This is a genomic window from Rhizobium sp. IY2 (assembly GCF_047532935.1).
Classification (GTDB): domain Bacteria; phylum Pseudomonadota; class Alphaproteobacteria; order Rhizobiales; family Rhizobiaceae; genus Rhizobium; species Rhizobium anhuiense.
On the sequence record NZ_JBLKNU010000014.1, the window covers coordinates 1 to 57,671 of the forward strand.

49 protein-coding genes are annotated in these 57,671 nt (G+C 61.5%); 26 read left to right on the forward strand and 23 right to left on the reverse strand.

The genetic code is table 11. The features are described from left to right. The 13 genes from ACMUVN_RS29845 to ACMUVN_RS29905 form a co-directional block, all read left to right on the forward strand. Positions 1 to 355 (forward strand): zinc-binding dehydrogenase (locus ACMUVN_RS29845; protein WP_414815863.1); only part of this gene is annotated, 355 nt, incomplete at its 5' end. Positions 356 to 358: 3 nt separating this feature from the next. Then, on the forward strand, positions 359 to 1,195 hold the full coding sequence (fghA, locus tag ACMUVN_RS29850; protein ID WP_048338724.1) for an S-formylglutathione hydrolase: 837 nt from the start codon (positions 359 to 361) through the stop codon (positions 1,193 to 1,195). Positions 1,196 to 1,249: 54 nt separating this feature from the next. Beyond that, a complete protein-coding gene (gene gfa / locus ACMUVN_RS29855; RefSeq protein ID WP_047619564.1) occupies positions 1,250 to 1,822 on the forward strand; it encodes an S-(hydroxymethyl)glutathione synthase in 573 nt (190 codons plus the stop codon). A gap of 386 nt (positions 1,823 to 2,208) precedes the next feature. Further along, complete coding sequence (locus ACMUVN_RS29860) at positions 2,209 to 2,925, forward strand: GntR family transcriptional regulator (protein WP_047619566.1); 717 nt, start codon at positions 2,209 to 2,211, stop codon at positions 2,923 to 2,925. Beyond that, positions 2,922 to 3,833, forward strand: coding sequence for a dihydrodipicolinate synthase family protein (locus tag ACMUVN_RS29865; protein ID WP_127431824.1), 912 nt, complete (start codon positions 2,922 to 2,924; stop codon positions 3,831 to 3,833). Before ACMUVN_RS29860 ends, ACMUVN_RS29865 begins: the two co-directional genes overlap by 4 nt. Next, on the forward strand, positions 3,826 to 5,343 hold the full coding sequence (locus ACMUVN_RS29870; protein WP_132575090.1) for an aldehyde dehydrogenase: 1,518 nt from the start codon (positions 3,826 to 3,828) through the stop codon (positions 5,341 to 5,343). The genes ACMUVN_RS29865 and ACMUVN_RS29870 overlap by 8 nt, the downstream gene beginning before the upstream one ends. Next, a complete protein-coding gene (locus ACMUVN_RS29875; RefSeq protein WP_132575088.1) occupies positions 5,340 to 6,686 on the forward strand; it encodes an NAD(P)/FAD-dependent oxidoreductase in 1,347 nt (448 codons plus the stop codon). Before ACMUVN_RS29870 ends, ACMUVN_RS29875 begins: the two co-directional genes overlap by 4 nt. 78 nt (positions 6,687 to 6,764) lie before the next feature. Beyond that, a complete protein-coding gene (locus tag ACMUVN_RS29880) occupies positions 6,765 to 7,616 on the forward strand; it encodes a glycine betaine ABC transporter substrate-binding protein (protein WP_047619572.1) in 852 nt (283 codons plus the stop codon). A gap of 125 nt (positions 7,617 to 7,741) precedes the next feature. Next, the gene (locus tag ACMUVN_RS29885) at positions 7,742 to 8,848 is read left to right on the forward strand and encodes a quaternary amine ABC transporter ATP-binding protein (protein WP_132575086.1); all 1,107 of its coding nucleotides are present in this window, start codon (positions 7,742 to 7,744) and stop codon (positions 8,846 to 8,848) included. Positions 8,849 to 8,853: 5 nt separating this feature from the next. Beyond that, entirely contained in the window at positions 8,854 to 9,702 is an 849-nt protein-coding gene (locus ACMUVN_RS29890) for an ABC transporter permease (protein WP_048338730.1), read from the forward strand. Continuing rightward, entirely contained in the window at positions 9,699 to 10,550 is an 852-nt protein-coding gene (locus ACMUVN_RS29895; RefSeq protein ID WP_414815864.1) for an ABC transporter permease, read from the forward strand. Before ACMUVN_RS29890 ends, ACMUVN_RS29895 begins: the two co-directional genes overlap by 4 nt. Positions 10,551 to 10,566: 16 nt before the next feature. Beyond that, a complete protein-coding gene (locus ACMUVN_RS29900; RefSeq protein WP_047619580.1) occupies positions 10,567 to 11,565 on the forward strand; it encodes a 4-hydroxyproline epimerase in 999 nt (332 codons plus the stop codon). 25 nt (positions 11,566 to 11,590) lie between these two features. Continuing rightward, entirely contained in the window at positions 11,591 to 12,604 is a 1,014-nt protein-coding gene (locus tag ACMUVN_RS29905; protein ID WP_047619668.1) for a GlxA family transcriptional regulator, read from the forward strand. A gap of 6 nt (positions 12,605 to 12,610) precedes the next feature. Here the strand turns inward: ACMUVN_RS29905 and ACMUVN_RS29910 are convergent, their stop codons facing one another. The 3 genes from ACMUVN_RS29910 to ACMUVN_RS29920 are packed head-to-tail and all read right to left on the reverse strand — an operon-like array spanning position 12,611 to position 16,273. Next, positions 12,611 to 13,891 carry a M24 family metallopeptidase gene (locus ACMUVN_RS29910; protein WP_127431820.1) on the reverse strand — a complete coding sequence of 427 codons (1,281 nt, stop codon included), beginning with the start codon at positions 13,889 to 13,891 and terminating at the stop codon, positions 12,611 to 12,613. Positions 13,892 to 13,938: 47 nt separating this feature from the next. After that, complete coding sequence (locus ACMUVN_RS29915; RefSeq protein ID WP_127431819.1) at positions 13,939 to 15,030, reverse strand: FAD-binding oxidoreductase; 1,092 nt, start codon at positions 15,028 to 15,030, stop codon at positions 13,939 to 13,941. Next, positions 15,020 to 16,273, reverse strand: coding sequence for an aromatic ring-hydroxylating oxygenase subunit alpha (locus tag ACMUVN_RS29920; RefSeq protein ID WP_048338733.1), 1,254 nt, complete (start codon positions 16,271 to 16,273; stop codon positions 15,020 to 15,022). The genes ACMUVN_RS29915 and ACMUVN_RS29920 overlap by 11 nt, the downstream gene beginning before the upstream one ends. A 110-nt stretch (positions 16,274 to 16,383) precedes the next feature. On the opposite strand from ACMUVN_RS29920, the gene ACMUVN_RS29925 reads away from it, so the two are divergent. Beyond that, entirely contained in the window at positions 16,384 to 17,271 is an 888-nt protein-coding gene (locus ACMUVN_RS29925; protein ID WP_048338734.1) for a LysR substrate-binding domain-containing protein, read from the forward strand. Positions 17,272 to 17,284: 13 nt separating this feature from the next. Here ACMUVN_RS29925 and ACMUVN_RS29930 read toward each other — a convergent pair whose 3' ends face one another. Together ACMUVN_RS29930 and ACMUVN_RS29935 are read right to left on the reverse strand one after the other, a co-directional pair. Then, positions 17,285 to 18,937, reverse strand: a complete 1,653-nt coding sequence (locus ACMUVN_RS29930; protein ID WP_414815865.1) for an acyltransferase — start codon at positions 18,935 to 18,937, stop codon at positions 17,285 to 17,287. Between the two features lie 158 nt (positions 18,938 to 19,095). Next, positions 19,096 to 21,093 carry a putative bifunctional diguanylate cyclase/phosphodiesterase gene (locus ACMUVN_RS29935; protein WP_063473473.1) on the reverse strand — a complete coding sequence of 666 codons (1,998 nt, stop codon included), beginning with the start codon at positions 21,091 to 21,093 and terminating at the stop codon, positions 19,096 to 19,098. 180 nt (positions 21,094 to 21,273) lie between these two features. On the opposite strand from ACMUVN_RS29935, the gene ACMUVN_RS29940 reads away from it, so the two are divergent. Continuing rightward, entirely contained in the window at positions 21,274 to 22,311 is a 1,038-nt protein-coding gene (locus tag ACMUVN_RS29940) for a class I SAM-dependent methyltransferase (protein ID WP_028756995.1), read from the forward strand. Between the two features lie 123 nt (positions 22,312 to 22,434). Here ACMUVN_RS29940 and ACMUVN_RS29945 read toward each other — a convergent pair whose 3' ends face one another. Further along, positions 22,435 to 23,181 (reverse strand): SDR family NAD(P)-dependent oxidoreductase, encoded by a 747-nt coding sequence (locus ACMUVN_RS29945; protein WP_063473474.1) that lies wholly within the window; start codon positions 23,179 to 23,181, stop codon positions 22,435 to 22,437. Positions 23,182 to 23,217: 36 nt separating this feature from the next. After that, positions 23,218 to 23,610, reverse strand: a complete 393-nt coding sequence (locus ACMUVN_RS29950) for a DoxX family protein (RefSeq protein ID WP_097544994.1) — start codon at positions 23,608 to 23,610, stop codon at positions 23,218 to 23,220. 154 nt (positions 23,611 to 23,764) lie between these two features. Between ACMUVN_RS29950 and ACMUVN_RS29955 the strand changes: the two genes are divergently transcribed. Then, the gene (locus ACMUVN_RS29955) at positions 23,765 to 24,142 is read left to right on the forward strand and encodes a winged helix-turn-helix transcriptional regulator (RefSeq protein WP_028756998.1); all 378 of its coding nucleotides are present in this window, start codon (positions 23,765 to 23,767) and stop codon (positions 24,140 to 24,142) included. Positions 24,143 to 24,197: 55 nt separating this feature from the next. On the opposite strand, the gene ACMUVN_RS29960 is transcribed toward ACMUVN_RS29955, so the two are convergent. Then, the gene (locus ACMUVN_RS29960) at positions 24,198 to 24,692 is read right to left on the reverse strand and encodes an Lrp/AsnC family transcriptional regulator (protein ID WP_063473475.1); all 495 of its coding nucleotides are present in this window, start codon (positions 24,690 to 24,692) and stop codon (positions 24,198 to 24,200) included. 173 nt (positions 24,693 to 24,865) lie between these two features. Between ACMUVN_RS29960 and ACMUVN_RS29965 the strand changes: the two genes are divergently transcribed. Together ACMUVN_RS29965 and putA are read left to right on the forward strand one after the other, a co-directional pair. Further along, entirely contained in the window at positions 24,866 to 25,072 is a 207-nt protein-coding gene (locus ACMUVN_RS29965; RefSeq protein WP_414815866.1) for a hypothetical protein, read from the forward strand. A gap of 28 nt (positions 25,073 to 25,100) precedes the next feature. After that, positions 25,101 to 28,808, forward strand: a complete 3,708-nt coding sequence (gene putA, locus ACMUVN_RS29970) for a trifunctional transcriptional regulator/proline dehydrogenase/L-glutamate gamma-semialdehyde dehydrogenase (protein ID WP_063473476.1) — start codon at positions 25,101 to 25,103, stop codon at positions 28,806 to 28,808. A gap of 421 nt (positions 28,809 to 29,229) precedes the next feature. On the opposite strand, the gene ACMUVN_RS29975 is transcribed toward putA, so the two are convergent. The 4 genes from ACMUVN_RS29975 to ACMUVN_RS29990 are packed head-to-tail and all read right to left on the reverse strand — an operon-like array spanning position 29,230 to position 33,800. Next, complete coding sequence (locus tag ACMUVN_RS29975) at positions 29,230 to 30,429, reverse strand: mandelate racemase/muconate lactonizing enzyme family protein (protein ID WP_063473477.1); 1,200 nt, start codon at positions 30,427 to 30,429, stop codon at positions 29,230 to 29,232. 17 nt (positions 30,430 to 30,446) lie between these two features. After that, on the reverse strand, positions 30,447 to 31,808 hold the full coding sequence (locus ACMUVN_RS29980; protein ID WP_048338738.1) for a mandelate racemase/muconate lactonizing enzyme family protein: 1,362 nt from the start codon (positions 31,806 to 31,808) through the stop codon (positions 30,447 to 30,449). A 59-nt stretch (positions 31,809 to 31,867) separates the two neighbouring features. Further along, a complete protein-coding gene (locus ACMUVN_RS29985) occupies positions 31,868 to 33,034 on the reverse strand; it encodes a mandelate racemase/muconate lactonizing enzyme family protein (protein WP_414815867.1) in 1,167 nt (388 codons plus the stop codon). Positions 33,035 to 33,089: 55 nt separating this feature from the next. Then, positions 33,090 to 33,800, reverse strand: coding sequence for a GntR family transcriptional regulator (locus tag ACMUVN_RS29990; protein WP_028757005.1), 711 nt, complete (start codon positions 33,798 to 33,800; stop codon positions 33,090 to 33,092). A 209-nt stretch (positions 33,801 to 34,009) separates the two neighbouring features. Between ACMUVN_RS29990 and ACMUVN_RS29995 the strand changes: the two genes are divergently transcribed. From ACMUVN_RS29995 to ACMUVN_RS30025, 7 genes are all read left to right on the forward strand, one after another. Further along, complete coding sequence (locus ACMUVN_RS29995) at positions 34,010 to 35,488, forward strand: ABC transporter substrate-binding protein (protein WP_028757006.1); 1,479 nt, start codon at positions 34,010 to 34,012, stop codon at positions 35,486 to 35,488. Positions 35,489 to 35,563: 75 nt separating this feature from the next. Continuing rightward, the gene (locus tag ACMUVN_RS30000; RefSeq protein WP_132575074.1) at positions 35,564 to 36,523 is read left to right on the forward strand and encodes a carbohydrate ABC transporter permease; all 960 of its coding nucleotides are present in this window, start codon (positions 35,564 to 35,566) and stop codon (positions 36,521 to 36,523) included. Continuing rightward, positions 36,520 to 37,410: a carbohydrate ABC transporter permease gene (locus tag ACMUVN_RS30005; RefSeq protein ID WP_132575072.1), complete on the forward strand. Its 891-nt coding sequence runs from the start codon at positions 36,520 to 36,522 to the stop codon at positions 37,408 to 37,410. The genes ACMUVN_RS30000 and ACMUVN_RS30005 overlap by 4 nt, the downstream gene beginning before the upstream one ends. Positions 37,411 to 37,420: 10 nt before the next feature. Beyond that, positions 37,421 to 38,518, forward strand: a complete 1,098-nt coding sequence (locus ACMUVN_RS30010) for an ABC transporter ATP-binding protein (protein WP_047619671.1) — start codon at positions 37,421 to 37,423, stop codon at positions 38,516 to 38,518. Between the two features lie 33 nt (positions 38,519 to 38,551). After that, positions 38,552 to 39,715, forward strand: a complete 1,164-nt coding sequence (locus ACMUVN_RS30015) for a mandelate racemase/muconate lactonizing enzyme family protein (RefSeq protein WP_132575070.1) — start codon at positions 38,552 to 38,554, stop codon at positions 39,713 to 39,715. Positions 39,716 to 39,736: 21 nt separating this feature from the next. After that, positions 39,737 to 40,486 (forward strand): ribonuclease activity regulator RraA, encoded by a 750-nt coding sequence (locus tag ACMUVN_RS30020; protein ID WP_414815868.1) that lies wholly within the window; start codon positions 39,737 to 39,739, stop codon positions 40,484 to 40,486. A 264-nt stretch (positions 40,487 to 40,750) separates the two neighbouring features. Next, entirely contained in the window at positions 40,751 to 43,291 is a 2,541-nt protein-coding gene (locus tag ACMUVN_RS30025) for a methyl-accepting chemotaxis protein (protein ID WP_414815869.1), read from the forward strand. A gap of 160 nt (positions 43,292 to 43,451) precedes the next feature. On the opposite strand, the gene ACMUVN_RS30030 is transcribed toward ACMUVN_RS30025, so the two are convergent. Beyond that, on the reverse strand, positions 43,452 to 44,777 hold the full coding sequence (locus tag ACMUVN_RS30030) for an NAD(P)/FAD-dependent oxidoreductase (RefSeq protein ID WP_097545000.1): 1,326 nt from the start codon (positions 44,775 to 44,777) through the stop codon (positions 43,452 to 43,454). 332 nt (positions 44,778 to 45,109) lie between these two features. Here ACMUVN_RS30030 and ACMUVN_RS30035 point away from each other — a divergent pair, with 332 nt between their 5' ends. Then, positions 45,110 to 45,586, forward strand: coding sequence for an Lrp/AsnC family transcriptional regulator (locus tag ACMUVN_RS30035; protein ID WP_047619615.1), 477 nt, complete (start codon positions 45,110 to 45,112; stop codon positions 45,584 to 45,586). A gap of 373 nt (positions 45,587 to 45,959) precedes the next feature. Here ACMUVN_RS30035 and ACMUVN_RS30040 read toward each other — a convergent pair whose 3' ends face one another. The 10 genes from ACMUVN_RS30040 to ltnD form a co-directional block, all read right to left on the reverse strand. Further along, the gene (locus ACMUVN_RS30040; protein WP_047619617.1) at positions 45,960 to 47,615 is read right to left on the reverse strand and encodes an ABC transporter ATP-binding protein; all 1,656 of its coding nucleotides are present in this window, start codon (positions 47,613 to 47,615) and stop codon (positions 45,960 to 45,962) included. Beyond that, positions 47,612 to 48,478 (reverse strand): ABC transporter permease, encoded by an 867-nt coding sequence (locus ACMUVN_RS30045; RefSeq protein ID WP_048338745.1) that lies wholly within the window; start codon positions 48,476 to 48,478, stop codon positions 47,612 to 47,614. The genes ACMUVN_RS30040 and ACMUVN_RS30045 overlap by 4 nt, the downstream gene beginning before the upstream one ends. After that, positions 48,475 to 49,425: an ABC transporter permease gene (locus tag ACMUVN_RS30050; RefSeq protein WP_047619621.1), complete on the reverse strand. Its 951-nt coding sequence runs from the start codon at positions 49,423 to 49,425 to the stop codon at positions 48,475 to 48,477. Before ACMUVN_RS30050 ends, ACMUVN_RS30045 begins: the two co-directional genes overlap by 4 nt. A gap of 78 nt (positions 49,426 to 49,503) precedes the next feature. Continuing rightward, positions 49,504 to 51,114, reverse strand: coding sequence for an ABC transporter substrate-binding protein (locus ACMUVN_RS30055; protein WP_132575062.1), 1,611 nt, complete (start codon positions 51,112 to 51,114; stop codon positions 49,504 to 49,506). 63 nt (positions 51,115 to 51,177) lie between these two features. Beyond that, a complete protein-coding gene (locus ACMUVN_RS30060) occupies positions 51,178 to 51,891 on the reverse strand; it encodes an HAD-IA family hydrolase (RefSeq protein ID WP_063473483.1) in 714 nt (237 codons plus the stop codon). Positions 51,892 to 52,113: 222 nt separating this feature from the next. After that, positions 52,114 to 53,490 carry an aspartate aminotransferase family protein gene (locus tag ACMUVN_RS30065; RefSeq protein ID WP_132575060.1) on the reverse strand — a complete coding sequence of 459 codons (1,377 nt, stop codon included), beginning with the start codon at positions 53,488 to 53,490 and terminating at the stop codon, positions 52,114 to 52,116. 13 nt (positions 53,491 to 53,503) lie between these two features. Then, a complete protein-coding gene (locus tag ACMUVN_RS30070; protein WP_132575058.1) occupies positions 53,504 to 54,340 on the reverse strand; it encodes a GNAT family N-acetyltransferase in 837 nt (278 codons plus the stop codon). Between the two features lie 155 nt (positions 54,341 to 54,495). Beyond that, positions 54,496 to 55,776 (reverse strand): 3-oxo-tetronate kinase, encoded by a 1,281-nt coding sequence (gene otnK, locus ACMUVN_RS30075; RefSeq protein ID WP_132575056.1) that lies wholly within the window; start codon positions 55,774 to 55,776, stop codon positions 54,496 to 54,498. Positions 55,777 to 55,779: 3 nt separating this feature from the next. After that, entirely contained in the window at positions 55,780 to 56,556 is a 777-nt protein-coding gene (otnI, locus tag ACMUVN_RS30080) for a 2-oxo-tetronate isomerase (RefSeq protein ID WP_132575054.1), read from the reverse strand. Between the two features lie 14 nt (positions 56,557 to 56,570). Next, complete coding sequence (ltnD, locus tag ACMUVN_RS30085; RefSeq protein ID WP_132575052.1) at positions 56,571 to 57,515, reverse strand: L-threonate dehydrogenase; 945 nt, start codon at positions 57,513 to 57,515, stop codon at positions 56,571 to 56,573. Positions 57,516 to 57,671: the final 156 nt, after the last annotated feature.

The window sequence follows — 57,671 nt, forward strand, 5'->3', positions numbered from 1 at the left end:
CCTGATCGGCGGCGCCGACTATACCTTCGACTGCACCGGCAACACCAAGGTGATGCGCCAGGCGCTGGAAGCCAGCCATCGCGGCTGGGGCAAGTCCATCATCATCGGCGTTGCCGGCGCCGGCCAGGAGATCTCCACCCGGCCGTTCCAGCTGGTCACCGGCCGCAACTGGATGGGCACCGCCTTCGGCGGCGCGCGTGGCCGCACCGACGTCCCGAAGATCGTCGACTGGTATATGCAGGGCAAGATCCAGATCGATCCGATGATCACCCACACCATGCCGCTCGATGACATCAACAAGGGCTTCGAGCTGATGCATACGGGCAAGTCCATCCGCGGCGTGGTCGTGTACTGAGCCATGAAAACCATCTCAACCGAAAATTCTCATGGCGGCACCCAGGGCGTTTACATCAATCGCTCGGATGTCTGCGACTGCGACATGACCTTTGCGGTATTCCTACCGCCGCAGGCCAAAGTACGGAAGTTGCCGGTTCTATGGTACCTATCCGGTCTGACCTGCACCCATGCGAACGTCATGGAAAAGGGAGAGTATCGGCGTCTTGCCGCAGAACTCGGTATTATCATCGTCTGCCCCGACACCAGTCCGCGGGGCGATACCGTCCCGGACGAGCCGGATAATTGGCAGTTCGGCAAGGGTGCCGGCTTCTACGTCGACGCCACCGAGCCGCCGTTCGCACAGAATTATCGGATGTACAGCTACATCGTCGATGAATTGCCGAAGCTTATCGCGGCCGAGTTTCCGGTCGACATGACGCGGCAGGGAATCTTCGGCCACTCGATGGGGGGACATGGCGCGATCACGATCGCGCTCAAGCACCCCGAACGCTTCGGCAGCTGCTCGGCCTTCGCGCCGATCAGCCATCCCTCGGTCTCCGGCTGGTCAAAGCCGGCATTCCAGAAATACCTCGGATCGGATGAAAGGAACTGGCGGGCCTATGATGCCTGCTCGCTGATCGAAGACGGGCACCGGTTCCCGGAATTCCTCGTCGACCAAGGCACGGCGGATAGCTTCCTGCAGGACGGATTGCGCCCCGAAGAGCTCAGGCAGGCCTGCGAGACGGCCGGCATCAGCCTGCGGCTTCGCATGCAGGACGGGTACGGCCACTCCTACTTCTTCATTTCGACATTCATGGAAGACCATCTGCGCTGGCACGCGCGGAGATTGGGAGACTGATTGCAGAGCTTGGCCGGGCATATCGCAAACGGCCCAGAAGGGGAGGAGAAACCCATGACCAGCATAGCCATACATCCGGCAGTGGATTCAGGCTTTCGGGCGACTGACGCTGCTTTCGCAGGCGGGACGCTCGTCTGCAAATGCGCAAGCAATCCGGTCAAGGTGAAGATCAAGGGCGATATCGCCCATAATCACGCCTGTGGCTGCACCAAGTGCTGGAAGCCCGAGGGCGCCGTCTTCTCGGTCGTGGCGGTCGCTCCGACCGAAAGCGTCGAAGTGCTGGAGAACGGCGATAAGCTCGCCGTCGTCGATTCCGCCGCCTTGATCCAGCGCCACGCCTGCAAGGAATGCGGCGTGCATATGTATGGGCCGGTTGTGCGCGAACATCCGTTCCAGGGATTGTCCTTCGTCCATCCGGAACGCTTCCAGGAAAGCGGCTGGGCGAAGCCGGGCTTTGCGGCCTTCGTGTCGTCGATCATCGAGAGCGGCTTCGACCCCGCGAAGATGGACGCTGTCAGGGCGCAGTTGAGGGCGTCCGGCCTCGAGCCTTACGATTGCCTAAACCCTGGCCTTATGGACTACATGGCCACGTGGACCGCCAAGAAGAGCGGCGTTCTGGCTTCTTAATCGACCCCGGGGAGCGCCGGGCCGGCGCTCCCCGACAAAACCGCCGCCACCGGAAACGAGATATTCCGCAATGGCCGCTCGCCGGGTCGCCGGCGTCCAGGCTTCGAGGCCTGATGACCGACGTCGTATCGACGTCAACTCCAGAGACATTCTCACCGACCTGCCACGATGATCCGCTGGCAAGAACGCCGCGACGGTCGCCGCCGCGGAATGTCGATCATTGTCAGCACGTTAAGCGGCGCCTGACAGGCATCGCGACCATAGCGCTCGGCATCATTGTGTATTCTATAAATACTAATTGTGTACGCAAAGTACACAATTATTGACTCCCTCCGACAAGCGTGCCATTTTCACGGCGTAGAGCAACGACTGGCCGGAGAGCGACGATGGCGAAGACACCCAAGAGCAATCTCTACGAAGACCTGAAACGGCAGATCCTGACGATGGAACTGGACCCGGACGCCGATCTGGACGAAGCCAGTTTGAGTGAAAGATACGGGCTCTCGCGGACGCCGGTTCGCGACATATTTCGGCGCCTTGCCGGCGAGGGTTATATCGACATCCGCGAGAACAGGGGTGCGCGGGTCATCCCGATGAACCATTCCACCCTGCGGAATTTCTTTCTCGTCGCACCGATGATCTACGCGGCGATCGGCCGTCTCGCCGTGCAGAATTTCAAACCCGCCCAGCTTTCAGACCTGAAGCAGACCCAGGAGCGGTTCCGCGCCGCCAGCGAGAACATGGACCCTTTGGCGATGGTCCTCGAGAACAATCGCTTTCACGAAATTTTCGGCGAGATGTCGGGCAACGTCTATCTGCAGCCGAGCCTCGGCCGGCTGCTGATCGACCACGCGCGCATCGGCCACACCTTCTTCCGACCGAGGAACGAGGACATGAAGCGGCGGCTTCAAGTGGCCGTCGACCATCATGACAGCTTCATCGATGCGCTCGGCGCCCACGATGAGAATGCCGTCGTCGACCTCGTCTTCGAACACTGGGAATTGTCCCGCGAGAACATGGAGATGTTCATCGCCCCGCAAGGCCTCAAGGCGGACGCCTTCCTCGGCGGTCCCGCCACGCAAATATTGGAGAAGTCATCGTGAAGTTTGAGGGGATCTATACGCCGGCGGTGACGCCGCTCGATCAAAATGGCCAGATCGACAAAGCCGGATTTGCCGGCGTGCTCGAGTCGCTGATCGAGGCCGGCGTCCACGGCATCATCGTCGGCGGCTCGACGGGCGAGTATTACGCCCAGAGCAGCCAGGAGCGCTTCGACCTCGCAGCCTATGCGAGGGACGTCATCGGCACGCGGCTGCCGCTTATTATCGGGACCGGCGCCACGCGCACCGAAGATTCGGTCGAATACGCAAAGGCGGCGAAGGACATCGGCGCGGATGCAATCCTGGTGTCGTCACCGCCCTACGCGCTGCCGACCGAACGCGAGAATGCGGTCCACGCTCTGACCGTCGACCGCGCGGCCAACCTGCCGATCATGCTCTACAACTATCCCGCCCGCATGGGTGTCGTGATGGGCGAAGAATATTTCTCCCGCGTCGGTAAGTCGAAGAACGTGGTCGCCATCAAGGAAAGCTCCGGCGACATGGGCAACCTTCACCTGCTTGCCCGGAAATTTCCGCATATTGCACTGTCTTGCGGCTGGGACGACCAGGCGCTCGAATTCTTCGCATGGGGCGCGAAGAGCTGGGTCTGCGCCGGCTCCAATTTCCTGCCGCGCGAACATGTCGCCCTCTACGAGGCCTGCGTCGTCGAAAAGAACTTTGACAAGGGCCGCGCGATCATGACCGCGATGCTGCCGCTGATGGATTTCCTCGAATGCGGCAAGTTCGTCCAATCGATCAAGCACGGATGCGAATTGATTGGGCTGAACGTCGGCTCGGTCCGCGCGCCGCTGCGCCCGCTCAACTCGGAAGAAAAGCGAACACTTCAGACCGTCGTCGCCACCTTGAAGCGCACGGTCAGCCAGATCACGTCGGGAGCAAACCATGCATGAACCCTTGACCGCAGCCGAATACAAGGCGATCGCCGCCGGTCTTCAACTTCCGACGAATGCCTTCGTCGATGGCGCATTCCGTCCGGCGAACTCCGGCAAGACGTTCACCTCCACGAACCCTGCGACGGGTGAGGCTCTCGCCGAGATCGCTGCATGCGATGCCTCCGACGTCGACGCCGCCGTCGCCAAGGCGAAGCAAGCCTTCGACGATGGCCGCTGGCGGCTGCGTTCGCCGGCCGAACGCAAGGCGGTGCTCCTCAAGCTCGCCAAACTCTTGGAGGAGCATCGTCACGAGCTCGCCGTCATGGAGAGCCTCGACAGCGGCAAGCCGGTCGGCGAATGCCAGGCGGTCGATGTTGCCGATACCATTCATACGCTGCGCTGGCACGCCGAGCTGATCGACAAGCTCTATGACAACACCGCTCCGGTCGGCGCCAACGCGCTGACGATGATCGTGCGCGAGCCGATCGGTGTTGTCGGATGCGTGCTGCCGTGGAATTTCCCGCTGCTGATGCTGGCCTGGAAGATCGGCCCGGCGCTTGCCGCCGGCTGCTCGGTGATCGTCAAGCCGGCGCAGGAAACGACGCTCACCACGCTGCGCGTCGCCGAGCTTGCTCATGAAGCAGGTATCCCGGCGGGCGTCTTCAACGTCGTGACCGGCGGCGGCAAGGAGGTCGGCGAGCCGATCGGCCTGCATATGGATGTCGATATGGTGGCCTTCACCGGATCGACGCCCACCGGCCGCCGCTTCCTGCGCTACGCCGCCGACTCGAACCTCAAGAAGGTGGTGCTCGAATGCGGCGGCAAGAACCCCGCGGTGGTTCTCGACGATGCCGAAGACCTGGACCTCGTTGCCGAGCAGGTCGTTAACGGCGCCTTCTGGAACATGGGCGAGAACTGCTCGGCCACCTCGCGTCTGATCGTTCATGCCAAGATCAAGGACGAACTGCTGAAACGCATCGGCGCCTATATGCGCGAATGGAAGACCGGCGATCCGCTCGACCCGGCAAACCGCATCGGCGCGCTCGTCAGCAAGGCGCATTTCGAAAAGGTGAAGTCTTTCCTCGACGACGCCAAGACGGAGAAGCTCTCGATCGCCCATGGCGGTGAAACCTATAACGGCATCTTCATCGAACCGACGGTGGTCGAGGGCGTGACACCGGCCAGCCGCCTCTTCCAGGAAGAAATTTTCGGCCCGGTGCTTTCGGTGACGACCTTCAATTCGCTGGCCGAGGCGATCGCCCTTGCCAACGACACGAACTACGGCCTGACGGCGTCCGTCTATACCGGTAGCCTGCGGAACGCCATCAGGCTCTCGCGGGAGATCCGCGCCGGCGTCGTCACCGTCAACTGCTTCGGAGAAGGCGACGCCAGCACGCCGTTCGGCGGCTACAAGGAGTCCGGCTTCGGCGGCCGCGACAAGTCGGTCTTCGCTCACGACAATTACTGCGAACTCAAGACCATCTGGATCGACGTATCCGAACGGTCGGTCGACGAGACGATCCGATGACCCGCCATGTGATCAAGCACCTGCCGATCGATACCGGCGTTTCGGGATGGGAGGCGATCAGCGAACGCGCCTTTCCCGCAATGGCGCTTGAACACGACATTATCGCGGACTGGCTGATTGTCGGCGCCGGATTTGCCGGCCTGTCGGCGGCCCGCCGCCTCTCGCAGTTGCGCCCTCAGGACAAGATCGTCGTCCTGGAGGCGCGTGAGGTCGCCAAGGGTCCGGCCGGGAGAAATTCCGGCTTCATGATCGACGTGCCGCACAATCTCTCTTCCGGCGAGTATTCGGTGGCCGATGAAGAGGCGACCAAGGACGAGATTCGACAGAACCGTCTGGCGATTGCCTTCGCAGCCGATGTCGCGGCGGAATACGGCCTGTCCAGGGAAACCTTCGATCCGGCGGGCAAGGTGAATGCCGCGGCCTCCGACCGGGGGCTCGGGCTCAACGACAACTACAGGAAGTCGCTCGAAAAGATCGGTGAGCAGCATCGCGTTCTCGATGCCGATCAGATGCGGGAGATGACGGGCTCGCGCTATTATCGCGGTGGGCTCTATACGCCGGGCGCGGTGATGATCCAGCCCGCCGACTATATCCGCGGCCTGGCGCGCGGACTTAGCGCAAAGATCGCCATCCGCGAGCACTCGCCGGTGCTGGAGCTTTCCCGCGAGGGAAAGTCCTGGAAGGCGAAGACGGCTCGCGGATCGGTCTCCGCGCCGAAGGTCATTCTGGGCGTGAACGGCCATATTCAAAGCTTCGGCCATTTCCGCGGGCGGCTGATGCACATATTCACCTACGCGTCGATGACATCGGCCTTTTCCCAGAACGAATTCGGCGGCGATATCACCGGCGCAGACCGTTGGGCGCTGCTGCCGGCCGACCCGATGGGCGCGACGGTGCGCAAGATCACCACAGATGGCCGTTCGAGGATCGTCATCAGGACGCGGTTCACTTACGACCCGAGCCTCCAGGTGTCGGAGAAGCGGGTCGCCGGCGTGGCGGCCGAGCAGCGCCGCTCGTTCGACGCTCGCTTCCCCGGAATGGAAAGCCTGCCGATGGAGTTTAGCTGGGCGGGTGCGCTCTGCCTGAGCCGAAACCATGTGCCGGCATTCGGCGAAGTCGAGGAAGGGCTTTTTTCCGCCTGCTGCGAGAATGGTCTCGGCACCGTCAAGAGCACGCTTGCTGGAATGATGGCGGCCGATCTGGCGACAGGCGCCGCAAGCCCCGAACTCGACAAATACAAGAACCAGCCGGAACCGGTGAGATTGCCGCCCGAGCCGATCGCGTGGCTCGGCGTCAACTCGGTCATCCGCCTGCAGGAATTGCGTGCAGGCCGCGAGGGATGATCCCTCGGCCCGCGCAATGTGAAGCTGCCCGCTCGCAGACTTCAATGAGAATGGGAACGTAAAACAGGAGTAAGAACGATGAAAAATTTGTGGAAGGCGCTCTGCGCCGCTGCAATGATCGGGGTCAGCATCCTTCCTGCTCGCGCGGAAGAAAAGACGATCACCATGGGCACGATGTCGTGGGAAGATCTGACGCCCATCACCGGTATCACCAAGAAGGTTCTCGAAGACGCGGGCTACACCGTCAAGGTGACCGAGTTCTCCGAATGGGGCATCGCCTATGCCGCTCTTGCCAAGGGTGACATCCAGGTTCTCACCTCGCAGACGGACTATGTCGCGCAGGACTACTGGGACAAGAACAAGAACCGCCTCGAAAAGATCTCGCCGGTTTCGCACGGCCTCTATCAGGGTGTTGCGGTTCCCAAATATGTCCCGATCGACTCGCTGGAACAGCTCAATGAAAACGCCGACAAGTTCGGCGGCAAGATCATCGGTATCGAACCGGGCGCCGGCCTGATGCGCGATACCTCGAATGCGGTCAAGGACTACGGCCTCAAGCTCCAGCTCGTCGAGGGCAGCACCGCCGCGATGACGGCGGCGCTGAAGTCCGCCTATGATCGCAAGGAGTGGATCGCGGTGACGATCTGGGAGCCGTCCTGGATGGTCCAGAAGTACGAGGTCAAGTACCTCAAGGATCCGAAGGGCATCTTCCCGCCGCCGCAGAGCTACTACTGGATCGGCCATAAGGGCTTCTCCGCAGAGAACCCGCATGCGCGGGAAGTGATGGCCAGCGTCTATGTGCCGCTCGCCGACATCACCGCCATCAACGGCGCGGTCAATGAAGGCAAGACCATGGACCAGGCCGTGCAGGATTGGATCGGCGCCCATGCCGACCTGATCAAGCGCTGGGAAAACATCAAGAAGAACTAACCGCGTCGTGGCCGTCCGATCCGTCGGGCGGCCATCCTACAGCGCCGCGCGTTCTTTTGGACGCGCAAAGGACGCTGGGAGATTCAACGAGAGAAGCCAGCGCCGATTGGCTCAAGGGGATCGCTATGAAAACCGTAACTGCCGATATCAATGATGTCCTGATCGACTGCCAGTCCCTCTGGAAAGTCTTCGGTGACAAGTCCGCTGCGGCAATGAAGTCGATCAAGGAGCGCGGCCTCGGCAAAAAAGAGGTCTTGAAGGAATACAACTGCGTCGTCGGCGTGTCCGAGGCGAGCCTCCAGGTGCGGCGCGGCGAAATCTTCTGCATCATGGGCTTGTCGGGAAGCGGAAAATCCACGCTCATCCGCCTGCTCAACAAATTGATCACGCCGAGCGCCGGCAAGGTCCTCGTCAAGGGGCGCGACCTCGCCGCCCTGTCTCCGGTCGATCTCCGGCAGATGCGCGCCAGGAACATCGGCATGGTGTTTCAGAGCGTCGCTCTGTTGCCGCACCGCACAGTCCTGGAAAATGCGGCCTTCGGCCTCGAGGTGCAGGGAATAACCAAGCCGGAGCGAAACAAGACCGCCGTTGCCGCGCTCGAGAAGGTCGGCCTCGCCGACTGGGTGAACCGGTATCCGGGCGAGCTTTCGGGCGGCATGCAGCAACGCGTCGGTCTCGCCCGCGCTCTCGCTTCCGACCCCGAGATCATTCTGATGGACGAGCCGTTCAGCGCGCTCGATCCGCTCATCCGGCGCCAGCTTCAGGACGAATTCCGGCAGCTGACGAAAGCCTTGGGCAAGTCCGCGGTCTTCATCACCCATGATCTCGACGAGGCGATCCGGATCGGCGACCGCATTGCGATCATGAAGGACGGCGTCATCATCCAGACCGGCACGGCCGAGGAAATCATCCTCAACCCGGCGGATGCCTATGTCGCCGAATTCGTCGCCGGCATATCCCGTCTCCATCTGATCAAGGCGCATTCCGTCATGCGCAGTGTCGCCGAATTCCAGCAAAGCGCGCCGAATTCCGACATCGCGTCGCTGGCGCGCACGACGCCGGACGCCGACATCGACGAACTCATCACATTGACGATGCAGTCGGAGCGCGACGCCATCGCCGTCGTGGACCATGGTCAGATTGTCGGCGTGGTCACGCCGCGCAGCCTGCTGATGGGCGTCAAGGGACCATCCGCCCACGATCTGCCGGCGGCGTCCACCAACTGGAGCTGATTGACATGGATAGTTCAGGCTTCATCGATCTTTTTGACGAATGGACCGATTCCGCGCTCGAATGGGTGAGCGACAATGGCGAGTTCCTTTTCGATTCCATCAGGCAGGTTCTCGAAGGGCTCTATGCCGGGATCCTCTGGCTCCTGGAACTTCCGCCATTCTATCTGATCGCGCTGATCGTGGCGCTCGTCGGCTGGCGGCTGGTCAATGTCTGGTTCGCCCTGCTGAGCGGCGTCGCGCTGGCGCTTTGTTTTTCCATGGGACTCTGGCCGGAGACGATGAGTACGCTGGCGCTGGTCTTGACCGCAACCACGCTCGCCCTGGTGATCGGCATCCCGATCGGCATTATGGCCGGCTTCTTTCCCGCCCTCGATCGTTTCATGGAGCCCGGCCTGGACCTGATCCAGACGCTTCCGCCATACATCTACCTGCTGCCGGCGATCGCTCTGCTCGGCTATGGACCGGCGACGGCATTGATCGCGACCGTGATCGTCGCCGTGCCGCCGGCAATCCGCCTGACGTCTCTCGGTATCCGGATGACGCCCAAGGAGTTCATCGAACTCGGAGAGGCGCTTGGGATGACGCCGGCGAAGATGTTCTTCAAGATCCGCCTTCCCTTCGCGCTGCCGAGCATCATGGCGGGCATCAACCAGAGCCTGATGATGGCCTTCGGCATGGTCGTCATCGCAGGCATCGTCGGTTCCGGCGGGCTTGGCGAGACGATCTACGGCGCGATCAGAACGCTCGACATCGCGACCTCGATCAATGGAGCGATCGCCATCGTGGTTCTGACCATGGTGCTTGATCGCATAACCCAGAGTGCTGCTCGTCTGGGAACGGGGAGGAAGTCATGAATCCGTCCATCCTGCAGTTTTCGCCCGGCGCTTTCCTGGCGCCATCCGTCGATTGGCTCAACACCAACTTTCATCCGCTGTTTGCGGCGATCAGCTATCTGGTCGAAGCGGTGCTTTCCGGATTCGAAGCGGCACTGCTCTTCGTGCCGCCCTATGGGCTCATCGCGATCGTCGTCGTTCTGGCATTCGTCGCCGTCGGTCTGCGCGCCGCGATCCTGGCCGGTCTTTGCCTGGGCTTCTGTCTCCTCATGGGGCTGTGGACGGCATCGATGCAGACCCTGTCTCTGGTCACCGTCGCGGTCCTGATCTCCGTGCTCATCGCCTTCACGATCGGCGTCCTGTGCTCGCGCTACAAGACATTGGAGGCGATGGTTCGCCCGGTTCTCGATGTGATGCAGACCGTGCCGCCGTGGGTCTATCTCATTCCTGCGGTGATGATCTTCAGCCTTGGACGCGTGCCGGCAATCATCGCCACCATCGTCTATGGCATTCCGCCGATGCTCCGACTGACCACGCTGGCGTTCAACCAGGTGCCGAAGGAATTCATCGAACTTGGCAGCGCCATCGGGGCGCCGCCTCGCTCGGTGCTTTGGAAGATCGAGATCCCCTTGGCCAAGCAGACGCTCCTCGTCGGGCTCAACCAGTGCATCCTTCTGTCGCTGGCCATGGTCGTGCTGGCCGGCCTCGTCGGTGCCGGCGGTCTCGGTGCTGAGGTGACGCGCGGCTTGACGCGCATGGAGATGGGGCTTGGTCTCAGGGCAGGCCTGGCGATCGTCGCTGTCGCCCTTCTGCTCGACCGGCTGTCCCGCGGCCTGCTCGACCGCGACAGGCTGCCGAAGGCGAAATGAGCAAGGTCATAGAGAGATGAGAAACAGCTTCTTCTGCATCGATGCGCATACTTGCGGCAATCCCGTCCGCTTGGTCGCCGGAGGCGGTCCACTGCTTGCCCATGCACCGATCAGCGAGCGCCGGGAGATTTTCGTCCGCGACCATGATTGGGTGCGCAAGGCGCTGATGTTCGAGCCGAGGGGGCACGACATCATGTCAGGGGCGATCATCTATCCTGCCTATCGGCAGGACTGCGATTTCGCCGTGCTGTTCATCGAAGTGAGCGGCTGCCTGCCGATGTGCGGCGCCGGCACCATCGGCACCGTGACCGCCGCGATCGAGGAGGGGCTGGTCAAGCCGCGCGAACCCGGCCGGGTCGCCATCGAGACGCCTGCGGGGAGGGTTGACGTGACCTATGAGGAGAAGGACGGATATGTCGATTCCGTTCGTCTCCACAATGTGGCGAGCTATCTCCATGAGGCTGATGTCGAGGTGGATGTGCCGGGAATGGGCCGTCTGCGCGTCGATATATCCTATGGCGGCAACTATTATGCGGTCGTCGAACCACAGGATAACTGGAGCGGCCTCGACGGCATGACCGCATCCGACATTGTCGGCTGCAGCCAGAGACTGAGGTCGGCGCTTGCCGGTATCTGCGATCCTGTCCATCCCGACGACCCGAGGATTCGCGGTGTGCATCACGCCATCTGGTGCGACCGCCCGGTGAATGACGTCTCGGATGGACGCTGCGCCGTCTTCTATGGCGAAAAGGCCATCGATCGATCGCCGGGCGGCACCGGCACCTCCGCCCGCATGGCCCAGCTCTATGGGAAGGGGCGGCTTACCATCGGGTCGAGATACCGGCATGAAAGCCTGATCGGAACCATCTTCGAGGGCCGGGTCGAAGCCGAGGCGAGCATTGGACCCTATAGCGGCATTCTTCCCAGCATCGGAGGCTGGGCGCGCGTCATCGGGCACAACACCATTTTCGTTGACGATCGTGATCCGCTGGCGCATGGCTTTCAGATCCGATGAGCGCGTTTTCGGCAGGGAGATGACTATGCGACCCGATCAGCAACGCCAAGCAGACGACGCCGCAAGATCGGCTGGCCGGCTCAAAGTCGGGTTCGTTCTGGCGCGCTCGTTCACGCTGTCGGCCTTCGCACTCTTCGTGGATACGCTGCGGCTGGCCAGCGACGAGCAGGATCGCTCCGGAAGGCTTCTTGCCGACTGGCAGGTGATCGGCAGCACGAGGCACCTGATCACCGCGAGCTGCGGCGTCCAGGTTGCGCCGACCTCCGATTTCGTCGATCCGGCGAAGTTCGACTACATCGTGGTCGTCGGCGGCCTTCTGACGGTGGAGAACCCCGTCGACCAGCAGACCATCGCCTTTCTCAAGCAGGCGGATGCCAAGAAGGTGCCGTTGATCGGCGTGTGCACGGGTTCATTCATCCTTGCTGAGGCCGGCCTGATGAAGCGGCACGAAACCTGCGTGAGCTGGCTGCATTACAAGGAATTTCGCGAGCGCTTTCCCGAGCTCAGCGTTCGTTCCGACCGGCTCTTCAATCTCGATCGCCAGCGCGGCTCTTGCGCAGGCGGCAGCAGTTCCGCCGACATGGCGGCATTGCTGGTCAGGAAACGCATCAGCCGCGACGCCGAGCGAAACGCGCTTGAAGTGCTTCAGATCGAAAAGGCCCGGACGTCGGCGGATATACAGCCGCGGCGACCGCTCTACGACGAGTATGAAGACGCCCGCGTCAAGGCGGCGATGATTGCGATGGAACAGTTCGTCGACGGCAGCATGTCGATTCAGAAGCTTGCCGCCATGGTTGGCCTGTCAAGGCGGCAACTGGAGAGGATCTTCATCGACAAGACCGGAATGTCTCCCGCCAAGGCCTATAATCGTGTTCGCATGGAGCGGGCGAAATCGATCCTTGCCCAGTCGAAGGCGCCGCTGATCGAGATCGCGCTCGATGTCGGCTTTGAAAACGCCTCGCAGTTCACGAGAACCTTCAAGCGCACATTCGGGCAGACGCCGTCGCAGCATCGCGCAGCCGCTTTGAGAGCGCACTGAGTTTACTCAGATCTCTTCCCACGGAAACGTGTCCAGCCGCTCGGCGCCCCTGGCCGTGATCAGAGCCTGGGTTTCCAGCTTGATGCTCTCGGATCCGGCTTCGGCGATCAGGCTTTCGACGTTGAGCACCATGCCCTCCTCGAAGGCGCCGCTGAAATCCGGGTCGAAATCCGGATGCAGAAGGATCCCCGGCCACTCGTCCGCCATTCCGGTTCCGTGCAGAGCAAGCGTGTATCGATAAGGCTGGTATTTCTCCGGAATCCGCCACGACTGCGTGTTGAATTCTGCGAACGTCATGCCGGGCTTCAGGATTGCGAGATTGTGCTCGATCTGATCCCTGGCCGCCGCGTAAAGTTCCTTCTGCTTGGTGGTCATGGCGACATGCCCTGCGGTCCACGACCGCGAGAGGTCGGCGCAATAGCCGTAGGGTCCGATCATATCGGTGTCGAAGGATATCATTTCCCCGCGCTTGATGACGTAGTCCGAACACTCCTGATACCAGGGGTTCGTTCTCGGGCCAGCGGTCAAGAGCTTGGTCTCCAGCCACTCGCCGCCGCTGCGGGCGTTTTCGAAGTGAAGCTCGGCCCAGATTTCTCTTTCGGTGCGGCCGGGCTCTGACATCTCGTACATCCGCGCCATGCCGGCTTCGCAGACACGGATCGTCCATCGCATCAGCTCGATTTCGTCGGCGCTCTTGATCGATCGCGCCCGCTCCGCCAGTTCCTGGCCGTCGACAAGCGTGAAGCCGCGTTCGCGCAGTTCGAAGGCGCCGGCGGGTTCGAGCCTGTCCACCGCAACGCGCCTGTTGCTGCCATGGCTGCTCACGAGGTCCGCGACCTCGTCCGCCCAGGCTTTCAGGCGGGGTTCCATCAGGTTGCCCGCCGTGAAGAATATCCATGACTTCGCCGGCCGGATCTCGTCGATGCCGGGAAGCCCGTCATTGACGTGCTCGGCGCCTTCGAATTCGAACAGTATCGCCGGACCATCGGCGAGGACCAGAGCGTAGCGCGAGGCGTTGTGCATCGTCCAAATGCTCATATTCGATGAATCGAAGGCATATCGGATGTTGACGGGGTCGTAGAGCAGCAGGGCGCCGCAGTCCCATTCGCGCATCGTCGTGCGCAGGCGCTCCAGACGATAGCGGCGAGCCCGATCGAGCGTCGTGGCCGGCACAGGACTGATAAGAGGCCGATCCGCTCCCTCAGGATTGAGATATGCCTGCTTCCGCTCATCCTTGAAGACCGTCGAGCCGGTCGGCTCAGCGGAATCGCTTTGGTCTCGCAGCATCGAAGTCAGTCCTTGTCGTCGGTGAATGGCGCGACGTTACCGGGCGCTCAGCGCTCGATGACGAGATCGCTGAGCGGCTTCGAGCAGCAGGGCAGGAAGAAGCCGGCGTCGATTTCCCTTTGGCGAATTCCGCCATTGTGGTTCATGTCGACCGTCCCGGAGGCGAGCTTCGATTTGCAGGTGCCGCAGACGCCGTTCGCACAGGATGACGGTATCCTGACGCCCGCCTTCTTCGCGCATGAGAGCACGCTCTGCTCGCCTGTTACCGCGATGCTGCGGGCCTGTTTCGAGAAGGTGACCTGGAAAACCTTGGCAGCCGCCTCCTGAACCGCGGGAATTTCGGGTTCGTCGATGACAGCGGCGTCGAAGCTTTCCTCCAGGTAGTTCGAGCCGGCGACGCCGAGTTCGGCGGCAATGCCGCGCGCAGCCGCCATGAACGGGGCGGGACCGCAGCACATCACGGTTCGCTCAGTGATATCGGGAACGGCAAGCCCGATATATTCTTTCGAAATGCGACCGGTCAGGCCGGGCCAGGACGGCTCGCCGGCAACGGTCTCCGGGAGAAAGTGGAGGCGAAGACCTTTCAGCCTGCGGGCGATGCAGGCGAGCTCGTCGCGAAAGATCAGATCCTGGGGCGTCCGGCCGGCATGCATGAAGACGACGTCGGCCGGTTCGCAACTGTCGGCGATCTCACGCAGAATGGACATGACGGGTGTAATGCCGGAGCCGCCGGACAAAAGCAGAAGCTTACGTCCCGCCGTCTGGGGCCTGACGAAGTGACCGAGCGGACCGTTCGCCTTGACGGCTGCCCCGGGAGCCAGCGTGTCATGAAGCCAGTTGGAGATCTTGCCGCCGGGAACGCGCTTCACCGTCACGGAGAAGGCATTCGTCCGATGCGGCGAAGACGAGATGCTGTAGCACCTGTTTTCCGCCTCTCCATTGTGCTCGAGATCGAACAGAAAATACTGTCCCGCCTTGAAGGCGAACCGCTTGCCCTCGCGCGATGCGAAGGTGAATGTCTTGACGTCGTGGGTCTCCTGCTGAACGTCGAGACAAACGAGCGTGTCGTCTTCTTCCGGGTTCCAGACGTCGTCAAGAGCGGCCCTGGCTGTGGCCGCTTGCGGGCTCCTAGTATCCATGTGCGCGCATCCGGTCGATGTACCAGGTGGCGAACTTGTCGAGGTTCGTCTCGGAGAAGCGGGAATAGGGGCCCGGCTGATAGGCCGGGTCGAGAGCGCCTGCATGGGAGCGCGCCACCAGATCGGCGTCCTGGTCGGTCGTTGCTACCCAGACGTCCGTCAGCTTGTCGAGATCGTAATCCACGCCTTCGACGGCGTCCTTGTGGACCAGCCACTTGGTTCTGACCAGCGTCTTGCCCGCGGAGAGCGGGATGACGGTTGCCACCACCGCATGGTCGCCCATGAAGTGGTTCCAGCTGTTGTGGCCCCAAAGATGCATGTCGCCGAGATCCTTGCGGGTCATGTGCCCGAGCAGTTTGGAGGATGCGGCGGTGGCATCGTGGGTCTGGGATTCACCAGCGCCTGCGATGATCAGCCGCTGGGTGCGGAAATTTGTGGCGCAGTCGGCGAGTTGCTCGACGGCAGCCGAGGGAAAGCCGTCAGCCTCCCACGCCTTCGTCCGCTCTTCATACAGCCTGAAATGCTCCTCGGCCTGTTCGCGATCCTCCGGGCTCAGCGTCTCGGGGTCGAAGCCGAAGTCGAGATCGACGAAGGAGACGCAAAGCTCCGGATGGTTCGCGGAGCAATGGTAGCACTCGCGATTGTTCTCCATCGTGAGCTTCCAGTTGCCGTCCTCGATGACGTCGGTCTGGTGAGCGATCTTGGCATTGCGGATGTCGTAGGGAGCGAGGCGCTCGACCATGGCCTGTTCGAGGAGAGCGATGTCCTCGGGCGGATTGTCGGAGAGGCAGACGTAGATCAGCCCGCCGATCGACTTGAAGGTGACGGGCTTGAGGCTCCGACACTCCTTGTCGAAGTCCTTGCCCATGTGCGGGGCGTAGCTGAGCTCGCCCGTCAGTTCATATGTCCAGGTGTGATAGGGACAGACGAGTTTTGAGACGATCGTCTTGCCCGGATCGAGAAGGCGGGAGCCGCGATGGCGGCAGACATTGTGCAGGACGCGAATTTCTCCGTCGTCGTCGCGCAGGAGGATCAGGCTCGTCTTGCCGATGTCGATCACCGTGGCGTCGCCGGGTTCGGGAACGTCACAGTCGAGGCCGACACAGATCCAGTGATTGTGGAAGAAGACGTCGATGTCTGCTTCGAACACATCTTCTCTGACATACAGCCCGGCCGGCAGCGAGTGACCGTTGGCACGAGCGTCGAGAAGGGCTGAAATGGAAGAAGGAAGTCTGTTTAGCATGAGAACCTCTTATGCGAGAGTTTCCCTAGATTGCCCTTGCACTACCGGCATTTCAACGGCATAAAAAATCACGTTCGCATAAGTTTTTATCATGCGATGAGAGGTTTGCGATGCATTTCCGAAGACGGCTCCCGTCGCTGACGGCGCTGGTGACCCTGGAGGCGGTGTTGAGACGGAAAAGCTTCACCACGGCTGCGACCGAACTCGGTGTCACCCAGGCAGCGGTCAGCCGGCAGATTGCCTTGCTGGAGGAGGAACTCGGCCAGCCCCTATTCGTGCGCAAGCATCGAGCGATCGAGCCGACAACGGCATGCATCAACCTTGGCGCCACGCTGGCCAAGAGCCTTGCCGATATCGCCGAGAGCGTGGAAGCGATCCAGTCGCGCAGCCAGGACGTCGTGACGATAGGCGCGACCGTCGCCTTCTCTTCTTTCTGGCTACTGCCGCGGCTGGCCGAATTCCGCCGGGCAAACCCTGGCATTCTGGTGCGGGTGATTTCCCAGGACAGCCCGATTGCCCTCGACGATGGAGAAGTCGACGTGGCAATTCGATACGGTGTGCCTCCCTTCAGCGATGGAACCGTCATCGCCTCGCGCGGCGACGTCATTTGCCCCGTCTGCTCTCCCGATTACCTCAGGCGCCGGGCAGATGGTCCGCTGGGCTCCGGTGACGAATTCATCGAAACCGATGTTCTCGATCGTTCCTGGTATAGCTGGGCGCAATGGTTTTCGCTGACCGGCGCCAACCTCGAGATAAAGCCGTCGCTGCGGTTCAATCATTATACCGAGACCATCGCAGCCGCGCGCGCGGGCCAAGGGATGGCATTGGGATGGCGGATGCTGGTCGGCACCTTTCTGGAGGATGGAACCTTGGTGCAGGCCGATGGCGGCGAGCTTGCCGCCGAGGATCGTTACAACGTCATCGTGCCGGTCAAAGCCAAGCGCAGCAATGCGCGCGACCTTGCCGCCGCCTGGCTGACAGCATCACTGCACGGTTGATCGAAAACTATCGTCACAAACCCAGTCCCACAGTTGACGTTCGGTGGACGCCTTTCGGGACGAAGGCGAAGCGATCCGCCAGACCGAGGAAATCGGCGGCCAGGTGAATGACCGAAAGCCACATCTCCGTCCCCTGCAAGCCCGGTTCGCCGCCATCGGCAAACGGGAATCCCTCACCATCCCGCCATCGATCCAGAGCCTTCGATATGAGATTGCGGGCGATCGCTTCGCCATCGGCCCGCCTGTAGTCGGTCTGCCGCGCAATCAGCAGCAGGGGATGAATCGTATCGAGCAGGTTGCAGGCATTGTATTTCGCGCCGACGAAGCCCTTGTGGTTGCGATAGTTGAGGTGAACCGTTTCGAGCGAGGCGTGCGGGTGCGGAAGCGCTGCGCCAAACTGGGCGTAGGTGCCGCGTGTCAGCCGATAAAAACCGTTTACCGGTTGGAGCCATCCTTCCAGCGCAGTCGGCTCGCCCCATAGGCCGGAGACGCTGTTGGCATTGCGGCTCAGCCACTCGAAAAGTTCCTGCCGTGAATGCCGGATGCCGAAATACTTCGCATTGAAGTACATGGCGGTTCCGATCGCATCGACCACGCTGCCGGCATGCCACGCCCGGGTCGACCAGGGCAGGGCGCTTAGCCATTCATCGAGCTCTTCAGCGCCGAGCTCTACCGCATGGACAGCTTGCCGCGGGCTGGAGCCAAGCAGTTCAAGCGCATAACCAACCGCAAGGACGTTATAGAGCGCCTTTGGATCATCCCTGAGCGCCTTGCCATACATGCGCAAATGCTCTTCCGGGAAAAGCCCGGTCTCCCGTTCCTGCAGGCCTTGCAGAAGATGGACGGTCTCGGATGGATCGAGGTCGGGTGGCAGGTGACCGAAGCCGGCGGCGATCTCGATGGCATCGCATAAATGCCGGATCGCCGGTCTGCGGACGCCGTCCGCTTCCCGCGATTCATAGGTTCCCTGCGGTTTCCAGCGTGCAAGGATATCGGGCCATTGGTCTTTCGCTTTCTGGCCGAGCCTGACCAACTGATCTTCGATGTCTCCCGTGCCGGATTTCCTGGGCGCCGAGCCTCGGCTCCGCAGCACCCGGGCCGGCACGCCGCCGGCAACCGACATGGCGGGAATGTCGCCCGTGACAACCGCGCCGGCGGCGATCACCGCGCCATTTCCAATCGTGGCGCCATCGAGGATCACGCAATTGGCGCCGATCCAGACGTCGTCGCCGATCACTATGCCGATGCTGACGACACCCTGGCGGTGGATGGGAATGGCCGGATCGTCGAAGCCATGATTGAAGCCGACGATCGAGGCGTGCGAGGCAATCCGCACGCCATTGCCGCAGGTCACCGTGCCGGACACACAGGCATAGGGATTGATGGTGCAATCGTCGCCAAGGATCACTTGGCCGCGGACGAGTGCGTGCCCGGCGATCCAGGAGCGCTCGCCCATCATCAGGCTTTCGGTGAAGATCGCGGCATGCTCGGCGATATAGGACGTCTCAGCCAGCTCCGCATCGCATGATCGCCGGAGTTCCGCCTTGCGGGCCAGGTGGGCCGGATGACGGAGGTCCGACGCAATGTGTTCCCAGGTCAGGTATTGAAGCCTGCGCGCTTCCCGCTCTTCGCTCGCCGATATGTGATGGCTGTTGGCGTGATCCATCCTGCTCCTCATTCTCAGGTTCAGCCGCTGAATATTCGTCTGCCTTCAGCGATCCATTGCCTCGCTGCATCAGACTGCCTGATCCGTTTAAAAGCAAGACATCCGACACGCGCCGATCATCGGCAACGTGCGGAGCAACCGGAAACCGTGAGATCGAGTTATGCCGCGCTCAGAAGTTCAGCGCTAACCGGCATTCCCATATGAAAGCCCTGGACACGGTCGATGCGAAGATCCTTGAGAAGGGAAAATTGTGCTGCAGTTTCGACGCCTTCCACCAGGATCGTATTCCCACGATTGCGGATGAGAGCAATCATGTCCTGAAGCATCATCAAACCGCGTGGGTTCGAGCTGTCGTGCAGGAAGGTTCTATCGACCTTGACCGTCTGAAACTCGATTGCCCTCAACCAGGAGAGACCCGCGAAGCCGCAGCCGAAGTCATCAAGCCAGATTTCGACGCCGAGTGCCCGCAGATCGGCAATGCATTTCAGCACCTCCGACTGCATATCCATGTCCAGGCCCTCAGTGACTTCCAAGGCCAGTCGCGACCCACAGACCCCGCACCGAGCAAGGATATCAGCGACACTGGCAGCAAAGCCGGGGGAACGCAGTTGTATTGGCGATACGTTGACGCTGACGGTAGCCATCCGATCGGTCATCAGTATATCACGGCATGCCGTCTCGATCGCCCACCTGCCCAGTTCGAGGATAGCGCCACTTCGTTCTGCAACGGGAATGAACGTCTTCGGCGAAACCGCGGTGCCGTCCGGCATCCTGAGGCGCATCAAAGCCTCGACAGCTCTTGGTTTCTCGTTCGTCACGTCGAAGATCGGTTGGTACACCAGCGAGACCAGTTTGCGATCAATGGCGGCCGCCAGCAGCGGGACGAGTTTACCAGCATAGTCGTCGGGGCGAGGCAACAACGGATCAAAACTACGAATGCAGTTTCGGCCACTTGCTTTGGCATTGTAGAGAGCGAGGTCGGCTTCACGGACTATTCGTTCAACTTTCTCTCCAAGTTTCTCGCGGGTGAAGGCGACGCCGATGCTGACGGTTACGATCGACATATCATCTGGTCGCTCGTCGTGAGCAATCGCCAGAGACTCGACTTCCATTCTGATCTTCTCGGCGAGAACCATCGCGACCTTGGGGAGGGCAGCCGGCACGACCACGATAAATTCCTCGCCACCATACCTGCCGATCATGCCATCTGACGACTCTACAAGTGCCTTCAGCGCATTGGCGATGACAGTCAGGCATCGGTCTCCTTCCTGATGTCCGTAGCGGTCATTGAAGCGTTTGAAAAAGTCGACGTCGATGAGGAACACGGAGAAGTCGCGGCGTTCGTCTTTCCAAGCGGCCCAGCATTCGTCGAGTCGCCGATCCAGCGCGCGTCTGTTGCTTATGCCTGTCAGGTAGTCAGTATGTGAAAGCTCGAGCAGGGACCTTCCGCGCTCGGACGCTTCCCAGTGCTGGTGGCGCGCCTCCGCCGCGTTCAGCAACACGTTTCGACGCTCCACGTTCAAGCGCCAATTGACGAAAGACGTGAAGACAAAGCACGAAATGTAGAACAACCCGAAGGCAAGCTTGTAGGTTTGGCTTGAAGGAAAAAATTCCTCGATCGTAACGAAAAATGCGCATAGAACGAGGCTCGAGGTGATCACCGAAAGCCGAAACGGGAAACTGAAAAAAAGGTTGGCGCCCATCATGAAGATGGCGCCGAATATCATGTAGTATGACATGGCGGTGACGTCGCGGGTGGCAATCGCCGGGTACAGCCAGCCCACATAGCCCACAAGCAGCGCAGCGGCACATGTGATGTCAAGCCAGACGGTTTTCGCATTTGCCAGTCGCAAGATTTCGAAAGCCAGCAGAGCGACCGTTGCAACGACGAATCGCGCGGCGATCGTCACAGGGGCAACATCGGGGATCAGCCATCGGTCTGGAAGTGCGAAGGCCACATAAACGGCGACCGCCATCCAAAGACCATGCCGTGAGCTCTGCCTTCGGACAGCATCATTTTCAGATTTCAGAGACTTGAGGGCCTCGGCAAATGAAAAGCTGGCGGTTGGTTCGTCGCGCTGGACGTTAGCGCAAGCCGCGATCATGCAACAACACCGGTCTGACAACGATCTAAAGTAAGTTGAAAAGTAAGCCATACTTCGGCGCCCTCCAAAATCACGTTCGGCAACCTGCAACCGGTTTGTCTTATTGCTTAGCTTTGTTAGAGGGGTGGCATCTGACCCGCAATAGTAGAAATACCCTTATCCCGTGTAGATTCTAGTCGCATCCTATTTCGAGGTTGATTATGCTTAATGCTATGTCAAAGAGGTCTCGAAATGGTACAAAGCCTGGTCTTGGACGGTGAAAGTCTTGTCGCGCCAGGTGAAATTCGTCGGGCGGCAAGGAGGCTTGCTGCCCCAGATCCCGGCCACCTTATCGTTGCGAGTGCCGAGCTTGCCCTCAGCCTTGACGTGTCGATCCGTCAGTTCAAATCCGGCGTCGAGCCTCATGCGATCATCGAGCGTCTGACCGCCGCCTTGCATCAGATACGGCGGCGCTTTCATCCGGAGGTATGGGACGTCATCGTTCCGATCGCGCAATCTCATCCAGTTGCTCACTATCTTCATCAAGATCCATTGACCCGCTGGTCGTTCGAAAAGCCGCGCGGCTATTCTGGCGACGCACGCCTTCTCGACTTCATCTACGGCAGACCTGAGATTGAGGACGCTGTCTTATCGGCCAGCAACTTGGGCCGTTCGATCTACGCCTACACTCGAAATGCTTCGTCATCCCTAGCGGTAAGGGAGCGTCGAGACATTCTGGCTCGCCGCGTTGACGAAATCGCTTCGGCGCGGCCTGGTTCCACCGAAGTCCTCGCCATCGCGGCGGGGCATCTTCGTGAGGGGCCTTTGTCGCACGCTCTCGGTGCCGGCGCGATCAAACGCTGGGTGGCTTTGGATCAAGACCCGATGAGCGTTGGAACCGTAGCCCGCGATTTCGCCGGCACATCCGTCGAGGCGATGAGCGGTTCGGTCAAATCCCTGATCGGTGGAAGACATGCGCTGGGAATGTTCGATTTCGTCTATGCCGCAGGTCTCTACGACTATTTGCCGGACCCGGTCGCCGTAAAGTTGACCAAGAAGTGCATCAGCATGCTCAAGCCTGGCGGCACATTCCTGTTCGCCAATTTCTCTCCGGAGACGGAGGTCGATGGCTATATGGAGACATTTATGAACTGGGCGCTGCTGTTGCGGTCAGAACGAGAGATGGGCTTGATCGCCGGTGAAAGCGTGACGGGGACGGATATGAAGGTGTCTGTTTGGTCCGGCTCAAACCGCAGCATTGTCTACTGTGAAATTCAAAGACCGCATTAGGCCCCACGTTGGCTCGACGGCTTGCCGAACTTCAGCGCCTGCTCGGCCGCCAAGGTCGCGCTGCGCTGGACAACGGGGCGCAACATGCTGCGCCCCTTGCTCATCGACGGTTGCCGAGGACTGTTACCGAGCGCTGTCGATGATTGCGCCGCCGTCGGGGGTAAGGCTGTAGCCCGTGATGAACTGCGAATCCTTGCTGGCCAGGAACAGCACCACCGGCGCAATGTCGTCTTCCGGCGAGCCGAAACGCGCGAGCGCGCTCATCGGCGGAGGAACCTCCTTTTCCGCAGCCCCCCAGGTGTCGGCGATCGGCAGGACGTTGTTGACGGTGATCTTGTCCGCACCCCATTCGCGCGCCGCCGTGCGGGTCAGGGCGCGCACCGCCTCCTTGGCCATGTTGTACGGACCATAACCAGCCAACCCGCTGGTGCCGGCCATCGAGCCGAAATTGATGATCCGGCCTTCTCCGCTTTCCCTCAGATGAGGATAGCAAGCCTGCATGAAGCGCAGATAGGCGATCGGCCCAGTGTCGAAGTTGCGTTGCAGTTGTTCGACTGAGAGGTCGATGACCGACGACAAGACCGCGGAGCCATCGAAAGCATTGTTCACGAGAATGTCGATGCGGCCGTAGGCAGCGACAACCTTGTCCACCGCGGCCGTGATCTGATCGGCCTCTCCGACGTCGCAGACGGTGCCGAGTGCTGCGCCGCCCGCTTCGACGATTTCAGCGACAACGCGTTCGACGCTTTCGGATGTCCGCGAAAGAATTGCGACCTTCGCGCCTTCGGCCGCAAACAACTTTGCCGTGGCACGGCCAATGCCGCGGCTTGCGCCTGTGACGATGGCAATTTTTCCATTGAGTCGACCCATTTCTATCTCCTTGATTTGGGTTGGGATTATCGGACCTCAGTGCGCAGTGGCCTGGACGTAAGGGGAGGGGACGTCGCGGGCGTCGTTCTGCGTCATGAATGAGGTGACCAGCAGCGCCAGGCCGACCGCCGCTGGCAGAGCGCCGGCGGGTTTTCGAACGCCGACATGGGCGAGGCCCGACAGCAGCAGGTGAAAGAAGATGCCGGCATAGGCGAGATCGCTGAGCGGCACGCTGACGCGGGAAAGGATCGCGGCCGGGCCGAGAACCTTGATGATGATCATGAACGGAATGAGATAGGAAGCTTGGAATCCGAGTTCCGCCAGAACCTGGCGAACCCAGTCTCGCTTGGTGACATAGATGGCGGCTGAGGCGAGGTAGAGCACGGATAGAAGCGCCGTGCTGATCCAGTACACGTAAAATTCAGGCATGAGTTCATCCCTGTCGCTGCCCACGCAGCAACATTCCTCTCGTCGAGTCTGTCGGTTTGTTTTTGGGAGGCGCCTTTCTGCGCTCCCTTGTGCACGCAGAGAAATGTCGTCTAAGATTCATATTTGCAAGTAGGATGAATTACTTGCTGTTAGTATGGAAAAGCAGACCATGGTTGAAGAAGAAGGCAATATGCATGAGGAGATGCGTCGCGCATTCGCGTTGCTTTCGGGAAAATGGAAGCTGGAAATCATGTGGCTGCTCAATCAGCGGGTCTATCGGTTTGGCGAATTGAGGAAGGCTATTCCCGGCATCACCCAGCACATGCTGACGGCGCAACTTCGTGAGCTCGAAGCAGACGGCCTCGTGTCCCGCACCATCTTTGCGGAGGTTCCTCCGCGCGTCGAATATGAGATCACACAAAAGGCGCGGGGCCTCGGCCCCACCATGGAAGCTTTGACGGCATGGTGGAACGAGTACGGCAAGAGCGTGCCGGTGAAGCCGAGCGCACGCGGCCGGAAAGCCAGGGCATGATGCTAAAAAGTGCGCGCGGTCTTGAACTGCGCCGGGCCGGTCGCCGGCAATAGGTTCACGAAAGACTCGAACCGAACTTGTCCCAGCCTTCCTTGATCGTCTCCATCGCGACATTGGTCGATGTGTTGGCAACGTGGGGCAGCGTCGAGATGCGCTCGCCGAGGACGCGGCGGTAGCGGCCGATATCGCGTGTGCGGATCTTGAGCAGATAGTCGAACCTGCCGGCGATCATGTGGCACTCTTCGACTTCCCTGATCTTCTTGATGGCGTCGTTGAAGCTTTTCAGCGCATCTTCGCGGGTATCGGAAAGCTTCACCTCGACGAAAGCGATATGGTCGAGCTGCATTTTCGATGGATTGAGGACGGCCTTGAAGCCCTCGATATAGCCGTCGCTGATGAGCCGCTTGAAGCGGATCTGGCACGGCGTCTTCGAGAGGCCGACACGCGCCGCGAGATCGGTGATCGACAGTCTGCCGTCCTCGGCAAGAGCCGCGAGGATTTTTCTGTCGAACTGGTCCAATTCACTAAAGATGTCAGGTTCAGTAGCCATTTTAACTCTCAAGAATGCTTTAATAAGTTCATACAGGCTGAAAGCTGCGAAAATCAAGTGAGATCGCGATCGGCGATCTGTGATACCTTATGCATCGGCAATGGGATGGAAGGCGCAGGCGCTCGACGCATCGTCGGGATCGCATCGGCGCCGCAGGAAAAATGGGGTCACGCATGCGTAGGGAAGAACCGGATGACGATCAGAAGCTGGACCTGCTCGCTCACTACCGGCCGGTGGCGATAAGAGCGGTTGCAGCGGCGCTCACCCTCAAGCGCAACAGGCCGGATGCGCGTCCGCTTCGCGAGACGGAATATTCCAGCCCTGTTGTCTCGGACGACGCTGACTGGGACGATGAACCCGGCGTCTCATTCATCCGTTAAAACCAGATATCGACCGATAGGGACCTTCATGTTGAACGCAGCGATCGACACTCCTCCATCCAAAGACCCCGCCGACGGAGCGCCGTTCTCGGCCTTTGCGCCACCGATCCGGCCGCAATCCGACCTTCGCCAGGCGATCACGGCAGCCTATCGCCGGCCGGAAACCGAATGCCTGCCGCCGCTGGTCGCCGCCGCGCGCGTCTCCGAGGCGAAACGCTATGACATCCGCAGCACGGGCCGCAGCCTGATCGAGGCCTTGCGCGCCAAGCACAAGGGCACCGGTGTCGAAGGGCTGGTGCAGGAATATTCGCTCTCCAGCCAGGAAGGCGTGGCGCTCATGTGTCTTGCCGAAGCGCTGTTGCGCATTCCCGATACCGACACGCGGGACGCGCTGATCCGCGACAAGATTGCCGAAGGCAACTGGACCTCCCATATCGGCGGCGGAAAATCCCTGTTCGTTAACGCCGCCACCTGGGGTCTCGTCGTCACCGGCAAACTGACATCGACGGTCAACGACCGGAGCCTGTCGGCAGCCCTGACGCGGCTGATCGCGCGCGCCGGCGAGCCGGTTATCCGTCGCGGCGTCGATATGGCGATGCGCATGATGGGCGAGCAGTTCGTCACCGGCGAGACGATCGCAGAGGCGCTGAAACGCGCTCGGCCGCTCGAAGCGCGCGGCTTCCGCTATTCCTACGACATGCTGGGCGAAGCCGCGACGACTGCCGCGGACGCCGAGCGTTATTTCAAGGATTATGAAAAGGCGATCCACGCCATCGGCAAGGCGTCGGACGGGCGCGGCATCTATGACGGCCCCGGCATCTCGATCAAGCTTTCGGCCCTGCATCCGCGCTACGTGAGGTCGCAGGCCGACCGGGTGATGGGAGAGCTGCTGCCGAAAGTCAAGGCGCTGGCCGTTCTCGCCAAGACTTATGATATCGGCCTCAATATCGATGCGGAGGAGGCTGATCGGCTGGAGCTTTCGCTAGACCTCCTCGAAGAGCTTTGCTTTGCCCCGGAGCTTGCCGGATGGAACGGGCTGGGCTTCGTCGTGCAGGCCTATGGCAAGCGCTGCCCCTTCGTCCTCGACTACATCATCGATCTGGCACGCCGGTCCGGGCGCCGGATCATGGTCCGTCTCGTCAAGGGCGCCTATTGGGATGCGGAGATCAAGCGCGCCCAGCTGGACGGTCTCGACGACTATCCGGTCTATACCCGCAAGATTTACACCGACGTCGCCTATGTCGCCTGCGCGCGCAAGCTGCTGAACGCGCCCGATGCGGTGTTCCCGCAATTCGCCACGCATAATGCGCAGACGCTTGCCACGATCTATCACCTGGCCGGTCCCGACTTCGCGGTCGGCAAATATGAGTTCCAATGCCTGCATGGCATGGGCGAACCGCTCTATGACGAGGTCGTCGGCAAGGAAAAACTCGACCGGCCCTGCCGCATCTATGCGCCTGTCGGAACGCATGAGACGCTGCTCGCCTATCTGGTGCGGCGCCTTCTCGAAAACGGCGCCAATTCCTCCTTCGTGCACCGCATCTCCGATCCGAATGTCTCGGTCGAGGCCCTGGTCGCCGATCCTGCCGAGATCGTCGCAGCCATGCCCGTCGTTGGCCTTCCGCACATCCAGATCGCCTCGCCAAAGGCTCTTTACGGCAGTGCCCGCGCCAATTCCGACGGCCTGGATCTCTCGAATGAGGCCACCCTCCTGGACCTGTCGCAGGCGCTCGCCTCTACCGCGGCTGCCCCATGGCGTGCGCTTCCCCTCCTTGCCGACGGCTCGACGGATGGGGTGACGCGCGAGGTTCTCAATCCTGCCGATCACCGGGACGTCGTCGGCACGGTCACGGAAGTGAAGGTCGAGGAGGCAGCCCGTATCGTTGCGATGGCCGCGGAACATGCGCCGCAATGGGCGGCCGTGCCGCCGGCCGAGCGTGCGGCCTGCCTGGATCGGGCGGCCGACATCATGCAGGCCCGCATCAAGACGCTGATGGGCATCGTCATGCGCGAAGCCGGCAAATCCGCGGCCAATGCCGTCGGCGAGGTGCGCGAGGCGATCGACTTCCTGCGCTACTATGCCGATCAGGCACGCAAGACCCTCGGGCCGTCGCATGCGCCGCTCGGCCCGATCGTCTGTATCAGCCCGTGGAATTTTCCGCTGGCGATTTTCACCGGACAGGTCGCCGCAGCCTTGGTGGCCGGCAATCCCGTGCTTGCCAAACCTGCCGGCGTCACGCCGATCATCGCCTCGGAGAGTGTGAAGATCCTCCACGAGGCGGGTGTGCCGGTGGGTGTCCTGCAGTTCGTGCCCGGCAGCGGCCGCCTCGGCGCCGGCATGGTCGGGGCTCCGGAAACGGCAGGCGTCATGTTTACCGGGTCGACCGAAGTGGCTCGCATGATCCAGGCGCAGCTGGCAGAACGGCTGTCGGCGACCGGCAAGCCGATTCCGCTGATCGCCGAGACGGGCGGTCAGAACGGTATGATCGTCGACTCCTCGGCATTGGCCGAGCAAGTGGTGGCCGACGTCATTGCCTCGGCTTTCGACAGCGCCGGCCAGCGCTGCTCTGCGCTTCGCGTTCTCTGCCTTCAGGACGATGTGGCCGACAGGACCCTCAATATGCTGAAGGGCGCCTTCCGGGAACTGACGATCGGCCGCACCGATCGGCTGAGCATCGATGTCGGCCCTGTCATCAATGACGGCGCAAAGGCGGAGATCGACCAGCATATCGAGAAGATGCGCGGCGCCGGCCGCAAGGTGGATCAGCTGCCGCTGCCCGAAAGTGCCGCGGCGGGGACGTTCGTTCCGCCGACGATCATCGAAATCAAGTCCTTGTCGGACCTGACGAGAGAGATCTTCGGACCGGTTCTGCATGTCGTCCGCTTCAAGCGAAACGGGCTCGACCGCTTGATCGACGACATCAACGCATCGGGTTACGGCCTCACATTCGGACTTCACACTCGGCTTGATGAAACGATCGCGCATGTGACCAGTCGCATCAAGGCCGGAAACCTCTACGTCAACCGCAACATCATCGGCGCGGTCGTCGGCGTGCAGCCTTTCGGTGGTCGCGGCTTGTCAGGCACAGGGCCGAAGGCCGGTGGTCCGCTCTATATCGGCCGGCTGGTGCAGCGTGCGCCCGTGCCGCCGCAGCAGGACTCCGTTCACACGGATCTCGCCCTTCGCGACTATATTGTCTGGCTCGACAAGAAGGGCTTGCCGGGTGAGGGGGAAGCGGCGCGTGGATATGCGAGCCGTTCGGCACTCGGGCTCGAACGCGAGCTCACCGGTCCGGTCGGCGAGCGCAATCTCTACGCGCTCCATCCCCGCGGCCGTATTCTTATCGTGCCGCAGACGGAAGGCGGGCTTCATCGACAGATCGCCGCAGCCCTTTCAACCGGCAACCGCATCGTCGTGGATGCGGGTTCCCTATCCAAATCGGTCCTGGCGGACCTTCCGGCGGCTGTCGCCGGCCGGATTTCCTGGACATCGGATTGGGAAAAGGACGGGCCGTTCTCGGGCGCGCTCGTGGAAGGCGATCGCGAAAGGGTTCTGGCCGTCAATCAGAAGATCGCTCACCTGCCCGGTCCGCTTCTGCTGGTCCAGGCGGCGACAACCGAGGAACTGGCAAGCGACCCCGAGGCCTATTGCCTGAATTGGCTGCTGGAGGAGGTGTCGACGTCGATCAACACGGCGGCTGCCGGCGGCAATGCAAGTCTGATGGCCATTGGCTGAGCAGCAAAACGAGGGCGCAAAAAATGCGCCCTCGGCCGCGTCTTGCAGGTCTCGATTAACTCGAGACGGAAAAGAGGTCCTCTTCCCGGGATTCAATCTCGATGCCTCGGCTTATCAGAGCGACGGGCGGCGATCCCGTCGCGACACGGTATTGGTGGCGTGAGGACAGACGATTGGAAAGGTAGTTTCAGGCAGGATTCGCACTGGTGACCCAACGATGCGGTTTACTGCTAAGAGATTGGTGTTCATCTGCCTCGTCTGGAGCGACCGTCGCCGGGCTCGAGGTCGTACTTACAGGCCGTTATCGGTGACCGCTGCTCAAGCGCAGCGAGGAGTTGCTTGCAGGTCCGCGGGGAGCACGATCTCCTTTCCCATACCGGCGGGCCTTACTGCGATTCACGTCATGCCGGTGGAGGGAGATTCAGTCGAAGAAGCCCGCATCCTCTTCCCTGAGATATCTCCTGGCCGCTTCGGCGTCGATATCCAGCCCCAGCCCCGGCGCTTCCAGTAGGTCCACCATGCTGTCCTTCACGATCTGCGGCGGCAAGCCGACGACCAGATCCTCCCACCAGGGGTCGCTGGCGCTCGGATATTCGAACGCGATGTAATTTGCGGGCAGGGTGGCGCAGACATTGATCAACGCGCCGAGGCCTAGCAGGCCGTTGGCGACCCCGTGCGGTGCCATCAGGATCGAGTGCATGTAGGCGTGTTCGGCGACCCATTTGAGTTCGGCAATACCGCCAATATCGGCTGGATCTGGGCCGATGACGCGCACCGCCTGCGTCTCGATCAGTTCCTTGAAATTGTGCCGCAGGTAGATCTGCTCACCAGTGTGGATTGGCGTGGAGGTGGAGGTTGTCAGTTCCCGATAGGCCTGCGGATTGACCCACGGTACATAGTCGCCAGTCAGCATGTCCTCGAGCCACATCAAATTGTACTTCTCGACCGCGCGAGCGAATTTGATCGCATCGGGCAGCATCCAGCCCGGGCCGCAGTCGAGCGCCAGGCTGACCTTGTCGCCCAGCACTTCCTTCATCGCGATCACGCAGTCGAGCATGTGGTTGAAACCGCGCTCGCTGATCATGCCCTGATCCATGGCGCCGTGATAGCCGGCCTTCTGCTGCGTCACGCCGTAGTGGAAACCCTCAATGGTGTCCTTCATGTTGGAGTGAAACGAGATTCCTTGCTTGATCATGAAGAAGTTCTGCGGCTGCTCCATCATCCATTTGACGTCAGCGGCGTAATCTTCCGGCCGGTCGCCCGTGCGTTTCCGGCGGATCGAGCCGTTGTAGACGCGCACCTTGTCGCGCACCTTGCCGCCGAGCAGTTTATAGGCGGGCACGCCCGCGGCCTTGCCGGCAATGTCCCACAGCGCATGCTCGATAGCGCTCACCGCCGCACCGTACGGCTTGAATGAGCCGCGTTGGCGGATCTTCAGCATCACTCTCTCGACGTCGGTCGGGTCCTCGCCGATCAGCGCCTCACGGAAGTGCAGCACCCAGGGCTTGAGGTAGGACTTGGTGAACTCGACTTCGCCCAAGCCATAGAGACCCTCGTCCGTGACGATGCGAACGATCGGGTGTTTGCCGATAACGGCGCATCGCAGATCGGTGATCTTCATCTTGGTTCCTTTTCGCCTCAGCTCCAGGTGCGATCCCAGGAATATTCATCGTCCCAGTGATCCGTGGGCTGCCAGATGCCGGTGACACCCGGCTGTAGATGCTGCGAGATCACCTCGTCGACGACGTCGTCAATTCCCAGGCCCGGCTTGTCCGGAACAGTGATAAAGCCGTCCTTCACGAGCGGCTTGGGAAGGCCGGTGACGATATCGTCCCACCAGTCGACATCGACAGAGTGGTATTCGAGCGCCATGAAATTTTCGGTCGCGGTCGCCACATGTGCGGCAGCCATTGCGGCGATCGGACTTTCCGCCATGTGGATAGCCATGGCGACACCATGGTCCTGCGCCATATCGCCGATCTTCTTGGTCTCGAGGATGCCCCCGCTGGTGAGCAGGTCCGGATGGATAACGGAGAGGCCGCTGCTTTTGAGCAGGGGCTCGAAGCCCTCCTTGAGGTATATGTCCTCGCCGGTGCAGATCGGCACCGTGGTTGCGTCCTGCAACTGTCGGTACTGCTCGGTGTACTGCCACGGGATCACATCCTCGAGCCAGGCTGGCACGTATTTTTCGATACGCCTGGCGAGGCGAATGCCGTTCTGCACTGAGATGTGGCCGATGTGGTCGATGGCAAGCGGAATATCCATGCCGATGACCTCACGAACCTCGGCAATGTATTGCTCAAGGAAGTCGAGGCCCTTGTCGGAAAAGTGGAGGCCGGTAAACGGGTGCGGGACGTTATGCACATCGTATGCCGCGTTGCGGATGCGGCGCTCTTCAATGGTCTTCAGCGGGCCGCGGCCGGGGTGGTCACGGTATCCTTCAAGCGAGCCGGCAGGAGACACGACCGCACCGGGCACATCCGCAATCTGCATCAGCCCCAGATCCATCTTGAGGAAGGTGAACCCCAGCTCCATGCGTTGCTTGAGGCGCCTGCCGGTCTCTGTGCCGCTCGGCACGGTGGCGTCGGTGTCGCAATAGACGCGCACTTTCTCCCGAAACCGGCCGCCGAGCATCTGGTAGATGGGGACGCCATAGGCCTTGCCGGCAAGATCCCACAAGGCGATTTCAACCGCCGATACACCGCCGCCTTGCCGCCCGTGCCCGCCGAACTGCTTGATCCGGCGAAACAGGCGGTCGATGTTGCAAGGATTCTCGCCAAGCAACCGGCTCTTCAGCATCAGCGCGTAGGTGGCGCTGGCACCGTCGCGCACCTCGCCAAGCCCGACGATGCCCTGGTTGGTGTAGATCTTGAGCAGCACTGAGGTGAACGGCGCGCCGACAATTTCGGCTACCCGCATATCGGTAATGCGAAGGTCGGACGGCTTGGAATGCGTATTCACCCGATTGAGCGCTTCGTCGGCTTCATCTGCCTCTGGCATGATTTATCCTCGTTCTGTCGGCGGGTTCGCCGCGCACGGCTGCGCGGTATAGAGCGTTGTTAATCCAGCTCTATCTCGTGGCTTTGAAGGTAATCGCGGTTCATTTCGACGCCGAGACCAGGTCTCGGTGTAAGCTTGAGGCTGCCGTTCGAAACATCGAGTGGCCTGTCGATGAGGTGATCGTATTTGCCCAGGTTCCACTCCGAGGTTTCGAGTTTGTAGAAGTTGGGAACGGTCATCATCACCTGTGCTCCTGCAACCGCGTTGATCGGTCCTGCGGCGTCGTGCGGCGAGACCGGGATGTAGTAGGCTTCGCACAGGGCAGAAATCTTCTTGAGTTCGGTAATGCCGCCGGTCCAGGTGACGTCAGGCATGATGTAGTCGGCGAGCTTGTTTTCGAGCACCGGCACGAAATCCCACTTCGTGTGGCCGCGCTCGCCCCACGAGATCGCGGCACTGACCTTCTCCCGGACCTGCTTGAGGGCGTTGAGGCTCTCGGGCGGGCAGGGCTCCTCGAACCAGTCGATCTGACCGGCTTCCTCGAGGCTCCGACAGAGGCGAATGGCGGTGGGAACGTCGAAGCGGCCATGCGCATCGATGAGAATGTCGACATCAGAGCCCGCCGTTTCGCGGATGAGTGACGTGAGTTCGGCGGCCTCGCGCTCGTCCTTGCGGGTCATGCTGCCATCAAGGTAGCCGTCCCGCTGTTCGCGGGACTGGCCATCGGCGGTGCGGCCCTGGTGGGGAAAAGGATCGAACTTGAGCGCCGTGTGGCCGGACTCGACGATGTCTCTAATTTCGCGGACCACAGCCTCCTTGCTGGTAAATTTGGCCTGGTTGGGATGGGTGTAGAGCGCGATTTCATCGCGTACCGGTCCGCCCAACAGCTCGTAAATCGGCTTACCAAGAACTTTGCCTCGGATGTCCCAAAGGGCGATGTCGATGGCGCTTACGCATTCGACTGCGGCGCCGCGACTGCCCATATAGGTGAAGCTGCGGAATATCTTGTGCCAAAGATATTCGATACGCGCCGGGTCCTCGCCTGTTACCGCGGCACCGATCTGCCGCAGCATCGTGCAGAGGGCGCGGTTGGCGAGCCTTGTCGTGGTGGTGATCTCTCCCCAGCCGCTCACCCCCTCGTCGGTTGTCACTTCGACGAACAGAAACTCTCCCCAATAAGAAGCATCGGATCTGATTAACCACGGCCGAACGCTGGTGATTTTCATCTCAATTGCCTTTGTCTGAATTGGCCGGGAGAACGATATTCCCGGGCCTTGCAGTCTATCCTGCCCGAGCCGCGTTCCGCGCCCGCATGTGTTCGAGGATGTGCCGGCCGGAGCCTTCGACATGGCGTGCAATGAGTTCGCCTGCCTCGTTGGCGTTTCCCGCTTTTACATGCGCAATGAGTTCGCGATGCTCGCTCAGGATCGCGGCACGCCGGGCGAGCGTGAAGTTGAAACGCCGGCTCACGGCTCGAAGCACTTCGCGATGCTTCCACCAAAGCTCGGCGGCGTGGCGGTTGTAGTGCCTTTGGTACATTATGGTGTGAAAGGCGGTGTCCAGCTCGCTGTGCCTCAACGTGTCGGCGAAGTCGTTCTCTTCAATCAGGCCTTGGATGCGTTCGAGTTCGGCAATGTCCTCGACGGTGGCCATATTCACGAACCATCGCGTCAGGGCCGGCTCGATCAAGACTCCGATCTCGTAGATGTCCCGAACAAAATCCTGATCGATGGGCCGGACGCGCGCTCCGCGGTTGGGAACGAAGGTGACGAAGCCCTCTCCGCGCAACAGTTGCAGAGCCTCGCGCACGGGGTTGGTCGAAGTGCCGTGGCGCCGAGCGAGATCGGTGACCACAAGCCGTTCGTTGGCAGCGAGCCGCCCCTCGATGATGTCTTCCCTGATCAGTTGATAAAGCGAGGCACCCTCGCTGGAGGCCCCGATAGCGTCAATCCCTTCGGGCGGCTGCGCTTTAAAATCGCTTGTTTCGGCCAAGGCTGTCCCCAATAAATACACATATTGCTCGGATATCACGCGATCTTTCCATAAACAATGTACGATTTCGCTAGTTGACAGGCAATCTATGATCTGAAAACGTATGATAAGCTCGAAAGGATACATTTGGCCGTAAATGTCCCGCGGCCGCGAGCAAAGACCGCTCGCCTCGACGCAGAGCGGCATGGGAGAGAACCTGGAGGATACCTATGACGAGGATTTCACTCGGCGGTGCCGTCCTGCGCGGCACTGTCTCTACTGCTTTGATGGTATCGTTGATGTCCGCGTCTGCGCTGGGTGCGCCGGTCGACTTGAGCAAGTGGTCGCCGGAATATGTGCGCTCCATTGCCGGCACGCAGGATTTTGACACGGCGGGCGATTGCGCCAAGGTCACCCCGCTCGACTACAAGGGGCGACTGACTTTCTGGTATCAGGGCGTGTTCGAGGGCGACCCCGACCTCCTGCGCCAGTATTACAAGGAGTTCTTCGAGACCTTCCGCAAAACCTATCCAAATATCCAGCTTGAGGAACAAGCCCTCACCTATAACGACCTTCTGGACAAGTTCCGGACCGCGCTCCTTGGTAATGCAGCGCCCATGGCGGTCCGCCTGCAAATCCTGGGCGGCACCGAGTTCGCCTCAAAAGGCTATCTGCAGCCGCTCAAACCCGAGGATGTCGGGTATTCGACCGAGGACTTCTGGCCGGGCGCAATGAAGGCCGTGACCTGGGAGGACGTGACCTACGGCATTCCCACCAACAACGAGACGATGGCGTTCATCTGGAACGCCGATATCTTCAAGCGGGCAGGCCTCGATCCGGACAAGGCTCCGGCAACGTGGGACGATGTCGTCAAGTATTCCAAACAGATCCACGACAAGCTCGGCATTGCCGGTTACGGCCTCGTGGCTCGCAAGAATGCCGGCAATACGCCGTATCGCTTCATGCCGCAGCTGTGGGCCTATGGCGGCGGCGTCTTCGACGAAGCCACCGCGAGCCCGACCTATAAGCAGGTCGAGCTCAATAGCCCGCAGAGCAAGGCGGCGCTGCAAGCCTCCTACGATATGTATGTTCGCGACAAGTCGGTTCCGGTTTCGGCACTCACCAACCAGCAGGCAGATAACCAGCCCCTCTTCCTCGCTGGCCAGCTCGGCATGATGATCTCGCACCCGTCCGACTACAACGTCATGCTCGACCTGCAGAAAAAAGCGACGGCTACCGACAAGGACAAGGCGCAGACCGTCATCGACAACATGCGCTACGGCCTGATCCCGACCGGCCCCGATGGCAAGCGTGCCGTCGTGTTTGGCGGCTCGAACATTCACATCCTGAAGCCCGAATATGTCGAGGGCGGCAAGGTGGACGAGCCGGCTGCAAAGGCGATCATCTGCATGTGGACGAGCCCCGAATGGTCGCTGAAGATGGCCTATGCCGGCTCGAACCCGGGAAACCTCAACGGCTTCAAGACCAAATGGATGAAGGAACGTCTTGATAACATCAAGTTCCTCGATGTCACGACCTCGATGCTGCCATACGGCATTCCGTTCCCGGCGCTGCCGCAGTCCCCCGAGATCATGAATATCATTGTCCCAGACATGCTGCAGAATGCCCTGACCGGAGCCATGACCGTCGACCAGGCAGCGGACGACGCGGCCAAGAAGGTAAAAGAGCTGATGGACGGCGGACTCTAGTCCAGGCCTGACCACGACCTGACCGGCTGCGCCGAGAGTGCAGCCGGTTGTTCCCAAGAATAAGGGCACGCTACAGTGACGATCTTGATCGGCAAGGCAGAGGCTCGCCGAAGACTTCAACCCAATAGGTCCGGCATCCTGCGAAAGATTTGGGAGCATCGCGCTGACTACGCGTACGTGCTTCCTGCAATCGCCGTGATGCTCATCGTCATAGCCTATCCGATCTACTACACGATCGAGCTGTCGTTCTTCAATACACCGCCCGGCCTGCAGCTCCGCGACAAGATTTTTATCGGCTTCGACAATTACACTGCCATCCTCACAAGTCCGGTGTTCTGGAAGGTCACCTCCAACACTCTAATCTGGACACTGGGATCCACCTTCATCGCATTTGTCCTGGGGTTTGCCTGCGCCCTGGCGCTCCATCGGGATTTTGTCGGCCGCGGCATCCTGCGCGCCATCCTGATCATTCCCTGGGTCATCAGCGCGGTCGCCGCGTCCTATATCTGGAAGTGGATCTACCATTCGGACTTCGGGATCATCGGCGCGGTGCTGGTCGGCCTCGGATGGGCCGATCGGCCGCCGAATTTCATCGACAGCGTCAGCACGGTGCTGCCCTCGCTGATCGTCGTCAATATCTGGCGGGAGTTTCCGTTTGCCATGATCATGATGATGGCTGGCCTGCAGACGGTTCCCGACCAGTTGCTGCGCGCCGCAAAGGTCGACGGAGCCAATGCATGGCAGCGATTCTGGCACGTCACTTTTCCGCACTTGAGAAACGTCTCGACGGTGACGATCCTTCTGCTGGCCGTGGCCAACTTCAATTCTTTCATCATCCCCTGGATCATGACCGGCGGCGGGCCGTCGAACGCATCGCATATCTGGATCACCCACATCTATGAGCTCGCCTTCGGACGTCAGCGCTGGGGGGTGGCATCAGCCTATTCGGTGCTGCTGTTCCTGATCCTGATGTCGCTCGGCTACTTCTATGTCCGGGCGCTGAGCGGCAATGAGCAGAAGGACGCGAGCCAATGAGCAGAATTGCGCAGACTGCTCGTCAAGGCCAGGCGCGTCGCCATAGGCGCTTCGATGGGTGGCGGTGGGGCGGACGCATCTTCCTGGTGTTCATGCTGCTTTACACCGCATTGCCAATGATCTGGATGCTGATTACCTCGATCAAGTCCGGCTTCGCGGCCATGCAATTCCCGCCACAGTGGTGGCCGGACCAGCCCACGCTGGCAAGCTACCAGAAGCTGCTCGACCCGCAAAACAGCGTCGGCCAGGACTTCCTGCGTTTCTTCTGGAACAGCCTTTTCGTCTCCATGGCTACGACCATCCTTTCGGTGATCGTGGCGGTTCCTGCGGCCTATGCGTTTTCGCGCTTCACCTTCCCGGGCCGGAACTTTCTGTTCTTCGCCGTCCTGCTTCGCAACATGTTCCCCGCGGTGATCTTTCTCGTACCGCTCTTCATCCTGATGCGGGCGATCGGGCTGGTGAACACGCATGGGTCGCTCGTTCTCACCTACCTCACATTCGGCCTGCCGCTGGCAATCTGGCTCCTCAAGGGCTTCTACGACAACATCCCGGTGCAGCTCGAGCAGGCGGCGCGCATCGATGGAGCGACGCGGTTCCAGGCCTTTCTCCTGATCGTGATGCCGCTCTCGGCGCCGGGAATCATCGCCACGGCGATCTACTCCTTCATCGGCGCTTGGAACGAGTACATCTACGCCTACACGTTCCTCTCCAAGAACGAGCAGTTGACCTTGCCGGTCGGCATCCAGCGCTTCTTCTCCGAAAATACGACGGACTTTCCGGGCCTGATGGCCGCCAGCTTCATGATGAGCGTGCCCGTCGTGGTGCTGTTCCTCGTCCTGCAACGATACTTCGTACGCGCCCTCACGGAAGGTGCAGTCAAGCACTAGGGAGTTGCCGGTGGCCCACGTGGTCCTCAAAGATCTTGTCAAGACCTATGGCAGCTTCAAAGCTGTCAACGACGTTTCGCTGACGGTCAACGACGGCGAATTCGTTGCGCTCGTCGGCCCTTCAGGCTGCGGCAAAACAACCACGCTCAATCTTGTAGCGGGGCTGATCCCCATCACATCGGGCGACATCGTCATCGGCGACCGGGTGGTCAATGACCTGGACCCCAAGGACCGGGACATCGCAATGGTGTTCCAGAACTACGCGCTCTATCCGCAAAAATCGGTCTATAAAAATCTGGCGTTCCCGCTGCAGATGCGCAAACTGCCAAGGGACGAGATCGACAGGAAGGTCAAGGAAGCAGCGCGAGTGCTCGACATGACGCAGCTGCTCGAGCGCAAGCCGCGCGAACTTTCGGGCGGACAACAGCAGCGCGTGGCCCTGGGCCGCGCTCTCGTTCGCGATCCGGCGGTATTCCTGATGGATGAACCACTCTCCAACCTCGATGCAAAGCTGCGCGTGCAGATGCGGTCGGAGATCAAGCGCTTCCATCAGGACCTCAAGGCAACGATCATTTATGTGACGCACGACCAACTCGAAGCCGTGACCATGGCGGACAGGATGGCGGTGATGAACGGCGGCTACCTGCAGCAATACGATTCACCGGCGCAGGTCTTTGCCCATCCGGTGAACATGTTCGTCGCCAGCTTCGTCGGCAGCCCGGCGATGAGCCTTGTTCCGCTGGAGGCATCCACGGTGGGCGGCAATACTGTGTTGACCAGCGCGGAGGGCTGGAGCCTCGAGCTCTCGCCACACAATGCCCAGAAGGTCGCGAGGGCGACCACCAAGAAGGTCGTGCTCGGCGCACGTCACTCGACGATCAAACTGCACAAGAGTGCAGTGCCTGGAAGCATACCCGCCAAGGCCTACACGGTGGAGCCAACGGGAGACGTCACCTTCGTACAAGCGTTCCTGTCCGGCGCAATCGTCAACGTCAGCGTGCCGCCGACCATTGCCGTCGCGCCGGACGAAATGATTTGGCTCGAGTTCGACCAGGAGCGAATGCATTTGTTCGACGGCGAAACAGAAATGGCCCTCAAGGCCCACTGAGACAGAGTCGATACGTCCGGAATGAGGGTGTGGATGACCACGAAGCTTAAAATCACCGCTATCAAGCCCTATCCAGTATGGGTGGGAACACGCAACCAGATGCTCGTCAAGGTCGAGACCGACGAGGGCGTCTTCGGATGGGGCGAGAGCGGCTTGAGCGGTCGCGAGAAGGCCGTGGTTGGCGCGATCGAGCACTATCGGGAGTTTCTCATCGGCCGCGATCCGATGCAGATTGGTCGGATCTGGCAAGAAGCCTATCGCAGCCAATATTTCGAAGGCGGGCGCGTTCTGCAGGCGGCGATTTCCGCCATCGACATCGCCCTTCACGACATCAAGGGCAAGGCGCTGGGGGTGCCGGCCTACGAACTGCTGGGCGGCAAGCAGCGCGACCGAATTCCTACCTTCGCCTCGACCGGTGACGAGGCTGAGGGCGTCGTTGCGATCGAACGAGCCCGCGAACTACGCGCACAGGGGTGGCAGGCGATCCGCTTCTTTCCCATCGGGCAAAACAGCAAGGACATCTTCGAGCCGCGCGAATCGATCGGCGTTACCGCAACGATGCTGAACAAGGCGCGCGAGGCGCTGGGCGACGACGTCGTCCTCGGCATCGACTATCACCACCGGTTGTCGGTGGCAGAGGCGGCGAGCTTCTGCAACAAACTCGGCCGTGGCGTGCTTGATTTCCTCGAGGAGCCGATACGGGACGAGACACCGGAGGCCTACGAATCCCTGCGCACGATGACCGACATCCCGTTCGCCATCGGCGAGGAATTTGCCAGCAAGTGGCAGTTCCTGCCCTACATCGAGCGCGGCATCCATCAGTTCAACCGGCTCGATGTTTGCAATGTTGGCGGGCTCACCGAAGCGATGAAGGTGGCTGGCTGGAGCGAGGCGCATTATGTGGACCTGATGCCGCACAATCCTCTTGGCCCAGTCTGCACGGCCGCGACCATCCATCTCGCCGCCGCGGTGCCGAATTTCGCTTGGCTTGAGACCAGGGTGCCCGAAACAAAGCTGGGCTTCGACAATTCCGACTTCTTCCCCGTGCAGCCACGGCTCGACGGACCTGACTATCCGGTCAGCGATCTGCCGGGGCTCGGCGTCGAGGTCAACGAAGAGGCGGTCAAGGCGGAGAGCTTTCGTTTCTGGGAAGCGCCTCACCTGAAGCGCCGCGACGGTTCGGTTACGAACTGGTAGTTTCATCCAGCGGAGATTGAAATGACGCATACTCCCGACATTACCCGTCCGCCCAAAGAGCTGATCGACGCACTGAAGGAAATCGGCGCCGCGACGGTTGCCGGCACGCTTGGCCACATGGGTTTCCGCAATCCGCACATGGTGGGTCCCGTGGCGCAGAACCACGGGAAGTCGATCGTCGGGCCGGCGCTGACGCTCCAGTTCATGCCGCAGCGGCCGGATCTCTTCACCGAGGGAGAATATGCCGATCCGGAGACGCAGTTGCACCGGCACGTGCTCTATCACGCGCAGGAGGGCGATGTGGTCGTGGTCGACGCGCGCGGCGACATGAGTTCGGGGGTCTTTGGCGATATGATGTCGACCTATTTCAAAGGCAGGGGCGGCGCTGGCATCGTAATCGACGGGTGCATGCGCGATCGGCCCAATGTCGAGAAGCTAGATCTCCCCCTATGGCTGCGTGGCTGGACTCCCAACTACCATGTGCAGACCAGCATCTATCCCAATGCCGTCAACGTTCCGATTGCCTGCGGCGGTGTCACGGTAATCCCCGGCGACATCATCGTCGCCGACGATGACGGGGTGGTGGTGCTTCCCGTCGCAATGGCCTCGAAGGTAATCGAAGAGTCGCAAAAGCATCACGATTGGGAGGAGTTCTCACGCGTGAAGCTCATGGAGGGAGGGTCGTTGCAGCGCTACTATCCTCTGCATGACGATGCCCGCGGAGAATACGAAGAGTGGCGCAGAACAAATCGCTTGGAGAACCGGAGTTAGCCTAACCTCTTCAAGGGTGGCGTGAGCGACGGCGGGTTCCGGCGGCAATGCAAGCCCGATGGCCATCGGCTGAGCGGCAAGACGGGAGCGCGGAAAATGCGCCCTCGTCGGCATATCGCAGGCTTCGATTAAACTCGACACCATTGACCATTTTTTTAACAGTTGTGACTACGGTGATGGCCTGGCGCGATCAACGACTGCTGCAGGCCAAGGGGAGGGGTCGCGCCGGAGAATGAGCCAATTTCCTGGGGCGGGGGCTAGTTTATGGCGCTGATTGATCGACTGTTGCAGCGTATGCGGATCGTGACCAAAGTCCTCTTCTTCGTGGTGCCTCTGGTCATCCTCATCGCCGGCATCGGTCTTTTCGGTTATTTCACCGCCGGTACGCTCAATGGCCAGATGACCCTGACCCGGCAGACGATCGAAACCCTTTCCAGTTTTCAACAGCTGCGATCCTCTCTGGCGGCCTTTACCGATCTCCCGATATCGGCCACGCGCGAACGATTGATCGCCAGCATCTCCGATCAGCAGAAGGGAGCGGCGACGCTTGATGCCATGTTGATCGATCCGGCGCAGAAGCAGCAGATTGCTGCCGTGCGCGAACTCGGGGCTAAGATGCAGGGCGGCGCCGATGCGCTTTGGGCCGTGTCACAGGAGCGTGTAAATACCGAACAGGCGATCGACGACGCGGTGGCCGGGCTGTTCAAGGAAAGCCAGACGGCGCGCAAACAGCTCGACGTTCTCCAGGATCAGGCGAATGGCAAGGAGACCTTCGTCCGGGCGCTTCTTCTCGATGCTTCAGTCTACAAGAATCTCGCGCAACGCATTGCAAAGTTGCGCAAGGCGACCGCGCAGGCCACCGCCCCCGCGGATATCACCGGCGCTCTCGGCAGCCTCCTGCCGCCGCTCGTCAAGGAGGCCGGCGGCAGCGCCGCGCTCGCCTCCGACAAGGCCAAAAGCCAGCTTGTCGCGCTGAAGCCGGTATTGGACAAGCTCGCCGCGATAGCCAAGGACAGCGCCAGCCTTACGCTCGACAGCTACGCGCCTGTCGACCAGGAACTGCAGGGCTTCGAGGAGAAGTTTGGAAAGCTTGCCTCTGGGAATGCGGATACTGCGATCGAGCGCTTTGTCGGCATGGATGCGAGCATCGCCACCCTTCGCTCGATGGTGGCGATCGTCAATACCGCATTCAAATCGATTGACGACCTGCGCCTGCACTTAAGCGAACTGAACAGGCGAGTCGATGCCGAGGCGCGGGATGCCGTTCTCGCCGATCTCAAGGCGCTGCGTGAAAGCGCTGCACAGCTCGTACCCTTGAGCGGGAAAAACGCCGCCTTGCAGGATCTTGCCAAGAAGATCGAGCCGTCCCTTGCCTCGATCGAAAAGGATAGTTCGCTTCTGATATCGATCGCCGACCGGTGGCGCGCGGACAAGGAGGCGGCGACCGCACTGGTGGCCGATGCGAGCCACACGCTCGAGCAGTTCGTCAGCACGGCACAGGAGAGCGGCAAGGAAATCAGCCAGCGTTCGGCGACAATGTCGCTTGCGGCAATGATTGCAGGCACGGTGCTTGCGATCATCGGCGGCCTCATGCTGATCGAAACGCTGCGCGGGCCGCTGAAGCGGATCACCCAGACGATGATGAGACTTGCCGACGGCGATCTGAACATCTCCATCGGTGACGGCAAGCGCGGCGACGAGATCGGCGACATGATCCGGTCCGTGACTGTCTTCCGCGACCAGGCGCTGGAGAAGACCAGGCTGGAAGAGCTTGCCGAAGCAAACAGGGCGCGGGACGAATTGGAGCAGGGCCGCCGCGCCGCCGAACAGGCGCGCATCGAGGCGGAACAGAGCGAGGCTTTGAACGCTCTGTCCGATATGCTCGGCAAGCTCGCCAATGGCAATCTCGCCGCAGAGATGAGCGAGGATCTGGCCGCCGATTATGTAGCCATGGCCCGCACCTACAATCACGCCATCGACGCGTTGCGCCTGACGGTCGCCGAGGTTCGCAACTCGACCTACGAGATCGCCGAGGGCAGCACCAATCTTTCCGGCGCCGCCGACGATCTGGCCCGCCGCACGGAACAGCAGGCGGCCTCCCTCGAGGAGAGTTCGCGGGTGCTCGGCGAACTCACAGCCAGCGTGCGGACGACAGCCGAAAACGCGCGCCAGACGTCGCTTTCGGTCGCCGAGGCGCACCGCCAGGCGGAGCATTCCGCGGCCGTCGTCGCCAAGGCCGTCGATGCCATGGGCGCTATCAACCGGTCCTCCGAAAAAGTCAGCAGCATCATCGGCGTGATTGACGAGATCGCCTTCCAGACCAATCTCCTCGCCCTCAATGCCGGCGTCGAGGCGGCACGCGCAGGAGAGGCCGGCAGAGGCTTTGCCGTGGTTGCTCAGGAAGTGCGCGAGCTTGCTCAGCGTTGCGCCAAGGCTGCCCGCGAGATCAAGGATCTCATCTCCACCAGCGCATCGCAGGTCGGCGCGGGCGTCACGCTCGTCGAGGAGACCGGCCAGGCGCTGTCGGCCATCATGGAACACTTCACCTCGATCAACGGGCTGGTGCAGGTCATCTCAGCTTCCACGACCACGCAATACAAGGGCATCGACGAGGTCAACAACGCCGTTCGTGATGTCGAGCACATTACCCAGCACAATGCTGCGATGGTGGAGGAAAACACCGCGGAGATTCACCGGCTTCGGCAACAGGTCGAAGTCTTGAACGAAAGAATTTCGCACTTTCAGACTGCCGATGGCGGGAGGGCGTCGCCCGCAGTCCGCCGGCCGATGTCGCTGGTCTCGTGAGGGATGACTTCGGGAATCTCGCCGGAGGTGATTGCCCAAGCGTAACGCGTGCCTGCCATCGCCGCTTTCAGGCCAATGGTTATGGTTCCTGTATATGCTGCGATCCGGACAGGGATGATTTCTGCCACCGCCGAGGTCCGAGCCGGGGTGGCCGAGCCGTTTAGAAATCGGCCACTTTGCCCCAGGCGGATCCCCCGAAGCGGTCGGGATGGTAGGGCCTGGGATCGACGATCGGCTCGTCGCCTGTGACGATATCGGCAATCAGATGGCCGGCGCCCGGCCCGATGCCGAAGCCGTGGCCGCTGAAGCCCGCAGCAAGGATGAAGCCGGGCAAGCTGGCGATCTCGCCGATCCCCGGCACGCCGTCCGGCGTGCTGTCGATATAGCCCGCCCAGGACGCTGCGATCTTGGTCTCCTTCAAAGCAGGCAGAAGCTCAAGCGCCCGTGCATGCGTCAGCGCAACGGTCGCCTCGTCGACCAGCGGATCGAGGATGCGCATGCGCTCCATCGGCGTCGGTCTGTCGAGCCGCCAGCGTGCCAGAGATTCGTGACCCGAGCGAAAGCCCTCCAACCCGCCTGGTTTGAGACTGCGCCAGCGCCGGGCGAACATCGGCAGGAACTGCCGCGCGAAGAGGAACTGCTGTGGCGTCGGATCGACGCGGGCGCGGCCGCTGATCGCCAGCGTATGGCCGCCATCGCGGCGTCGCGTCACCGACACCGCTGATGTATGCAGGGCATCCGGCAGGCCGCTAGCGCCCGGGGATACGGAGAGGATCGAGGAGCGTATCGAGGCTTGCGGAAATCGAATGCCGAGTTGGCGGCAGAAGGAGGAGGCCCAAGCGCCGCCGGCCAGGATCGCGATTTTCGTCCGGATCGTGCCATGCTCCGTGACGACGCCGGAAAGCCTGCCGCCTTCGACGTCGAGGCCGCGGGCCGCACAGGACTGATGCACCGTGCCGCCGAGTTTCAGGATCGCACGCGCGACGGCCGGCGCAGCACTCGCCGGATCGGCCGTGCCGTCGGTCGGCGAAAACACTCCGCCTTTCCATGAGACGCCGGTGGCACGCCCGCGTTCGCTCGCCTCGGCGCTGCTCAGCATGTGCGTTGTGACGCCGACCGAGCGGGCGAAATCGCGCCAGCGTGCCCAGCCGGACAGTTCCTCGTCGTTATTGCTCAGATAGAAGAGGCCGCAGCGACGGAAGCCCGTCTCCTCCCCGGTCTCAGTGGCGAAGCGCTCCCACAGGTCGAGGCTCTTGGTCGACATCGGCAATTCTCGGGCGTCGCGGTTCTGCTGGCGGCACCAGCCCCAGTTGCGGCTCGATTGTTCGGCGCCGATAAGGCCCTTCTCGACGAGGGCGACCTTCAATCCCCGCCGGGCGAGATAATAGGCCGCGAAAACGCCGACGATGCCGCCGCCGATCACCACCGCATCGGCAGCAGCGGGCAGTTCCGGCGTGGTGTCGACGCGATTGAGCGGTGCGGGCATGGGATGGTCTCCACTTCAGGCATTAGAGCGCCGCGCTTCTTTTCAGACGCGCAAAGGACGCTCTATCACCTGGATCTGCGCATAATCTTTTCCGAAATTCGGAATCGATTTTCGGGGTTATGCGCTAGTCTAGCGGATCCGCCGCCACGCCTTTGCCGGAGATCAGCCGGCGGCAGCAGAAGATTCCGTCTTGTGGGGAGACCTGCAGCCGTTTGTGCTTCGGCCCGTCCCGCAACATGGTCGACAGCTCTTCCCTATGTGTTAAGGTCGGTGTTGAAAGTCGCGGCATAATCTGCTGCGTCGTTGGCGATCTCAAGCAGCGAAGGCGTGCGATGAAACTCGACCGGATCGACGTAAAAATTCTCTACGAGCTGCAGAAGAATGGCCGCGTCACCAATGTGGAGCTCGCCGAACTGGTCAATCTGTCGCCGAGCCCCTGCCTGATGCGGGTGAAGAAGCTGCAGTCGGAAGGCTATATCGAAGGCTATTCGGCCCAGATCAACGTCAGCAAACTGGGGCAGACGCTGACTGTTTTCACCGAGATCACCCTGAAGAACCACCGGCAGATCGACTTTGCCCGCTTCCTGGCGGCGATCGAGAAGGTCGATCAGGTGATCGAATGCCATCTGGTTTCAGGCGGCTACGATTATCTCTTGAAATTCGTCACCGCCGGGATCGACGAATACCAGACGATCATGGAGCGCCTCACCGACATGGACGTCGGCATCGACAAATATTTCAGCTTCGTCGTGCTGAAGTCACCGATCATCAAGGCCCACATGCCGCTCACCACCTTGTTTCCGCTTTAGCCGGCGAGAAGGACCGCGGCGGAGCTACGCTCCTGAATGACGACTGCATGTTCTGTGGTTCGCAAACTCCCCTTGGCCGAGTATCCCAACGCAATCTTTCAGGGTTCCGGACCGACCTCACACAACTGCATCATCTATCCGATCCATCGGTCCTGCGCAGCTACCGAGTCTCTCTGTCGCAGGTTGTTCTCCCCATAATGGAAAGCTTCATACTGGTTGGAAGGACTTGCGACAGAATTTCGGGCTTGTTTTCCAAAGCCATATTCGCTGCCACTTGCAGATCTCGTGCCTTGGAGCCCAGGCGTTTCAACACGACCTGACCGGGTGGGCGCTGGATCTGGCCGGCACCGTCCTCTCGAAGCAGAATCGGCGCTCAGTGCCGGCAATAGGCACGCACCAGTTCCGGATCCTGCTGAAGGCCGTCGAGCCAGGCCGGATCGAGTGTCGGCACCGATGAGAAGAGCAGTTGCGAATAGGGATGTTGCGGCGCGTTCACTGTCGAGGACGTGATTTGCTCGACCTTCCGGCCTCCATACATCACGACGATCTCGTCGCAGATCGCCTCCACCACCGAGAGATCGTGGCTGATGAAGATGTAGGAAAGGCCGAGTTCGCGCTGCAACTCCTTGAGCAGGTCGATGACCGCGGCGGCGACCACCGTGTCGAGCGCCGAGGTGATCTCGTCGCAGAGGATCAGCTTCGGATCGGCGGCGAGCGCCCGGGCGAAGTTGACGCGCTGCTTCTGCCCGCCCGAAAGTTCTCCCGGCCGGCGATGGCGCAGATTGCGGGGCAGGCGCACCATGTCGAGCAATTGATCGATGCGGGCATGTCGCGCTTGTCGATCCATGCGGTGGTAAAAGACCAGCGGCCGGGCAAGGATGTCCTCCACCGATTTTGCCGGGTTAAGGGCGGTGTCGGCATATTGGAAGACGATCTGCATCTCGCGCAACTGATCGCGCGAGCGCTCGCGGGCGTTGCGGCGCAACTCCGTGCCGTCGAAGACGATCTTGCCGACCGCGGCCGGCAGGATGCCGGCGATGGTGCGGGCGAGCGTCGACTTGCCGCAACCGGATTCTCCGATGATGCCGAGATTGCGGCCTTTCTCCACCTTCAAGCTCACATGCTCGACCGCACGAACAAGCGGGAGGCCATCGGCCTGGCGCTGCCCGTAGCCCGCGACGAGATCTTCGATCTTCAGAAGCGGCGCCGTCTCGCGCTCGATGGGGGCTGCTGCGGCGCGCAGTTTCGGTTCGAAGGCTGCGAGCAGCTCTCTGGTATAGGGGTGCTTCGCATGGTTGAGGATCTCTTCGGTGGTGCCTGTTTCCTGGGTCTCCCCGCCCTTCAAGACCACGATGCGGTCGGCGATCTGGGCGACGACGGCAAGGTCGTGCGAGACGTAGACGCCCGATATGCCGCCCTTTTTCATCACCGATTTGAACGCGCGCAGCACTTCGATCTGGGTGGTCACGTCGAGCGCCGTCGTCGGCTCGTCGAAGATGACGAGGGTCGGATCGCCGATCAGCGCCATGGCGGCGGCCAGACGCTGCAACTGGCCGCCGGAAACCTGGTGCGGATAACGGCTGCCGATCGTCTCGGGTTCCGGCAGCGACAGCGCCCGGAAGAGCTCGACGGCCCGGGCACGCGCCTCGTCCGGTGACATAAGCTGATGAATACGCGTGACTTCGATCACCTGATCCATGATCGTCGTGGCCGGGTTGAAGGCGGCGGCGGCCGATTGCGGGACGTAGGCGACTTCGGTGCCGCGCACCTTGGCGCGCTGCTTTTCGCTGAGCCTGACCATATCCTTGCCGCCGACCGAAACGCTGCCGCCGGAGATGCGACAGCCCGCGCGGGTATGGCCCATCAGGGTCAGCGCGATGGTTGTCTTGCCCGAGCCGCTCTCGCCGATCAGCGCGACGATCTCACCCTCGGCAACGTCGAGGCTGACACCCTTGATGATCTCGACGCGCCGGCCGGAATCGGTGGTGGCCTCGACTTTCAGGTCACGGATTTCGATGAAATTGCTCATGACGCACTCCGGTCGCGGATCTTCTGCGGCAGGTTGTCGATCAGCAGGTTGATGCTGATCGTCAGGCTGGCGATGGCAAGCGAGGGAAACATCACCGCCGGCGCACCGAAGGGCAGGCCGCCGATGTTTTCGCGCACGAGAGCGCCCCAATCGGCATAGGGCGGCTGGACGCCGAGGCCGAGGAAGGAAAGCCCGGAGAGCAGCAGAACGATGAAGACGAAGCGGATGCCGAGATCGGCAAGCACCGGCCCGACAATGTTGGGCAGGATTTCGGAGCGAATGAGATAGAGGGTGCTTTCGCCGCGGATGCGCGCGACGGTGATGAAATCCATCGCATTGATGTTGACGGCGAGCGCCCGCGCGAAGCGGTAGGCGCCGGGGATGTAGATCACCGACAGCGTCAGGATCAGAACCGGGACCGAAGAGCCGACGGCAGCAACGACCACCAGGCCGAACAGCTTGCTCGGAATGGAATTGAGGGCGTCGAGGAAGCGGCTGAGGATCGTGTCGAGCCAGCCGCCGGCGACCGCTGCGATCATGCCGAGCACCACGCCGCTGAAACAGGCGATCGTGACCGCCGCCAGCGAGATGCCGACCGTATAACGCGCGCCCATCAGGATCCGCGAGAGCATGTCGCGGCCGAGATAATCGGAGCCGAGCCAGAGTTCCCGGCTCATCGGGCCGAAATAGTCGAGATCGACGATCTCGCCGACGGGGTAGGGGATGATCCAAGGCGCGAAGATCGCGACGAGCGCCCAGGAAAGGATCACGGTCAGGCCGATCGCGCCGACGATGTTGAAGCGATAGCCAAGCCGGGTTCCGGACAGCCGGTCGGACGTGGTCTCGGAGCTGGTCATTGTCATCGGAGCCTCGGGTTGGAAAGGATGGCGATGATATCGGCGATGGTGATCAAGAGCAGATAGCCAAGGCAGAAGATCATCGCGCAGCTTTGGATCAGCGGCAGGTCGCGGGTGGCTACGCCATCCAGCATCAGCTTGGCGATGCCGGGATAATTGAAAATGGTCTCGACGATGATGACGCCTCCAAGCAGATAGGACAGCGAAAGGGCGACGGCATTGACGATCGGGCCGAGCGCATTCGGCAATGCATGGCGAAAGACGATGCGCGGCCGCGAAGCGCCCTTGAGCAGGGCCATCTCGACATAGGGCGTGGCGAGCGTCTCGATCACAGCGGCGCGGGTCATGCGGATCATCTGGGCTGAGACGACGAAGGTCAGCGTGATCACCGGCATGGCATAGACGCGCAAGATGTCGCTCAGGCTATGGACCTCATTGGCCAGGGAGAGCGCCGGCAGCCATTTCAGATAGACGGCGAAGATCAGCGCGGCGGAGGTCGCGACCATGAACTCCGGCACGGAGATGACGCCGATCGTGATCACCGTGACGACCCGGTCGTAAACCGTACCGCGCAGCATGGCGGAGGTAATCCCGAGCGTGAGCGCGATCGGCACGGAGAAGAGCGCGGTGACGCCGGCAAGTTTCAGCGTGTTGACGAAGCGGCCGGCAATGAGCGCAGTAACCGGCATTTCGTTGGCGTAGGACGTGCCGAGATCGCCTTGCAGCAACCCGACGACCCAGCGCAGGAAGCGGAAGAGGGCCGGCTCGTCGAGATGCATGGCCTTGCGCAGGCCTTCGACGGCTTCCGGCGTGGCGGCCTGACCGAGCAGGATGGTCGCTGTATCTCCGGGCAGCAGCGTTGTCGCGAAGAAGACGGCGAAGGAGACGATCACCAGGGTGATCAGGGCGATGAGCAATCGGCTCAGCACCAGGGACAAGACCTGGTTGTTCACGGACGCCTCCTTGTTGCGTTTCGAGTTCAGTTCCGGAAGAACCGGGGCTTGGGCTGCAGCCCCGGTTCCTTCATTTTATCAGGCTTCGAGCCAGACGTATTCCGCGAAGGCGTATCCCATCTGGCCGCCGAGCGGGTTGGGCTCCAGACCCTTGAGCTTGGCGGCGGTGGCATCGACGTTCGAGAGATAGGCCGGGATGATCGTGCCGGCTTCGTTGGCAATCATCACCTGCATCTCGTCGTAGATCGCCCGGCGCTTCTCCTGGTCGAGCGAGCCTCGCGCTTCGATCAGCATCTTGTCGAACTTCTCCGACTTGTACTGGCTCTCGTTCCAGGGGGCCTGAGAGGAGTAGAGCAGCGAGAACAGGATGTCCGGCGTCGGACGAGGATTGATATTGCCGAAGTGGATCGGCGCCTTGAGCCAGTAATTGTCCCAGTAGCCGTCGGAGGGAACGCGCTGGACATCGAGCTTCAGTCCGATCTCGGCGCCTGAAGCCTGAATGATCATCGCCATGTCGATCGAGGAGTTGGCCGCCTCGGAAGCGATCACCGGAATGGACTGACCAAGGACGCCGGCCTTGTCGAAATGGAACTTCGCCTTGTCGGGATCGAAGGCCCGCGGCTTCAGGTCGGCATTGCGGTAGAAGTTGGCGGGGGAGACCGGCTGGTCGTTGCCGACTTCACCGAGGCCGCGCAGCACCGACTTGACGATCTGCTCGCGGTTGACGAGGTACTTCATGCCCTCGACGAAGTCGCGCTTGCTGCCGGGATCCATGTCCAGCCGCATATTGAGGTTGGTATAGTTGCCCGAGGTGGTTTTCGACAGGAAGAAGCCCTCTCCCTGGGCCTCGACGAGCCGCATAGAACGCGGATTGATCGACGCTGCAAGGTGGATGTCGCCCGACAGCAGCGCGTTGACGCGGGCATTGTCGTCGCTGATCGCGAAATATTCGAAGGAATCGACGTTCGGGCCGGATTTCCAGTAGTTCTTGTTCTTGATCCCGACCGAGCGAACGCCCGGCTCGAACACTTCCTTGACAAAAGCGCCGGTGCCGTTGGCCTTGGTGAAATCGGTCGTGCCGTCGGAAACGATCATGAAGTGATGCATCGACAGGATGGTCGGCAGGTCGGCATTCGGATCTGCAAGGGTGATCTCGACGGTCTGTTTGTCCACGACCTTGAAGCCTGTCATCTGGGCGGCGATCTTGGCGACCTTCGAGCCGACGGAGGGGTCGAGATGACGCTTCAGCGAGAAGACCACGTCGTCGGCGGTCAGCGGCTTGCCGTCGTGGAAGGTGACGCCCTTCTTCAGCTTGACCGTCCAGGTCTTCGCATCCTTGGATTCGATCGCTTCAGCAAGCTCCATCTGCGGCGTGCCTGATTTGTCGAGGAAAGTCAGGCGGTTATAGAAGGAGCAGCACCGGACATAGTCGGTGGAGAGCGACGCCTTGGCGGGGTCGAGCGTATCGGCCGTGGAGGACGACCAGCCGGCCGCCTTGAGCGCGCCGCCGGAAACGGGCGTGGCGGCGAGTGCCTTGCCGGCGCGGCCAAGCACGAGCCCGCCGGCTGACATGGCCACGCCGCCCGCGAGCATCATATGCAGCAGCTCGCGGCGGGTCGCGCCACGACGGATGGCGGTCTCGATCATGGCGTCGTCGGATCTGGTCCAATTGGTGATCTTGTCGTTCATCTCATTCCCCTTTTCTTGTGTGGCGGGCTGCCCGTTGCGGGCAGGCCCGATCTGCTTTCAAAGTTAGGCGCGCGCGGCGGCCACGGCATCGGCAAGGCCTGCCATGGACGTGAAATGGTAATCGGGTTTGGTGAACTCGGCCGGCTCGATCGTGCCGCCATAACCCTTCTCGGCATGGCGCCGCTCGATCCAGCAATTGGTCAGCCCGAGTTTCCGGGAAATCCCGATATCGTGGTACTGGCTCTGGGCGACATGCAGGATGTCGTCCTTCGAATGTCCTTCCGAGGCGACGTAGGCGAATACCTTCTCGAAGAATTCGGGATCGGGTTTCTCGGTCCCCGTATCATCCGCGGTGAAGGCGGCATAAAAAGGATTGCCGAGTTCCTTCTCGAAGAAATCGAATGCCCAGCGCCGGGCGTTGGTCATCGCCACGAGGCGATAATCCTTCGAAAGTTTTGCCAGCGCAGCGGCGCTGTCTGCGAAACCTTTCCAGCCCTTGGCCGAGTCCCGCAGCCGTTCGCCGTATTTCTTGTCGGCGGGCAGGCCGAGCTTCGGCGCGATCGCGAGGTAGACGCGCACGAGGTCGTCGGGAAAGAGGTCGGCATTCTCGGAGTAGCGGGCCGCGCGGTAGAGGCTGAGCGCCTGCTCGCCGTCGACTGCGCCTCCCACCTCAGCCGCAATCTCGGCGAAGCAGGTCTTGAGACCGCCTTCGAAGTCGATGAGCGTGCCGACGACGTCGAAGGTCATATATTTGAATTCCGGAAGGCTCTTGCTCACGTGAATTCCCCAGTGTTCGGCTCCGGTGGGAGCGCGGCTTGTCGAAGAAGAATATTCTGTTCCCGTCGGCGGGATCGTTGTCCCGCTCTTGTGTCGAAGGCCCGTATTGCCGGGATCCGGGCCTTTCGTTGATTTCAGTGTGTCACCTGCACCGCGCCGGATTCTCCGAAAAGGCGTCATGAGGCGGCAGAAAATACCGAATCTGACCGTTTCGCGATATTCTCAGGCCTGCAGCGCCCGGCGCACATCCGGGTCCTCCAGCGTCTCGTCCAGCGTGATGCGGGTGCGCTCGACGATCGCGTCTATCTCCGTTTCGGTGCAGCAGAGCGGCGGCGCATAACCCAGCACGCCATTGCCGAAGGCGCGAATGACGAGGCCGTTCTCCCAGGCGCGGTCGAAGATGCGGCGGGCGGGTTCGGCGGATGCCGGCAACGGTGTCTTGTTCACCTTGTCGACCACCAGTTCGACGGCCGCCAGCATGCCGCGGCCGCGGACGTCGCCGACGAGCGGATGGTCCCTCAGCGACTCCAGGCCCTGCATCAGCCGTGCGCCGGCCCGGACGCCGTTTTCGAGAAGGCCGTTTTCGTAAAGCTTCAGGACTTCGAGCCCGACCGCGGCGCTGACGGGATGGGCCGAATAAGTGTAGCCGTGGCCGACGGCGGCAGCGCCCGCGCCCTCGGCAATCGTTTCATAGACGTGATCGGACATGAAGACGGCGCCCATGGGGACGTAGCCGGAGGTGAGGCCCTTGGCGGTCGTCATGAAATCGGGGACTATCCCATCCTCGCTGCAGGCAAAAAGCGGGCCGGTGCGGCCAAAGCCGGTGATCACCTCGTCCGCCACGAACAGGATGTCGTGCTGGCGGCAGAATTCGCGCATGGCCTTCATCCAGCCTTTCGGCGGCACCAGCACGCCGCCCGAGCCCTGGATCGGCTCGACATAGAAGGCGGCGACGCGGTCCGGCCCGATTGCCTCGACCTTGTTTCTCAGCGCGGCAAGCGAGGCGTCGATGATTGCCTGCGGACTGTCGCTCGCCGGGTTGCGATAGGCGTAGTGAGACGGAATTTTATGCTGCCAGTCGAAGGGAAGGCCGAAGCCGGCATGGAAGGCGGGCAGCGCGGTCAAACCCGCGCCGACCGTCGAGGAGCCGTGATAGCCCTGTTCGACTGAGATGAACTGATCGCGCTGAGGCTGTCCTCGGGCATTCCAGTAGTAGCGGATGAAGCGGACCGTGCTGTCCACCGCATCGGAGCCGCCGAGCGTGAAATAGACGTGGTTGAGATCGCCCGGCGCGCGGTCGGCGAGTTCGCCGGCAAGCCGGATCGCGGGCTCGGAGCCGAGGCCGAAATAGGCCGTCGCATAGGGAAGCTCGCGCATCTGCCGGGCCGCCGCCTCGACGATGCTTTCGTGGCCGTAACCGGCATTGACGCACCAGAGGCCGGCGAAGCCGTCGATCAGCTGCTTGCCCGATGCGTCGGTGACCGTGGCGCCTTTGGCCGAGGCCAGCACGCGCACGCCAAGCTTTTCATGGCCGCGATAGGAAGCGACCGGATGAATGAGGTGGGCGCGATCGAGTTCGATGAGGGAATTGCTGTACATGAAGATCTCCGGATCAGCCGAGTGCCTGGCTGGCGAGGGCAAAGGTGGTGGCGGTCGGATTGGCGGCGGCGTCGGCCAACGGCTGTCTCATCGTGATGCCGCCGCCGACATGGACGAGCCCCTGTTCGGCAAGCCATGGGGAGAGCCCGGTCTCGTCAGTGGTGTCGACCCTGAGGAACCGTCCGGGCCGCCTGGCGATGAAATGTTCGATGAGTGTCTTGGCTTTGCTAAGGTCGGCGGCCACCACGGGTCCGATCACTTCGCCGCGGCCGAAAGGACGCAGGCAGGCGAAGCCGGAAATGCGGCTGTCGCTGCGAATGACGGCGAATTCGCCGATCCCGGCGAAATAAGAGAGCAGTCCTTCTCGATCGGCGCCGAAGGCCAGGCGATCGAGTGTCGCGATGGCAGGGAGATCGGCGGCGGTGGCTGCTTCCGTTTCCGCCGGGGCAGCGATTTCTCCGGCAAGGCCTTGGTGCTGAAGCACGGTTCCCGTCTCGCGGAAGCCAAGCTTCTGGTAAAGCGGCAGGCCTGCCGTCGTCGCCACCAGCCTCAGCGGTCGGCCACCGGCGGTCAGCAGTGCGGCGTCCATCAGTCTGCGGCCGAGGCCTCGACCGCGCATCGTCTCGTCGACGATGACCATGTTAATAGTTGCACAATCGCCCTTGTATGGCGTGACGAGCACGGTGCCGACGACCTTGCCGTCCTCGATCGCCACCATCCCCTCGCTCAGGGCGAGCGCCAGCTGCCAGTCTTCCGTCCGGTGCGGCCAGCCCGCCTGTCGGGAAAGCGCGACGGCGGCTTCCAGATGGTCGGGGCCGAATGGGACGATTTCGATCTGACTTGCTTGCATGGGGGCGTCCTTCATGTCGTGCCCGCCAGTCTGCCGGAGCGCCGGCGGGCAGATCGTCTGAAGGCCATGGTTCAAGCAGTATCTTATGGCTTTGCTGCCATGGACCACCGCATCTTATGCTAGAGCCGATCGATATTCATCGACCCCAGATCCTGTCAGCGCATCATCGCCAGCGCTGCCGTAAAGAAATCTTCGCCTCCGAAGTTTCCTGATTTCAACGCCAGAAGCATATCGCCCTGGGCATTGCCGACCGTGCGCAACACCGGCACGCCGGGCGCAATCTCCGGGCCGATCAGAAATGCCGGAATGGCGAGCCTATCGACCGCGGCCCCTGAGGTTTCACCGCCTGCGATCACAAGGCGCCGCACGCCTCTCTGCACCAGTTCGGCTGTGATGATCGAGGTCGCGGTCTCGATCGCGTGGCCGGAGGCTTCTCGTCCATAGAGCGATTGCAGCCGGGACACGGTCTCCGGCTCGGCACTTGCGGCGATCACCACAGGACCGGCGGAGATTCTGTCTCCGGCCCAGGAAATCGCCGTGGCGATCTCATCCGGGCCGGCAAGCAGCCGCTCCGGATCGAGCCGCAGCACGGGCATCGACCGTTCGGCGACGTCGAGTTGGCGCAGCGTCGCCTTGGAACAACTGCCGGCAACGATCGCGGACAGCCCGCCGACGGGGCGAATGGCGTCCGCCGTCGTTGCACCGCCGGAGGATATCCGGCCGGAGCGGACGAGGGCGCGGGCAAGGCCGAGGCCGAGGCCGGACGCACCTGTCGATACCGGTGTTTCCAATGCGATCTCGCCGAGCGTTTCAAGATCCCGTTCGAAAATCGCATCGGCGATGGCGATGGTGACGCCTGCCGTGCGTAGGGCATCGAGCTTCGCCTTGACGGCATCAGGCCCGGCCGCGATGGCGGTGAGATCGACCAGTCCGACGGCGTTGCGCGATTGCCGGGCGAGCACCCGCACGAGATTGGCGTCATGCATCGGATTGAGGGGATGGTCCTTGAGCGGGCTTTCGTTCAGCGGCTGGCTGCCGACGAAGAGATGGCCAAGATAGACGGTGCGTCCCGTTTCCGGAAAGGCAGGCGTCACCAGCACGGAGCCGCCGCCGGCCGCCTCGCTCAACGCCTCGGTGACCGGACCGATATTGCCGGCATCGGTGGAATCGAAGGTCGAACAGATCTTGTAAAGCACATGGCCGGCGCCCCGCTGGCGTAGCCATCGCTCGGCGCGGGTCGCGGCCGTCACGGCGTCCGGGGCGGGGACGGAGCGGATTTTCAGGGAAACGACCACGGCGTCGACATCCGGCAACGCGAGTGTCGGATCGGGGATGCCGACCGTCTGCACCGTGCGCAGGCCGTTCTTCGTCAGCGTGTTGGCGAGGTCGGAGGCGCCGGTATAGTCGTCGGCGATTGATCCGAGCAAAATAGCCATCGTCTAGCTCCGTGCAAAAGGTTTGAACCAGCCAAGACCGTCCAGCGTGTGGCCGCGTGGGATATATTCGCAGCCGATGAAGCCGCCATATCCCAGGCGGTCGATTTCGCCGAACAGATAGGGATAATTCAGTTCCTCCCCGTCCGGTTCGTTGCGGGACGGCACGCTGGCGATCTGGATATGGCCGGTGATCGACAGCAGGCGTCGCAACGCCATGACGACGTCGCCATGGATGATCTGCCGGTGATAGATGTCGAACTGGAGTTTCAGGTTTGGCAGGCCGGATTCGGCAATCAGCCGCTCGGCCGCGCCGAAGTCGTTGAGGAAATATCCCGGCATGTTTCGCCCGTTGATCGGCTCGAGCAGCAGATCGATGCCCTTTTCCGCAAGCCGCTCGGCAGCATAGGTGACGGAGCGCCGGTAAGAGGAAGAGGCGTCTTGGTCATGAGGGTCGGCGATGCCGGCCATCAAGTGCAATCGCTTGACACCCGTCGCCGCCGCATAGTCCAGTGCCCGCTCGACATCGGCTTTCAGCGCATCAAAGCGTCCGGGAAGAGCCGCGATGCCACGCTCGCCGGCTGCCCAGTCGCCCGGCGGCAGGTTGAACAGGGCCTGCTGCAGATTGTTGCGGGCAAGCCGCTCGGCGATTGCCTCCGGCGGGGCTTCGTAGGGGAAGAGATATTCGACGGAGGTAAAGCCGGCATCGGCTGCGGCGTCGAAGCGGTCGAGAAACGCCCATTCGTTGAACATCATCGTCAGGTTGGCGGCGAAAACCGGCATGTCTCGTGTTCCCTCTACAGGCTCTGCGGCTCTTTGGCGGAGCCGGGCAATTCTGCGCCGGAAAGCTGGGCATAGAGTCGCGCCAGCGAGGAATCGTCGTCGCGGCCCATGCCCGCTCCAGCGGCGGCCAGATACATCTGCAAGGCCGCTGCCGCGAGCGGTACCGGGTAGCGCTCGGAGCGGGCCATGTCCTGGACGATACCGAGATCCTTGACGAAAATCTCGATGCTGCTCAGCGGAGTATAGTCTCCGGCCAGCACATGCGGCACGCGGTTTTCGAACATCCATGAATTGCCGGCCGAAGCCGTGATCACCTCATAGACTTTGTCGAGGTCGAGGCCCTGCTTGGCGGCGAAGGTAATGGCCTCGCAGGCGGCGGCGATGTGCACGCCGGCGAGAAGCTGGTTGATCATCTTGAAGGCAGCACCTTTTCCGGCCGCATCGCCTAGCTCGTAGACCTTGGCGGCCATGGCCTCGAGTCCGGGGCGCGCCGTGTCGAAGGCCTGTCTGGAGCCGGAAGCCATGATCGTCAGCGCGCCCTGCGCCGCCTTGGCGGCGCCGCCCGAAATCGGCGCGTCGAGATAATGCAGGCCGAGAGCCTCCACCCTTTGCGCCAGGTTGCGTGCAATGGCGGGATCCATGGTGGCCGACGAGATGAAGACCGCACCGGCCTTCATCGCATGCGCGACACCTTCTGGCCCGAACAGTACGGACTCGGTCTGCGCGCCGTTGACGACCACGGAGACGACAATGTCGGCGCCCTTTGCCGCATCGGCAGGGGTCGCCGCGCCGCGCCCGCCCTCGGCGATGAAGCGGTCCACCGCCGCCGGCGTGATGTCATATCCAATGACGTCGAGACCTGCGCGCTTCATCGACCGGGCCATTCCGAGCCCCATGGAACCAAGACCGATGACGGCTGCGACAACGGCGGAGCCCGGGTTTTCAGCAAGCGGTGACATGAGGAGGTTCTCCATCTCCTGAGGAAGGTCTGTGCCCTCCGGGTAGCGTCCCGGAGGGGCTCTAGAGCGCCGTGCGTCTACAAGACGCGCTAAGGACGCTCTAACATTTTGAATTTGCGCATAATCCTTTCCGAAAATCGATTCCGATTTTCGGGG

Bases quoted from the DNA above. Each gene is read 5' to 3' on its own strand.
- fghA (WP_048338724.1), top strand. From the start codon at position 359: ATGAAAACCATCTCAACCGAAAATTCTCATGGCGGCACCCAGGGCGTT.
- gfa (WP_047619564.1), top strand. From the start codon at position 1,250: ATGACCAGCATAGCCATACATCCGGCAGTGGATTCAGGCTTTCGGGCG.
- ACMUVN_RS29860 (WP_047619566.1), top strand. From the start codon at position 2,209: ATGGCGAAGACACCCAAGAGCAATCTCTACGAAGACCTGAAACGGCAG.
- ACMUVN_RS29870 (WP_132575090.1), top strand. From the start codon at position 3,826: ATGCATGAACCCTTGACCGCAGCCGAATACAAGGCGATCGCCGCCGGT.
- ACMUVN_RS29875 (WP_132575088.1), top strand. From the start codon at position 5,340: ATGACCCGCCATGTGATCAAGCACCTGCCGATCGATACCGGCGTTTCG.
- ACMUVN_RS29880 (WP_047619572.1), top strand. From the start codon at position 6,765: ATGAAAAATTTGTGGAAGGCGCTCTGCGCCGCTGCAATGATCGGGGTC.
- ACMUVN_RS29885 (WP_132575086.1), top strand. From the start codon at position 7,742: ATGAAAACCGTAACTGCCGATATCAATGATGTCCTGATCGACTGCCAG.
- ACMUVN_RS29890 (WP_048338730.1), top strand. From the start codon at position 8,854: ATGGATAGTTCAGGCTTCATCGATCTTTTTGACGAATGGACCGATTCC.
- ACMUVN_RS29895 (WP_414815864.1), top strand. From the start codon at position 9,699: ATGAATCCGTCCATCCTGCAGTTTTCGCCCGGCGCTTTCCTGGCGCCA.
- ACMUVN_RS29900 (WP_047619580.1), top strand. From the start codon at position 10,567: ATGAGAAACAGCTTCTTCTGCATCGATGCGCATACTTGCGGCAATCCC.
- ACMUVN_RS29905 (WP_047619668.1), top strand. From the start codon at position 11,591: ATGCGACCCGATCAGCAACGCCAAGCAGACGACGCCGCAAGATCGGCT.
- ACMUVN_RS29910 (WP_127431820.1), bottom strand. From the start codon at position 13,891: ATGCTGCGAGACCAAAGCGATTCCGCTGAGCCGACCGGCTCGACGGTC.
- ACMUVN_RS29915 (WP_127431819.1), bottom strand. From the start codon at position 15,030: ATGGATACTAGGAGCCCGCAAGCGGCCACAGCCAGGGCCGCTCTTGAC.
- ACMUVN_RS29920 (WP_048338733.1), bottom strand. From the start codon at position 16,273: ATGCTAAACAGACTTCCTTCTTCCATTTCAGCCCTTCTCGACGCTCGT.
- ACMUVN_RS29925 (WP_048338734.1), top strand. From the start codon at position 16,384: ATGCATTTCCGAAGACGGCTCCCGTCGCTGACGGCGCTGGTGACCCTG.
- ACMUVN_RS29930 (WP_414815865.1), bottom strand. From the start codon at position 18,937: ATGGATCACGCCAACAGCCATCACATATCGGCGAGCGAAGAGCGGGAA.
- ACMUVN_RS29935 (WP_063473473.1), bottom strand. From the start codon at position 21,093: ATGGCTTACTTTTCAACTTACTTTAGATCGTTGTCAGACCGGTGTTGT.
- ACMUVN_RS29940 (WP_028756995.1), top strand. From the start codon at position 21,274: ATGGTACAAAGCCTGGTCTTGGACGGTGAAAGTCTTGTCGCGCCAGGT.
- ACMUVN_RS29945 (WP_063473474.1), bottom strand. From the start codon at position 23,181: ATGGGTCGACTCAATGGAAAAATTGCCATCGTCACAGGCGCAAGCCGC.
- ACMUVN_RS29950 (WP_097544994.1), bottom strand. From the start codon at position 23,610: ATGCCTGAATTTTACGTGTACTGGATCAGCACGGCGCTTCTATCCGTG.
- ACMUVN_RS29955 (WP_028756998.1), top strand. From the start codon at position 23,765: ATGGAAAAGCAGACCATGGTTGAAGAAGAAGGCAATATGCATGAGGAG.
- ACMUVN_RS29960 (WP_063473475.1), bottom strand. From the start codon at position 24,692: ATGGCTACTGAACCTGACATCTTTAGTGAATTGGACCAGTTCGACAGA.
- ACMUVN_RS29965 (WP_414815866.1), top strand. From the start codon at position 24,866: ATGCGTAGGGAAGAACCGGATGACGATCAGAAGCTGGACCTGCTCGCT.
- putA (WP_063473476.1), top strand. From the start codon at position 25,101: ATGTTGAACGCAGCGATCGACACTCCTCCATCCAAAGACCCCGCCGAC.
- ACMUVN_RS29975 (WP_063473477.1), bottom strand. From the start codon at position 30,429: ATGAAGATCACCGATCTGCGATGCGCCGTTATCGGCAAACACCCGATC.
- ACMUVN_RS29980 (WP_048338738.1), bottom strand. From the start codon at position 31,808: ATGCCAGAGGCAGATGAAGCCGACGAAGCGCTCAATCGGGTGAATACG.
- ACMUVN_RS29985 (WP_414815867.1), bottom strand. From the start codon at position 33,034: ATGAAAATCACCAGCGTTCGGCCGTGGTTAATCAGATCCGATGCTTCT.
- ACMUVN_RS29995 (WP_028757006.1), top strand. From the start codon at position 34,010: ATGACGAGGATTTCACTCGGCGGTGCCGTCCTGCGCGGCACTGTCTCT.
- ACMUVN_RS30005 (WP_132575072.1), top strand. From the start codon at position 36,520: ATGAGCAGAATTGCGCAGACTGCTCGTCAAGGCCAGGCGCGTCGCCAT.
- ACMUVN_RS30015 (WP_132575070.1), top strand. From the start codon at position 38,552: ATGACCACGAAGCTTAAAATCACCGCTATCAAGCCCTATCCAGTATGG.
- ACMUVN_RS30020 (WP_414815868.1), top strand. From the start codon at position 39,737: ATGACGCATACTCCCGACATTACCCGTCCGCCCAAAGAGCTGATCGAC.
- ACMUVN_RS30025 (WP_414815869.1), top strand. From the start codon at position 40,751: ATGGCGCTGATTGATCGACTGTTGCAGCGTATGCGGATCGTGACCAAA.
- ACMUVN_RS30030 (WP_097545000.1), bottom strand. From the start codon at position 44,777: ATGCCCGCACCGCTCAATCGCGTCGACACCACGCCGGAACTGCCCGCT.
- ACMUVN_RS30035 (WP_047619615.1), top strand. From the start codon at position 45,110: ATGAAACTCGACCGGATCGACGTAAAAATTCTCTACGAGCTGCAGAAG.
- ACMUVN_RS30040 (WP_047619617.1), bottom strand. From the start codon at position 47,615: ATGAGCAATTTCATCGAAATCCGTGACCTGAAAGTCGAGGCCACCACC.
- ACMUVN_RS30045 (WP_048338745.1), bottom strand. From the start codon at position 48,478: ATGACAATGACCAGCTCCGAGACCACGTCCGACCGGCTGTCCGGAACC.
- ACMUVN_RS30055 (WP_132575062.1), bottom strand. From the start codon at position 51,114: ATGAACGACAAGATCACCAATTGGACCAGATCCGACGACGCCATGATC.
- ACMUVN_RS30065 (WP_132575060.1), bottom strand. From the start codon at position 53,490: ATGTACAGCAATTCCCTCATCGAACTCGATCGCGCCCACCTCATTCAT.
- ACMUVN_RS30070 (WP_132575058.1), bottom strand. From the start codon at position 54,340: ATGCAAGCAAGTCAGATCGAAATCGTCCCATTCGGCCCCGACCATCTG.
- otnK (WP_132575056.1), bottom strand. From the start codon at position 55,776: ATGGCTATTTTGCTCGGATCAATCGCCGACGACTATACCGGCGCCTCC.
- otnI (WP_132575054.1), bottom strand. From the start codon at position 56,556: ATGCCGGTTTTCGCCGCCAACCTGACGATGATGTTCAACGAATGGGCG.
- ltnD (WP_132575052.1), bottom strand. From the start codon at position 57,515: ATGTCACCGCTTGCTGAAAACCCGGGCTCCGCCGTTGTCGCAGCCGTC.